Origin of the sequence: Kordiimonas lipolytica (genome assembly GCF_042651265.1) — a bacterium.
In the GTDB taxonomy this organism is placed as follows: Bacteria; Pseudomonadota; Alphaproteobacteria; order Sphingomonadales; family Kordiimonadaceae; genus Kordiimonas; species Kordiimonas lipolytica.
In genome coordinates this window covers 57,040-114,710 of sequence record NZ_JBHSCR010000035.1, presented here as the reverse complement: position 1 = coordinate 114,710, position 57,671 = coordinate 57,040, and the positions used below count along the sequence as shown (strand labels likewise).

Annotated in this window: 52 protein-coding genes (2 of these 52 only partly in view); 15 read left to right on the top strand and 37 right to left on the bottom strand. The window is 53.9% G+C overall.

Annotated features, from left to right (window positions below):
- The 4 genes in view from pstA to phoB are tightly spaced (at most 31 nt apart) and all read left to right on the top strand, a layout consistent with a single transcriptional unit that may run on beyond the window.
- Positions 1 to 539, top strand: partial view of a phosphate ABC transporter permease PstA gene (gene pstA / locus ACFO5Q_RS17850; RefSeq protein ID WP_068145072.1) — the end only. It extends 781 nt beyond the left edge of the window; the window shows 539 of its 1,320 coding nt (coding positions 782-1,320); its start codon lies off the left edge, out of view; its stop codon occupies positions 537 to 539.
- Between the two features lie 31 nt (positions 540 to 570).
- A complete protein-coding gene (pstB, locus tag ACFO5Q_RS17845) occupies positions 571 to 1,341 on the top strand; it encodes a phosphate ABC transporter ATP-binding protein PstB (RefSeq protein WP_068145174.1) in 771 nt (256 codons plus the stop codon).
- 11 nt (positions 1,342 to 1,352) lie between these two features.
- Positions 1,353 to 2,063 (top strand): phosphate signaling complex protein PhoU, encoded by a 711-nt coding sequence (gene phoU, locus ACFO5Q_RS17840; RefSeq protein WP_068145068.1) that lies wholly within the window; start codon positions 1,353 to 1,355, stop codon positions 2,061 to 2,063.
- A gap of 28 nt (positions 2,064 to 2,091) precedes the next feature.
- The gene (gene phoB, locus ACFO5Q_RS17835) at positions 2,092 to 2,781 is read left to right on the top strand and encodes a phosphate regulon transcriptional regulator PhoB (RefSeq protein ID WP_068145065.1); all 690 of its coding nucleotides are present in this window, start codon (positions 2,092 to 2,094) and stop codon (positions 2,779 to 2,781) included.
- Positions 2,782 to 2,793: 12 nt separating this feature from the next.
- Here phoB and ACFO5Q_RS17830 read toward each other — a convergent pair whose 3' ends face one another.
- The 15 genes from ACFO5Q_RS17830 to ACFO5Q_RS17760 form a co-directional block, all read right to left on the bottom strand.
- Positions 2,794 to 4,686 (bottom strand): XrtA/PEP-CTERM system amidotransferase, encoded by a 1,893-nt coding sequence (locus ACFO5Q_RS17830; RefSeq protein WP_068145062.1) that lies wholly within the window; start codon positions 4,684 to 4,686, stop codon positions 2,794 to 2,796.
- Entirely contained in the window at positions 4,665 to 6,203 is a 1,539-nt protein-coding gene (gene xrtA / locus ACFO5Q_RS17825; protein ID WP_068145059.1) for an exosortase A, read from the bottom strand. Before xrtA ends, ACFO5Q_RS17830 begins: the two co-directional genes overlap by 22 nt.
- Positions 6,203 to 7,420 carry a TIGR03087 family PEP-CTERM/XrtA system glycosyltransferase gene (locus ACFO5Q_RS17820; protein ID WP_068145056.1) on the bottom strand — a complete coding sequence of 406 codons (1,218 nt, stop codon included), beginning with the start codon at positions 7,418 to 7,420 and terminating at the stop codon, positions 6,203 to 6,205. The genes xrtA and ACFO5Q_RS17820 overlap by 1 nt, the downstream gene beginning before the upstream one ends.
- Before the next feature lie 5 nt (positions 7,421 to 7,425).
- The gene (locus ACFO5Q_RS17815) at positions 7,426 to 8,472 is read right to left on the bottom strand and encodes a FemAB family XrtA/PEP-CTERM system-associated protein (RefSeq protein WP_068145055.1); all 1,047 of its coding nucleotides are present in this window, start codon (positions 8,470 to 8,472) and stop codon (positions 7,426 to 7,428) included.
- Complete coding sequence (locus ACFO5Q_RS17810; protein WP_082719743.1) at positions 8,469 to 9,392, bottom strand: XrtA system polysaccharide deacetylase; 924 nt, start codon at positions 9,390 to 9,392, stop codon at positions 8,469 to 8,471. Before ACFO5Q_RS17810 ends, ACFO5Q_RS17815 begins: the two co-directional genes overlap by 4 nt.
- Positions 9,382 to 10,470 (bottom strand): XrtA/PEP-CTERM system-associated ATPase, encoded by a 1,089-nt coding sequence (locus tag ACFO5Q_RS17805; protein ID WP_068145052.1) that lies wholly within the window; start codon positions 10,468 to 10,470, stop codon positions 9,382 to 9,384. Before ACFO5Q_RS17805 ends, ACFO5Q_RS17810 begins: the two co-directional genes overlap by 11 nt.
- A gap of 6 nt (positions 10,471 to 10,476) precedes the next feature.
- On the bottom strand, positions 10,477 to 11,958 hold the full coding sequence (locus tag ACFO5Q_RS17800) for a TIGR03016 family PEP-CTERM system-associated outer membrane protein (RefSeq protein ID WP_068145050.1): 1,482 nt from the start codon (positions 11,956 to 11,958) through the stop codon (positions 10,477 to 10,479).
- A gap of 12 nt (positions 11,959 to 11,970) precedes the next feature.
- A complete protein-coding gene (locus ACFO5Q_RS17795; protein WP_068145046.1) occupies positions 11,971 to 13,158 on the bottom strand; it encodes an XrtA-associated tyrosine autokinase in 1,188 nt (395 codons plus the stop codon).
- A gap of 16 nt (positions 13,159 to 13,174) precedes the next feature.
- On the bottom strand, positions 13,175 to 14,806 hold the full coding sequence (locus ACFO5Q_RS17790; protein ID WP_082719742.1) for an XrtA system polysaccharide chain length determinant: 1,632 nt from the start codon (positions 14,804 to 14,806) through the stop codon (positions 13,175 to 13,177).
- 48 nt (positions 14,807 to 14,854) lie between these two features.
- Positions 14,855 to 15,484 carry an XrtA/PEP-CTERM system exopolysaccharide export protein gene (locus tag ACFO5Q_RS17785; protein ID WP_068145168.1) on the bottom strand — a complete coding sequence of 210 codons (630 nt, stop codon included), beginning with the start codon at positions 15,482 to 15,484 and terminating at the stop codon, positions 14,855 to 14,857.
- Positions 15,485 to 15,784: 300 nt separating this feature from the next.
- Positions 15,785 to 16,762, bottom strand: a complete 978-nt coding sequence (gene galE, locus ACFO5Q_RS17780; protein ID WP_231727136.1) for a UDP-glucose 4-epimerase GalE — start codon at positions 16,760 to 16,762, stop codon at positions 15,785 to 15,787.
- Between the two features lie 19 nt (positions 16,763 to 16,781).
- Positions 16,782 to 17,852 (bottom strand): glycosyltransferase, encoded by a 1,071-nt coding sequence (locus ACFO5Q_RS17775; protein ID WP_082719741.1) that lies wholly within the window; start codon positions 17,850 to 17,852, stop codon positions 16,782 to 16,784.
- Between the two features lie 141 nt (positions 17,853 to 17,993).
- Entirely contained in the window at positions 17,994 to 20,822 is a 2,829-nt protein-coding gene (gene prsT, locus ACFO5Q_RS17770) for an XrtA/PEP-CTERM system TPR-repeat protein PrsT (RefSeq protein ID WP_068145027.1), read from the bottom strand.
- 5 nt (positions 20,823 to 20,827) lie between these two features.
- Positions 20,828 to 22,225, bottom strand: coding sequence for a TIGR03013 family XrtA/PEP-CTERM system glycosyltransferase (locus ACFO5Q_RS17765; protein ID WP_068145024.1), 1,398 nt, complete (start codon positions 22,223 to 22,225; stop codon positions 20,828 to 20,830).
- Between the two features lie 157 nt (positions 22,226 to 22,382).
- Positions 22,383 to 23,318 carry a nicotinate-nucleotide--dimethylbenzimidazole phosphoribosyltransferase gene (locus ACFO5Q_RS17760; RefSeq protein WP_197420957.1) on the bottom strand — a complete coding sequence of 312 codons (936 nt, stop codon included), beginning with the start codon at positions 23,316 to 23,318 and terminating at the stop codon, positions 22,383 to 22,385.
- Positions 23,319 to 23,492: 174 nt separating this feature from the next.
- On the opposite strand from ACFO5Q_RS17760, the gene ACFO5Q_RS17755 reads away from it, so the two are divergent.
- Entirely contained in the window at positions 23,493 to 25,940 is a 2,448-nt protein-coding gene (locus tag ACFO5Q_RS17755; protein ID WP_068145019.1) for a hypothetical protein, read from the top strand.
- 108 nt (positions 25,941 to 26,048) lie between these two features.
- Here ACFO5Q_RS17755 and ACFO5Q_RS17750 read toward each other — a convergent pair whose 3' ends face one another.
- The 15 genes from ACFO5Q_RS17750 to ACFO5Q_RS17680 all read right to left on the bottom strand — a co-directional run bounded on the left by ACFO5Q_RS17750 (position 26,049) and on the right by ACFO5Q_RS17680 (position 40,895).
- Positions 26,049 to 26,450, bottom strand: a complete 402-nt coding sequence (locus ACFO5Q_RS17750; RefSeq protein ID WP_068145015.1) for a helix-turn-helix domain-containing protein — start codon at positions 26,448 to 26,450, stop codon at positions 26,049 to 26,051.
- Positions 26,451 to 26,707: 257 nt separating this feature from the next.
- Positions 26,708 to 29,344, bottom strand: coding sequence for an aminopeptidase N (pepN, locus tag ACFO5Q_RS17745; RefSeq protein ID WP_068145012.1), 2,637 nt, complete (start codon positions 29,342 to 29,344; stop codon positions 26,708 to 26,710).
- Complete coding sequence (locus tag ACFO5Q_RS17740; protein WP_068145009.1) at positions 29,344 to 29,835, bottom strand: Lrp/AsnC family transcriptional regulator; 492 nt, start codon at positions 29,833 to 29,835, stop codon at positions 29,344 to 29,346. Before ACFO5Q_RS17740 ends, pepN begins: the two co-directional genes overlap by 1 nt.
- Positions 29,836 to 29,976: 141 nt before the next feature.
- Positions 29,977 to 30,432 (bottom strand): DoxX family protein, encoded by a 456-nt coding sequence (locus ACFO5Q_RS17735; RefSeq protein ID WP_231727132.1) that lies wholly within the window; start codon positions 30,430 to 30,432, stop codon positions 29,977 to 29,979.
- Between the two features lie 24 nt (positions 30,433 to 30,456).
- Positions 30,457 to 31,182: an HvfC/BufC N-terminal domain-containing protein gene (locus ACFO5Q_RS17730; RefSeq protein WP_068145006.1), complete on the bottom strand. Its 726-nt coding sequence runs from the start codon at positions 31,180 to 31,182 to the stop codon at positions 30,457 to 30,459.
- A complete protein-coding gene (gene bufB, locus ACFO5Q_RS17725; protein WP_068145003.1) occupies positions 31,175 to 32,056 on the bottom strand; it encodes an MNIO family bufferin maturase in 882 nt (293 codons plus the stop codon). Before bufB ends, ACFO5Q_RS17730 begins: the two co-directional genes overlap by 8 nt.
- 41 nt (positions 32,057 to 32,097) lie before the next feature.
- Positions 32,098 to 32,376 (bottom strand): BufA1 family periplasmic bufferin-type metallophore, encoded by a 279-nt coding sequence (locus tag ACFO5Q_RS17720; RefSeq protein ID WP_068144999.1) that lies wholly within the window; start codon positions 32,374 to 32,376, stop codon positions 32,098 to 32,100.
- 264 nt (positions 32,377 to 32,640) lie between these two features.
- On the bottom strand, positions 32,641 to 35,844 hold the full coding sequence (locus ACFO5Q_RS17715; protein ID WP_156431890.1) for a tetratricopeptide repeat protein: 3,204 nt from the start codon (positions 35,842 to 35,844) through the stop codon (positions 32,641 to 32,643).
- Complete coding sequence (locus ACFO5Q_RS17710; RefSeq protein WP_197420956.1) at positions 35,831 to 36,568, bottom strand: OmpA/MotB family protein; 738 nt, start codon at positions 36,566 to 36,568, stop codon at positions 35,831 to 35,833. The genes ACFO5Q_RS17715 and ACFO5Q_RS17710 overlap by 14 nt, the downstream gene beginning before the upstream one ends.
- A complete protein-coding gene (locus tag ACFO5Q_RS17705) occupies positions 36,558 to 37,250 on the bottom strand; it encodes a hypothetical protein (RefSeq protein WP_068144992.1) in 693 nt (230 codons plus the stop codon). The genes ACFO5Q_RS17710 and ACFO5Q_RS17705 overlap by 11 nt, the downstream gene beginning before the upstream one ends.
- Positions 37,251 to 37,273: 23 nt before the next feature.
- Entirely contained in the window at positions 37,274 to 37,927 is a 654-nt protein-coding gene (locus ACFO5Q_RS17700) for a protein phosphatase CheZ (RefSeq protein ID WP_068144989.1), read from the bottom strand.
- A gap of 67 nt (positions 37,928 to 37,994) precedes the next feature.
- Positions 37,995 to 38,660 (bottom strand): MotE family protein, encoded by a 666-nt coding sequence (locus ACFO5Q_RS17695; protein WP_156431889.1) that lies wholly within the window; start codon positions 38,658 to 38,660, stop codon positions 37,995 to 37,997.
- Positions 38,661 to 38,691: 31 nt separating this feature from the next.
- Positions 38,692 to 39,117 (bottom strand): DUF6468 domain-containing protein, encoded by a 426-nt coding sequence (locus ACFO5Q_RS17690; protein WP_068144981.1) that lies wholly within the window; start codon positions 39,115 to 39,117, stop codon positions 38,692 to 38,694.
- Positions 39,117 to 40,280, bottom strand: a complete 1,164-nt coding sequence (gene fliM, locus ACFO5Q_RS17685; protein ID WP_068144979.1) for a flagellar motor switch protein FliM — start codon at positions 40,278 to 40,280, stop codon at positions 39,117 to 39,119. Before fliM ends, ACFO5Q_RS17690 begins: the two co-directional genes overlap by 1 nt.
- Positions 40,281 to 40,322: 42 nt before the next feature.
- Positions 40,323 to 40,895 carry a flagellar basal body-associated FliL family protein gene (locus ACFO5Q_RS17680; RefSeq protein WP_082719738.1) on the bottom strand — a complete coding sequence of 191 codons (573 nt, stop codon included), beginning with the start codon at positions 40,893 to 40,895 and terminating at the stop codon, positions 40,323 to 40,325.
- A gap of 334 nt (positions 40,896 to 41,229) precedes the next feature.
- Between ACFO5Q_RS17680 and ACFO5Q_RS17675 the strand changes: the two genes are divergently transcribed.
- Genes ACFO5Q_RS17675 through flgH form a run of 4 tightly spaced genes read left to right on the top strand, consistent with a single transcriptional unit; the run spans position 41,230 to position 44,548 of the window.
- Positions 41,230 to 41,976, top strand: coding sequence for a flagellar hook-basal body protein (locus ACFO5Q_RS17675; protein ID WP_068144973.1), 747 nt, complete (start codon positions 41,230 to 41,232; stop codon positions 41,974 to 41,976).
- A gap of 28 nt (positions 41,977 to 42,004) precedes the next feature.
- Positions 42,005 to 42,790 carry a flagellar basal-body rod protein FlgG gene (flgG, locus tag ACFO5Q_RS17670; RefSeq protein WP_068144968.1) on the top strand — a complete coding sequence of 262 codons (786 nt, stop codon included), beginning with the start codon at positions 42,005 to 42,007 and terminating at the stop codon, positions 42,788 to 42,790.
- A 12-nt stretch (positions 42,791 to 42,802) separates the two neighbouring features.
- The gene (flgA, locus tag ACFO5Q_RS17665) at positions 42,803 to 43,765 is read left to right on the top strand and encodes a flagellar basal body P-ring formation chaperone FlgA (RefSeq protein WP_068144965.1); all 963 of its coding nucleotides are present in this window, start codon (positions 42,803 to 42,805) and stop codon (positions 43,763 to 43,765) included.
- Positions 43,766 to 43,780: 15 nt separating this feature from the next.
- Positions 43,781 to 44,548: a flagellar basal body L-ring protein FlgH gene (flgH, locus tag ACFO5Q_RS17660; RefSeq protein WP_068144963.1), complete on the top strand. Its 768-nt coding sequence runs from the start codon at positions 43,781 to 43,783 to the stop codon at positions 44,546 to 44,548.
- Between the two features lie 190 nt (positions 44,549 to 44,738).
- Here flgH and dksA read toward each other — a convergent pair whose 3' ends face one another.
- Both dksA and ACFO5Q_RS17650 read right to left on the bottom strand, forming a co-directional pair.
- Complete coding sequence (gene dksA, locus ACFO5Q_RS17655) at positions 44,739 to 45,176, bottom strand: RNA polymerase-binding protein DksA (protein WP_068144960.1); 438 nt, start codon at positions 45,174 to 45,176, stop codon at positions 44,739 to 44,741.
- A gap of 173 nt (positions 45,177 to 45,349) precedes the next feature.
- Positions 45,350 to 45,778 carry a flagellar assembly protein FliX gene (locus tag ACFO5Q_RS17650; RefSeq protein WP_082719737.1) on the bottom strand — a complete coding sequence of 143 codons (429 nt, stop codon included), beginning with the start codon at positions 45,776 to 45,778 and terminating at the stop codon, positions 45,350 to 45,352.
- 211 nt (positions 45,779 to 45,989) lie between these two features.
- Between ACFO5Q_RS17650 and ACFO5Q_RS17645 the strand changes: the two genes are divergently transcribed.
- From ACFO5Q_RS17645 to ACFO5Q_RS17630, 4 genes are all read left to right on the top strand, one after another.
- The gene (locus ACFO5Q_RS17645; protein WP_068144955.1) at positions 45,990 to 47,117 is read left to right on the top strand and encodes a flagellar basal body P-ring protein FlgI; all 1,128 of its coding nucleotides are present in this window, start codon (positions 45,990 to 45,992) and stop codon (positions 47,115 to 47,117) included.
- Entirely contained in the window at positions 47,117 to 47,449 is a 333-nt protein-coding gene (locus ACFO5Q_RS17640; protein ID WP_082719736.1) for a rod-binding protein, read from the top strand. Before ACFO5Q_RS17645 ends, ACFO5Q_RS17640 begins: the two co-directional genes overlap by 1 nt.
- Before the next feature lies 1 nt (position 47,450).
- Positions 47,451 to 47,936, top strand: a complete 486-nt coding sequence (locus ACFO5Q_RS17635; RefSeq protein WP_068144951.1) for a hypothetical protein — start codon at positions 47,451 to 47,453, stop codon at positions 47,934 to 47,936.
- A gap of 585 nt (positions 47,937 to 48,521) precedes the next feature.
- Positions 48,522 to 49,352, top strand: a complete 831-nt coding sequence (locus ACFO5Q_RS17630; protein ID WP_068144944.1) for a flagellin — start codon at positions 48,522 to 48,524, stop codon at positions 49,350 to 49,352.
- A 120-nt stretch (positions 49,353 to 49,472) separates the two neighbouring features.
- On the opposite strand, the gene pseC is transcribed toward ACFO5Q_RS17630, so the two are convergent.
- The 4 genes from pseC to ACFO5Q_RS17610 all read right to left on the bottom strand — a co-directional run bounded on the left by pseC (position 49,473) and on the right by ACFO5Q_RS17610 (position 55,028).
- Entirely contained in the window at positions 49,473 to 50,672 is a 1,200-nt protein-coding gene (gene pseC, locus ACFO5Q_RS17625) for a UDP-4-amino-4,6-dideoxy-N-acetyl-beta-L-altrosamine transaminase (protein ID WP_068144940.1), read from the bottom strand.
- 8 nt (positions 50,673 to 50,680) lie between these two features.
- Positions 50,681 to 51,718: a UDP-N-acetylglucosamine 4,6-dehydratase (inverting) gene (gene pseB, locus ACFO5Q_RS17620; RefSeq protein WP_068144937.1), complete on the bottom strand. Its 1,038-nt coding sequence runs from the start codon at positions 51,716 to 51,718 to the stop codon at positions 50,681 to 50,683.
- A gap of 69 nt (positions 51,719 to 51,787) precedes the next feature.
- On the bottom strand, positions 51,788 to 53,800 hold the full coding sequence (locus ACFO5Q_RS17615; protein ID WP_082719735.1) for a hypothetical protein: 2,013 nt from the start codon (positions 53,798 to 53,800) through the stop codon (positions 51,788 to 51,790).
- A 4-nt stretch (positions 53,801 to 53,804) separates the two neighbouring features.
- Positions 53,805 to 55,028, bottom strand: coding sequence for an ATP-grasp domain-containing protein (locus ACFO5Q_RS17610; protein WP_197420955.1), 1,224 nt, complete (start codon positions 55,026 to 55,028; stop codon positions 53,805 to 53,807).
- Between ACFO5Q_RS17610 and ACFO5Q_RS17605 the strand changes: the two genes are divergently transcribed.
- On the top strand, positions 54,966 to 56,834 hold the full coding sequence (locus ACFO5Q_RS17605) for a thiamine pyrophosphate-binding protein (protein ID WP_068144929.1): 1,869 nt from the start codon (positions 54,966 to 54,968) through the stop codon (positions 56,832 to 56,834). The two genes, ACFO5Q_RS17610 and ACFO5Q_RS17605, sit on opposite strands and share 63 nt — an antisense overlap.
- Complete coding sequence (gene fabG / locus ACFO5Q_RS17600) at positions 56,831 to 57,583, top strand: 3-oxoacyl-ACP reductase FabG (protein ID WP_068144926.1); 753 nt, start codon at positions 56,831 to 56,833, stop codon at positions 57,581 to 57,583. Before ACFO5Q_RS17605 ends, fabG begins: the two co-directional genes overlap by 4 nt.
- Positions 57,584 to 57,609: 26 nt before the next feature.
- Here the strand turns inward: fabG and ACFO5Q_RS17595 are convergent, their stop codons facing one another.
- On the bottom strand, positions 57,610 to 57,671 hold the 3' end of the coding sequence (locus tag ACFO5Q_RS17595) for a hypothetical protein (RefSeq protein ID WP_156431888.1). The gene runs 487 nt beyond the window's last position; the window shows 62 of its 549 coding nt (coding positions 488-549); its start codon lies beyond the right edge, outside the window; its stop codon occupies positions 57,610 to 57,612.

Genomic DNA, 57,671 nt, shown 5'->3' with positions numbered 1-57,671 from the left:
TGAACATCAACAACCTTGCTGCGGTCCCGTCCATCGTGTTCGGTCTTTTGGGCCTTGCTGTATTCCTGGGTGTTATGCACCTGCCACGGTCTGCACCTCTGGTTGGTGGCCTGACGCTGGCCCTGATGACACTACCAACGATCATTATCGCATCGCGCGCGTCGATCAAGGCTGTGCCGCCGTCGATCCGGGATGCCGCTCGCGGCCTTGGCGCTTCGCCGATGCAGGTGGTGTTCCACCATGTGGTGCCGCTGGCGATGCCAGGTATCCTGACTGGCACCATTATTGGCATGGCTCAGGCACTCGGTGAAACTGCACCTCTGCTGATGATCGGGATGGTCGCCTTTATCGTTGACATCCCTGGCAGCGTGACTGACGCGGCCACGGCGCTTCCTGTACAGATTTTCCTCTGGGCAGACAGCCCCGAGCGCGCCTTCGTCGAAAAAACCTCCGCAGCCATCTTGGTGCTGCTAACATTCCTCATTGCAATGAACGGCCTAGCCATCTGGCTGCGCCAGAAATTTGAGCGGCACTGGTAAGATGTATAAAATGGCCTCAGAGTTGGAAACCATGACTGAAACACGCAAAGCAAAAATGATGGCGAAAGACGTGCACGTATTTTACGACACGAACCACGCTGTCAAAGGAATTTCGCTGGACCTCCACCAGGATGAAGTCACAGCGCTGATCGGGCCTTCCGGTTGCGGCAAGTCCACCTTCCTCCGCTGCCTGAACCGTATGAATGATACGGTCGCCAGTTGCCGCGTTGAGGGTGAAATAACGCTTGACGGTGAAAACATATACGCGCCCAGCATTGATGTTGTTCAGCTTCGCGCTCGGGTGGGTATGGTTTTCCAGAAACCGAACCCGTTCCCCAAGTCTATCTATGACAACGTAGCCTACGGCCCGCGTATTCATGGTCTGGCACAATCTCGCACAGACTTGGATGAGATCGTTTCTACAGCGCTTGAGAAAGCCGGTCTTTGGAACGAAGTCAAAGACAGGCTGGAAAGCCCAGGCACGGCCCTTTCCGGTGGTCAGCAACAGCGCTTATGTATCGCCCGTGCGATTGCAGTAAACCCTGAAGTAATCCTGATGGATGAGCCTTGTTCGGCACTGGACCCGATCGCCACGGCCAAAGTTGAAGCCCTAATCGATGAACTTAAGGGCCGTTATGCTATCGCAATCGTAACCCATAGCATGCAGCAAGCCGCCCGAGTTTCCCAGAAGACAGCCTTCTTTCATATGGGCGACCTGGTTGAAATCGGGGACACGACAGAAATCTTTACGTCGCCGAAGCAAGAACGGACGCGCGACTATATCACTGGCCGCTTTGGCTAAGGAGTATTGAGATGACGGAACATACTGTCAAAGCCTATGACGAAGAACTGAAAGACCTGCGTGCGATCGTCAGTCGCATGGGCGGGTTGGCGGAAGACCAACTGGTTGGCGCCATGGAAGGTCTGAATGAGTTCGATGTTACTAAAGCGCGTCATATCCTCGATTCTGACAAGCAGCTGGACCGCTTGGAAATTGAAGCGGAAAAAGCCGCGATTGTTGTTTTCGCACGTCGTGCACCAGTAGCTGACGATCTCCGCGAAGTGGTATCCAGCCTGAAAATGACTGGTCTGATCGAGCGCATGGGTGACTATGCCAAAAACATCAGCAAGCGGACCCTTGCGATTTCCGAAATGGGCCCTGTTGCCCTGCCGCCTGTATTGGACCAGATGGCTCGGGATGCCCGTAAGATGATCCAGGATGTTATGGATGCCTATGTGCACCGAGATCCCGACCTGGCGATGGAAGTATGGGAGCGGGACGAGGCACTCGATAACCTGCACAATTCCGCTTATCGCTATATTCTCGCTCGTATGATGGAAACGCCTGAGAAGGTCGGGGTGCTGACCCATTTCCTGATGATCGCCAAAAACCTTGAAAGGATCGGTGATCAGGCAACGAATGTCGCAGAACAGGTTTTCTATACCATCAAGGGCATCATGCTTGAAGAAGCGCGCCGCCCAAAGCATGACCTGACCAGCACTGAGCTGGTGACAGACGAATAGTAAACAGGACAATCCGGAGGGCACTCCTGTGAAGACAAGAATTCTACTGATTGAAGACGACGAAAACATCACTGAACTGGTGCGCTACAATCTCGAGCGCGCCGATTATAAAGTTGATGCAGTTGCTGATGGTGAAGATGGTCTTTACCGCGCTAGTGAAGAAGCACCGGACCTGATCCTACTGGACTGGATGCTGCCGAACCTTTCCGGCCTGGAAATCTGCCGGCAGCTTCGCCGTAATGCCGAAACGCAGAACATCCCAATTATCATGCTGACGGCACGGGCAGATGAACCTGACCGTATCCGTGGTCTTGAGACCGGCGCTGATGATTATATCTGCAAGCCTTTTTCGCCAAAGGAATTGATTGCCCGTATCCAGGCTGTGCTGCGACGCCTTCGCCCTGCCCTGGCAGGCCACGAGTTGGCGTTCGAGGATATCAAGCTCGACAGCGTGTCTCACCGCGTAACGCGTGGCGGCAAGCCGATCCAGCTTGGCCCAACCGAATATCGCCTATTGCGCCACTTTATGGAAAATCCGCGCCGCGTATTCAGTCGCGAACAGCTGCTCGATAGCGTCTGGGGTCATGATGTGTATGTTGAGCCACGCACGGTTGATGTTCATATCCGCCGCCTGCGCAAGGCCATCAATGTGGACGATGCCCCGGATTATATCCGCACTGTCCGCTCAGCGGGATATTCCCTCGACAACTATAACTGACGCGCTTCAGTTTCAGGCCGGGCTGGCATCCAGCTTGGCCAAAGTGCGATCCAGCATCAGGATACACCACAATGAAGCGTGATGGTCTCTCTTCGATGCCAGATGCTCACCCACCATTGCCCTGAGCCCGGAACGCGATATCAGGCCGGTATCCAGAAGCACCTCGCTTTCACAAAGTCCCTCCAGCATTGGCGCCAGCTCTTCACGCATCCACTGACCGGCTGGGATATTGAACCCCTTTTTGGGGCGATCGATAATCTCGTTCGGGATGAAGCCGCGGGCGGCCCTTTTGAAGGCCGCCTTTCCTTCACCGTCGACAATCCTGCTTTCCGGCCCAAGTCGCATGCCCCATTCAAAGAACTTGTGATCCAGAAGCGGCACGCGCACTTCAAGAGAATGCGCCATGCTTGCCCTGTCTACCTTGGTCAGGATATCGCCCGGCAAATAGGTGTTGATATCGATATATTGCACAACCGAGAGCGGATGCGCGCCCTTGATCTGATCCGCCAGTTCCTCAAAGCGTTCCTGGGGATGATACCCGTTCAATTGCTTCTTCATCCGATCAGACTGCAACCTTGACCGGTCCCTGTCCGGTGTTTTGGCAACGGACTGGAAGTATGCCTGTGCTGAATTACGCGCCAGTCCTTCCAAGGTGGATTTGGCGCGCATAAACTGCGGTGCCCAGTCCATCTTTGGGTAAACCCTGGAGAGAGGGCCAAATATGGCACTTCTGATCATTTGAGGAATTGCGCTGCGAAACTGTTCCTCCAGCATGTGGAAACGGTACCGCCTGTAACCGCCAAAAAGCTCATCTCCGCCGTCCCCTGATAGCGCCACCTTCACGGTTTCCCGCGCCAGGGCGCAGACCCGGTAGGTCGGTAGGGCAGACATATCGGCAAACGGCTCATCATAAACATCAGCCATGACATCGATCAGGCTCGCGTCATGGGCTGATATCAATCGCATACGGTGGTGGGCGCCAAAATGGTCCGCCACCATCTGGGCATATCCGCTTTCGTCGAATTCCGGGACATCCGACCCTACTGAGCAAGTCTCAACCGGCTTGTCATTATTCCGGCTCATCAGGCCAACAACGACGCTTGAATCGATACCGCCAGACAGGAAAGCGCCCAAAGGTACATCTGCGATCATCCGCAGCTTCACGGCCTCTTCCAGGCGTTCCAGCAGCTCTTCGGACTCTTCATGAACGACCGGTGGGGTAACCATATCCAGCTGCCAGTAGCGATAAAGCTCAAACTTCCCAGTATTTTTGGACAGCCTCAGGCAGTGCGCGGGAGGAAGCTTTTCCACACCAACCAGAATCGATTTGGGGTCCGGCACATAGCCAAGCGCCAGATAATCCTCTAGGGCATCCAGACGCAGTCGGCGGTTCAGCCCCGGATACTGCAACAACGCCTTCAGTTCAGAGGCAAACAGGAAGGTACCATCTGGCAGGCTAGCGTAATAAAGCGGCTTGATGCCAAGGCGGTCGCGCGCCAGGAACAGTTCACCCTTGCGGTTGTCCCAAATGGCGAAGGCAAACATGCCTCGAAGCCGGTGAACACAGTCAGCGCCCCACTCCAGATAGGCAACCAACAAGACTTCCGTATCGCATTCTGTCTTAAAGCTGTGGCCCAAGCCCTCCAGTTCCCTTCGCAGGAACTGGAAGTTATAGATTTCACCATTGTAGGTCAGGACCACGCCCTCATCTGCGCTGAGCATGGGCTGACGGCCGCCCGCAGCATCGATGATCGAAAGCCTGCAATGGCCAAAAGCAACCTGATTGCCCCAAAAATAGCCATTGTCATCGGGGCCCCTGTGAAGGATGCTCTCCGTCATTCGGCGAACCCCTGCCTGGTCGATGCGGGTCTGAGCCGTCGTGATTATTCCGGTGATGCCACACATAAAGTCTTTTCCCGACCAGTCGGATCAACGCTGAACAGGAAGCGTTCGGGCGTCAAAGTGCTGAAAAACTTGGATAGGATAGCCCTCGCATGCTCTGGTGTCGATGGGAATTCTGTCGCGGCTACAAGCATTTGCCCTATCACAGGCCTCCCCTGCAACCGCTGTAAAGCAAGAGCTAATTTCGCCTTGAGGGCCGAGCCATAAAAACGGCCACCAACATAATAAGTGCGCCAGACAAGACGTTTTCGACCATCGCCATACAGAGCCGTTTCCTCAAAAACAGCACGACCAATTGCCTGGCTGCTAAGGCCCTGTCCGTAAAAGAGGCTCCAGCCCTTTTCGAAGGTTACAGCCACCGGCGATGCCAGCCGGTGCCCAGCCCTGTCAGGCAAAAAAAACGCCGAGACACCAAATACCGTGTCAGCCTCCAGCCGGTACAGCCAAGGCGATGAGACATCAGCTTTCGGTATGTCAATCCAATTCGGCTGATGACCCACAGCCAATTGTCGGACGCCGCAGTCTTCGCAGCTAACAACCTGCATATCCGGCAAGCAGGAAAGTTTAGCCTGTCCTCCGGCAGGCAGCCAAAGTCCGGACGACAGTACTGCGAGCAGGCTCAGTACAACGGCAATCAGCCCGAACAGTTCTGACTGTTCGCTCTCACCCCGCGCCTCGATCCGCGTGTCCGCTCTTTCAATCTCATCATTCAAATCGGAAAACCGGTAAGCTGCCGCGATCAGAATAATCAGTACCGCGCTCAGGAACCCCCAGCCATAGACGATATGATCAACATCCTTGGCAAAAGAACTGTCCGTAGCCTCGGCGATCAGCAAGGTGCCATAAACCCTCACAGCATTGGCAATAATGGGCACGATAATGGACGCCACCAGCATCAGGACACGCCGTCGCCAACTTTTGAATGCCAACCGACACAATAAAATGCCAGTGATAAGGCTTGAAAACAGAAACTTCACGCCTGCGCAGGCCGCTGCAACCTCAAAGATACCGGACGACAGCTGGATCAATACGCCATCAGCCTGATGCCCTATCCCTGTAAGCTTTAAGGCCCAGATAACAATCTTTGCCGTAAATACCTGCAGCGGCGCCACCAGTGCACTGCCAAATGGAACTATGGCAAACAAAAACAGCATTGGGAAAAGGATGCCCCGGTAGAGTTGCGGCCCCAATGTTGCAAGCACAAGAAACTGAATAGCTCCGACGAAAGCTAAATGCTGCACTATCTTTGCTTCCGCGGCTCCGCCCAGCAGCCAAAGGCTAGCAACAAACATCAGCCCTACGGCACCCGGCCACCAGAAGCTTACGGGCACTTTGTCCAGTCTGCTTCGTTCCCGCCAGATCAGCCACAGACTGACAAGAGGCACCCAGATGCCGTGACTGAAAATATCAACCGTCCAGACCAATGTAGCCAGATGGCGAAGGGTGTCAAACCAGGCAACAACCAGAAGGAGCAGTCCTGCCCCAAGAACAGCAAGGTTTTTGCGTACCTCTGCCGCCATCAGCCAACGTCCTTCTGGCAAACCTCGGCAATAAGCACGTCGAGCTCGGCAAGTGTCCTGGACCAGCCATAATGAGTTTCCATATGGACGCGGGCAAAAGCTCCAAGTCTGGCTGCATCGTCTGGATTGCACAAAAGACTGATGATTGCACTGCCTAACCCATCTGCTCCATCCGCCACCAGCAGATGCTTGCCCTCTTCCGCTTCGATACCTTCCTTGGCCGCAGGGGTTGCTACAACGGCTTTCCCCATGGCCATGCCCTCCAGCACCTTGTTTTGCACGCCGCGCGCAGTCAGAAGCGGCGCGACGACAATGCCTGTCCCGGCGATGGTTTCGGCCATGTCATCCACAAAACCAAGCACCGACACGTTCGAGTTTTCGGCCAAAGCCTGAACCCTTGGATGGACCGGCGCGCCTGCAATCAGGAACCGGGCCTCCGGCACCGACCTGCACACAGATGGCCAGACATTGGTGACAAACCACTCCACTGCTTCAACATTGGGCTGATAGTCCATCGCGCCTGTGAAGATGACAGTTTGCGGTGCCACTGCAGTATCCTGGAAGCGCTTTGGATCGAAAGCCTTCAGGTCCACCCCGTTGTTGATATGACAGACCCGCGCCCTGCTTGTGGTCGGAAGTTTGCTGCGGAACAAAGCGGCCTCGGCCTCACTTACAAAAGTGGTCGCTGACGCAGCCTCCGCGACTGACGCTTCGAAGCGGAACAACAAGCGGGCTTCCCTGGCGTAAACCCAGGACATTGGGAAGCTATGCTGCGCGGCATAAGCGGCCCACTTGTCACTGTCCACGTCCACAAGGTCGGCAATCACCGGCACCCTTTCTGGCTTATCGGCAATCAGCGGTGCGACCGCGCCTGAAAACAGGAAAACAAGGTCGATCTCGTCCCTGGCAAACAGGTCGTCCACATAGGCCTTCAACTTACGCTTCGGATAGGCCGCAAGTGTCATGGGCCGCGCGGTTAACAGCCCAAGGGCCGCGCCCGCAAACTGCGATAATCGGCTGACATAGTGGTAGCAAAGACTTTTGACCTTAGTGTGAAGAAAGTCTATGTGCACCAGGTCCCTGGGCTGATCCACATAAAAGGCCAGATGCACCTCATGCTTTTCAAGCAAATGCTCAAGAAAATGCCATGACCTGATCTTGTCGCCTTTATTAGGCGGATAAGGAATACGGTGCGCGAGGAAAAGTATTCGTGCCATATGCGCTACCCCAGATGCCTTGCCACCGGCGGACCAATCAAGTTTGCCAAACCGAGGGGCAGACGCTTCCAGGCAGCAATCAGAAGGCTGAACTTGCGGTTTTGCGGCGACATATTGGGGATGCTTGCACCAGGAGCCAGACGGTATTCATATTCAAGCGGTGTGGGCTCAAAACCCCAGTTTTTCTTGAAATTATATGGCCCCGTTCCCACTTTGCTACGACCAAAATCGAACTTTGCATGACCGTCCGCGACGGCTTTCTTCATCAGGTCAAAATACATGAAATCATGTGCTGCCAGGCCGCGTGCATGCGCACTGCTTCCGGCGTAAAAAGGCAATATGGTATCTTTGGTGCGGAAGCTCATCAGGCTTGCTACGCCTAAACCATCTCCATCACGGATGATCTGAATCAGCACATCGTCACCAAACACCGCCTTGAATGCCTGAAATAGTGCCTTCGGAAATACAGGCGTGCCGAGGCCATGAACTGAATAGGCATAGAGATCATAAAACTCAGAAACAACTGAACTCCAATCACTTACAAGGCCATGCTTAAGTGATTTCCGGACAACGGCCCGTTGTTTGCGCGGAATCTGCAGGAGCATTTCCTGCTCGTCGCCGGGCACGATGTCCTTGATAAAGGTTGCGGCTTTTCCGCTTGCCGTCTGCCAGTCGGGCTCACCTTGGTGGCGCGCACGCAGTGTACGATATTCAAGCGTATCGCATCCGGCGTCACGCGCGAGCTTCCAGGCCGCCTCGTCCAGCGCCTGATATGCTTCGTCATTGACCGCCAGCGGGCCACCATAAACACCAAACATGGTCGATGTTGCCAGTTTGCCGAACAATAGACTAAGCCTAAGCGTAAGTGGCAATACGCCGACAATCGCCCCGTCCTGCTCTGCGATAAGGAATGGGCTTTCGTGCCCTGCCCCGTCTTCAATGACCTGTTTCCAGCCAGCGCGGTGACAAAAGGTTCCATCAGGGTGCGCTTCAACGAATTCGTCCCATGGCGCAACCGCTGCAGTATCAAGTTGTCTAACGCGGACTGTCATTGGCTGCCAGCCTTGCCCTCTTCCGTGAAGGCAACACCAAAAATTTCATCCATGCGCCCCCACGGACGGCTGTCACAGAAGCGCCCCACCTTTCTGGCCATGCGGCTTTGGTTCGTATAGTGCCTGAACCGTGACAAGAGCGGCGCATCTGCAACATAGGGCTGATCAGGGTCCATTTCCCAGGGATGCATATAAAAGACACCTGGCAGGCCGGTTTGGCCGGCACTGCCGCTGAAAAGCCCTTTGCCTAGGAAATACGGTAGCAGGCGGAAATAGCCGCCCCCTGACGCAGGCCATGCCCGGCCAAGATGATAGACGCTCATCGGCACTTCCAGAATTCGGCCCTTGCCAACAGGCCAGAACGGCCGCCGCGGCGCCTCCGGCATACCATAATGATCATGATGGACTGGATAGAGGCTCGAGCTATAGCGAAAGCCAAGTTCTTCCAGGCATTCATAGGCCCACCATACATCCGGCGTCAGCGAAAAGCTGGGGGCTCGATATCCAGTCACTGGCGCGCCTGTCGCATCTTCAAGCTGGGCCTTGGCCCCAGCTACGTCCTCAAGAAACTGGTCACGCGTCATGGTAAAAAGGCGCTTGTGGTCTCGGCCGTGGCACGCCACTTCGTGTCCAGCTTCGTGGATGGCGGTAATAAGCAAAGGATGGCGTTCCACCACCCACCCCAGACAAAAGAAGGTTCCCTTTACGCCGTGGGCATCAAGAAGTTTTAAGACATTGTGGGTTTGGTGTTCCACGCGACTTTCAAGGCCATGCCATTCGTCACGGTGCAGCGTATTCTCAAACGCACCAACCTGGAACCATTCTTCAACATCAACGGTAAAAGCAGACCGGTCACCAAATTTGATGCCGGTCGCCACTGGCTCAATCGACGTAAGGACAGATGTAGCCTTACTTGTCATCCTTTTCACCGCCACCAGCCAACTGAGCCATGAGGCTGGTCAGTTGCTTCAGGGTTTCGTCCTGCGACTTCATCATATTCTCGAGCTGGTTGATACGGTCCTGCATCTCTTCCTTCTCTTTGTCCTTTTCTGCGGACTTTCCGGAAGAAGACTCTTTGGCACCACTGCCCCCCGATCTCTCAAGCGGGACTGAAGGATCATTCTGCAGATTGACGGGCGCAGTAGCGGGCCGATGAATAGCTGAAGATGTCGGCGTAACCTGCCTTGTATCGCTGGCCATATCAGCAATTACAGCGTCTACCGTTTCAGCATCTACGGTGTGAATTTCTTCAAGCGCACCATAAAGCAGGATCCGCGAACAAAGGGTGTTCAGGCGCCGGGGCACACCAGCACTGTGTTGATAAATGGCCTCAACTGCATCAGCCGTGAAGCAAGGGTCATTGTCCCAACCGACCAGGCGAAGCCGGTGCTCGATATAGCCTGCGAGCTCTTCCTCTTCCATCGGCTCAAGATGGTGGGTCGCGATCACACGCTGTCGGAGCTGCTCCAGTTCAGGGGCAGAGAAGATACGTTCGCGAAATTCCGGCTGACCAACCAGAAAGCTCTGGAGCAGAGCCTTGTCACCTTCCTGGAAGTTTGAAAGCATACGCATCTCTTCCAGTGCTGCGTTGGACAGATTCTGCGCCTCGTCAACCACTAGAAGCGCACGGCGCCCCATCTGGAACTGTTCCCGCAGATACTTTTCTAGCCTTGCCAGCAGTTGGCCTTTGTCTTCCGCCTGAGCATCCAGGCCGAACGCTGCCACAACGCTACGCAAAAGGTCCTCGGCGCTCAGTTGGGTGCTTACGATCATTGCCGCGATAAACTCGTTACGGTCCAACGTCTCAAAGAGGTGCCGCACAAGTGTAGTTTTACCGGTACCAATGTCACCGGTCACGATAATGAAGCCTTCCCCCTGGTTCAAACCATAGGTGAGGTAAGCCATCGCCTTCTTATGAGTGCGCGAACTGAAATAAAAGCGAGGATCCGGCGTCAGCTGAAACGGACGCCCCTGCAAATTGTAAAAACTTTCGTACATACCGCCTTAAAACGTCCCTCTTAGATACAGGGTCAACGCATTTTCCATTAAGTCCGAGCCCTGCTCATTCGACTGCCTCTGGCTATGACTCGCATTCACCGAGAAGGTAAAATACTTAGATACGCGCTTTGACCAATCCAAGCTGCCCACAAAATAATTATCTACCCGAACTCCGTCCTCAAATCTACTGCGACGATAACTTATTGTTCCGGATAAATCAGTGTTTTTATTCACCTGCCTTTTAAAGCCAGTGGAAACACCCCAAGATGAGGCTGTACCTGAATTATCATCAAAGGTCCGCCACTCCATGTTACCGTTCAGATATAGCTGAGATCGCTTGTGCCGCCATGTCAGGACAGCGCTGGCGTTCCGGCGACGAAAATCCACATCTGACAAGGAAAAACTCGGGTCCGTTTCATCCACCGGCAGCCCTTGTGTGTCGATAATGCCACGCGACGGATCAAACTGCAGCGACTGCAACGTATCGTTGAGGACAATTGCATTGGAGGTGATGGTATCCGTGTAACTGGCAACCAAATCCAGGCGCACCGAGAAGAAATGCTGCAGGCGACCATACCACTTAGTCCGATTGCCTTCTTTCCCCAGCTTCATGGTAAGGTCAAGTTTGCTTCCCGGTGTTAGCCGAAAGCCTGTCTCCCAGGACATGCCATCAACCGCCAGCGCCTGTGTTTGCAAGCCGTTCTGGGCATAGCCGAGAGAGCCAATAAGCGAAAAATGCCGATTAAACTTCAACTGAAGTTCTGCGCCTGCACTTTCTGTTCGGAAATCATTGACATCCAGGCTGCGCTGACTTCGCTGGCTGCTGGCATAAAGCCGCCACTCCAAGTTATTGAACCGCTGTCCCGAACCAATGGACGCACGCACTTCGTGGGTCTGTGTGTCCGAGAAGTTTGTAGTGATAGTTTCATCCGCCAAGTTGTCTGCAGGGCTGAGGGTCAGTCCATACCGGTAACTTATGCGCCAGTCGGCATAGTTCCGAACTGTACCTTTCAGGATTGCACTGCCTGTATAGCTCTGCACCAGTCGCCGATTGGTGCTTTTATTGGCGATGCTTTTGGAAAGGCTGCCACCCCGGTCCAGAAACACCTGCCGCAAGCTGGCGCGACTGTTGACTGTAAGATGATCTTCCCAAACATCCATATCAAAAGTGCCGAAAAGATTGTGTCGGCTTTCCGACGATCCGTCCGACAAAAAGCGGAGATAGTCGTAGGAATAGTCGAGTGCACCGCGAAGTTTTCGTCCCTCTATGCGGGTATTAAGGCCGGGCGCAAAGTTCAGCACCGTGTCAGCCTGCCTGTTTCCTTCACTCAGCAGAGAATTATCGGAAAAAGCCAGTTTGGCCTCTACCCTAGGGTCGAACCAGATATGCTGGGCGTGTAGGGCACCTAACTCGGCACCCAGGCATAAAGCCAAGGCACCAAGTAAGAAGAGCCGGAATATTCGGATATTGCCGGAGAAAGCCCCCACCTAGCATTTCCCCTATCGGCCGCCGTACCCGTAGTAAGACGCAAATTTCTTGTTGCTACCACTGTAACGGGTCTTGTTCAGAAGCAGGTTGATATGCTCGCAGGCACTGATCATGCTCAGGCTTTCCTTGATCTGAGGCTCAGTGGTCTTTTCCGCCTCAATCACAAAGATTGTCTGCCCCATGTATAGCGCCAGAACCGAAGCTGCCGAGCTCGCAAGTACGGGCGGAGAATCAAAAACCACCAGTCGGTCTGGATACCGAGACCCGATCTCGCTTACAATCTTTTCCATCCGCTCACTGGCGAGCAACTCTGTTGTCAGGTTGTGCTGTCGACCTGCGGGCAACAACACAAGGTTCGGGATATTAGTGCGGATCAGGCAGTCGCCAATTTCAATCTCTTCATCCGCCACGACATCCATCAACCCCCGACCACCACTGACGCCAAGGCGGTTCAGCACCTCAGGCTTTGAAAAGTCAGCATCAATCAGGAGAACAGTCGTATCTTGTTCCGTAGCCACGGAAAGCGCCAGGTTAATGGCGCAGAATGATTTACCTTCGCCAGGATTGGAACTGGTAACAAGCACCACGTTACCGTTATCGACCCGCCGCTCTTTGCCAAACGCGTTCAGTAGGATGGAGCGCTTAATGATACGGAACTCTTCGGACATCAGGTTGGGCGGCATGTCGGGCGTGATATAGCCAGCTTCCCGAAGCGCCATAAGGTCAATTTGCTGTTCCTTACGCTTTCCGCTTCCGGCTTTGCTGGCCTTGCCTACCTTTTCAGGTTTTAGCGGCGCCTTCATTTCGTCTAGCTCAGGCTTTGGGCTAGGCTCTGGCGGCTGCACCGGCAACGGCTTGTCGACAATCTTGTCTGCCAGTCTATCAGCAGTGCTGCGACGCGCCTCTGGCGACCCGATACCGCCTATCGCTGCTTTCTTTTGTGTGTCGCCGTCAGCCGCATCGGTCCGCGGCGCCCCAGGCTGTCCGATACCCCTGAACTGCTTCGGTTGTTCCTGCTGGGAAATAGGGTTTAAGGATGACGGATCAGGCTTCTTTTCCGAAGGAGCCTGGCTACCGACCCCAATGCCTCGCGCTTTGGACTGACCAGAACTGCCAAGCTCAGCCGCGCGCTCGACCAGAGAGCCACCACTCTCCTTCTTCTTCTTTTCTTTCTGCGCTGCCCGTTCGATCAGGTCCATTACACGATACTCACCCTTAACCTACCGTCGGCGCGCCGAAAATATCGAACGCAAGCAGGGATACGAAAATGATCAACAGCAGAAGGACACCTCCGGCAAAAGACAAGAGGTCGATGCTGCGGCGGCGGTTCTCCTCCTCCGACATGGATTTGGTGACATTACCCAAAATAGGCAAGTCAAAATGCGACCTGAGTTGATCCACAGTGATTACTACGGGACGGAGCTGAGACAGCACCAGCGCAACGCCAATCCCAGCAATGAGAGAGCCCACGAAAACACCGGCAAAATAAATCAGGCGAGGCGGACCGCTTGGGCTTTGTGGCGTGATCGGCTCTTCAACCACCCGAAGCGAGAGAGCCTCATCTGTGGCCTCCACATCTGCCCGAAGGTCAAGGTCCTGCTTCTGCTGCACGAATTCGTTATATTGTCCACGGATCGAAACATAGTCCCGCTTGAGCTTGCTCTCCTGTGCCTCGATCTCCGGCACTCGCTTGGCCTTTTCCTCCATTTCAGCAACGGTCTTGCGCTGATCGCTCTCACGTTGCTTCAGTGTTTGCAGCTCTGTCCGCGTCTGAATGATCTGAAGCATCAACTGCTCGTACAGACGGTTTGGCGTTTCTGTCGTCAGGTTGGAATTGCGCCCTGCTTCTGCTGACCCCTCGAGCTCAGCAGCCAACGCGTCCTGCTTGTCCTGAAGTTCTTTCTTCAGGGCATCGATCTGCCGGGTGACATTCACCACATCGGGGTGGCGGTCTTTAAGGCCAAGCACTCTGAGCTGATCCAGTTTCTTCTCAAGATCCGCGATGCGCTCCTCCAGCGGATCAGCATCTCCCCCCCGGGAGCCGGTGCGGCTTGATCGGGCTTCTCGAATGGTGGCTGGCACATTCTTGATCTGCTGTTCGAGTGTATCGTGAGTGACCTGGGCCTCTGCTATCAGGCTGCTGGTCTTGCGTAGTTCCACCTTGGCCGTGTCCAAACGCTGGATGAAACTGCCAGCAGACCCAAGGTATTCGATGTTGTCTTGCTGGAATTTTGCCACTGCCGTCTCAGCATCCGAGAGTTTCTGAGCATATTCCTGGATCTTCTGATCAATAAACTCGATAGCACTGTCTGATTTCTGCCGACCGTCCTCGGTATTGCGCTCCAGGAAAAACGCCAGCAAGCTCGCTACGACGCGCTTTGCGACTTCCGCACGCTGACGGTCGCTCAACCTGTCATCATCAATCGAGTACTGAATCCTGAACATCCCCTCATCAAGCGGAAAAATTCGGATGTCTCGCGTCAATTGAGCGACTAGGGCATCCAGGTCCTTGTCGGTCCGCGCCAGTTGGTCAAGATAGTCTGACCGTCGGATGATCTTCTCGAGGTTAGACCGCGTCACAACGGTACGGCGGACGATATCCACCTTGCGCATCAGGTCAACATTGATGCCCATTTCGCGCGCAATTGTTGGCAGGATTGTTTCTGTATCTACAAATATCTGGGCTGTTGCCTCATACTTGTATGGCATTGTCGCAACCAAAGCCCACCCCAGAAGGCTAACCAACCAGGTTGTTCCAAGCATATACCAACGCTTTCGCCAAATACCATAGGAAATGGCTTTAATCTGTTGATATATATCATGTAAACTGGACTGCTGAACAGCCATTATCTTTACTCCGATACCAACATTTTATACCCTGCAGCTAGCAGTATACTACAGAATGCTCTCTGGGATAATCAGTACATCACCCGGCAGTATCTTAACATTTGCCTCGATTTCACCGTCCTTGAGCAAAGATTCGATCTTCACCCCGTATTCTTTTTGTTCGCCATTCTCAAAACGAACCAGCGTTGCGCGGTCTCCGGCGGCGAATTCCGTCAGGCCGCCGACCTGAATCATCACATCCAGAAGCGTCATATTCGCACGATAAGGAATAGCCTGCGGGCTTGCTGCCTCGCCCACAACGCGCACCTGCTGTGAAAATGGGCCAAAGAAGTTCTGCACCACAACAGTCACGATTGGCTGGGTGATGTATACGCCAAGCTGTTCTTCAATGTCCCGTGCCAGCTGACTTGGCGTCTTGCCTGTGGCTGGCAGGTCTTCAACCAGCGGCATGGTAAGACGGCCGTCCGGGCGCACGGTTACAATCACAGAAAGTTCCGGACTTCGCCAGACATGGACACTAAGCCCATCTCCTGGCCCAATTAGATAATTGGGGCCTGGTCCTTCATTAGGCGGCACGAAAGGCGCCGGAGGCAACCTGTCTGGCCAGTTGAAGAAATAACACCCACTCAACAGACTGGCGCCAGCAATCAGCACAAAAAGCCTGCCCCATAATTTCAATGCCGCTGTCACGAGCCCTTTTTTCCTAACGTCATATATTATTGGCGCAACTACTACGTCTAAGCGCAATATGCCAAGCAGATTCCAAATAAATCAAGCGCTTTATTAATGACTTAGGTTGTATAAAACCAGCCATTTTCGCCATTTCATTGGTCACTTTGCTTTGCTTTCGGATCAACACTGAACTTTTTACCCTCTTCATCGCCCGAGAACTCAGCATAGTCGTCATTTTTAACCATCCAGTAAATTAACCAGGCAGCCAAGAAGCAGAAAATTATAAAATACAATGTTTCCAATACCTTAACTCCTTTTCTTGGTCGCCTGCTCTACCTGCCAGTCAAATGCAGTCTGCAATATCTCTCTCAAATTATCATGCTTTGGCCGCCAGTCCAGCAATGCCGGCAAGCGTGTTGTGTCGGCAATTACAGACGGCGCCTCACCCGCACGTGCTTCACCGTACCCAAATGGCACATCCCGTTTGGTCACCTCTATCAATGCATTGATAACCTCAAGAACACTGTAGCCCGTGCCATAGCCAAGATTCAGCCGCTGGCTTGTGCCACCCAGCTGCAGATACTCCAGAAGGCTAACATGTGCGTCGGCCACATCAGCTACATGGATATAGTCCCTTACGCCTGTTCCGTCCGGCGTTGGCAGGTCCTGGCCAAAGATAGTCAGCGGCGGTGCTATCCCTAAAAGAGCATCAATAGAACGACCGATAAGATGGACTGGCTGCTCCAGATACTGGCCATGACGCATGGCAGGATCAGCCCCGGCCACGTTGAAATATCGGAAAATGCCATACTTCAGCGCACCTGTCGCTGCCACATCCTCCAAAAGCCGTTCCGTGAAAAGTTTGGACCAGCCATAGGGATTCAAGGGAATCGTCTCATCATCCTCAGAAACCGGCCGGTTCGGCGCCGTACCATATACGGCTGCGGTGGATGAAAAAATGAAATCAGCTACACCGCCTGCCACACAAGCCTCAACTAACGCCCGGCTCCCCTCTGTATTATTTTCATAATATTTCAATGGGTTAGAAACGGATTCATCTACTTTGATGGACCCCGCGAAATGCAGGACACTGCGTATGCTATGTGACGCAATGATATCTTTCACCAGTGCCTGGTCATGGACACGGCCTTCATAAAAATGGGTCTGATCATGAAATTCGTGGCGCATGCCGGTAGACAGGTCATCAAGCACACACACATCATAGCCGCAGTCAAGAAGTGACAGGACAGTTTGGCCGCCAATATACCCTGCACCACCGGTCACAAGTATGCTCCCCCTGCCCTTAGCCAACAGCCTGCCCTTTCTTGAATTCTTCTACTGCCTTCTCAAAAATAGCCTGCTGCGCCAAAGACACTTCTCGCCAACCGAATTGCTGGGCGTATGCGCGCACAGACCGGCGCCCCGCGTGATTATAAATGACATCCTTGATCGCAGTTGCATAGGCTTCTGGTGTCTGGCTATAAACCAGTCGCCCAGCCTCTGGTACAGTAACTAGGTCAAGCGCACCCGCAACGGCGTTTGAAACCACAGGTGTACCACATGCCATGGCTTCAAGAAGTACATTCGCCCAACCTTCGCGTTCCGAAGGTAACATCAGGACGTCCGCCCGCCCCAAAAGTCCGGGCATCGCCTCCGGAGGCTGTTGGCCAAGGAATGTCACCCTGGATGAAATACCGAGTGATTGCGCCAGCACCTTAAGTGACGGGAGTTCTGGGCCCTCCCCCACCATCGTTACGCGGGCACCGGGTATTTGGCCTGCTGCTTTCAAAACAAGGTCTGGCCGTTTGCGTGGAATTAGCCAACCAGCGAACACGAGATGGAAGTCGTCAATACCATGAGGCTTTGCAGACACGTCAGGTAGAATATGAAAGCGGTCAGCATCCACACCATTCCTGAGCGTCGTTATCGGCGTCCGGACACCCATTTCCGCAAGCTCCTGACGCAAACTGTTACTGACAGTAATGATATGGCTACTGCTCTCAGCGGCCTGAAGGATCTTCCCCCTGAATACCGGCAATCTGCCAATTTCTGTCACATCGCTGCCCCTTGCGGTCATCACAACAGGTTTGTCGAACGCGCGACCGAGCATCGCAGCGGCAACACCATCAGGATACAGATAATGGGCGTCAATCAGGTCAGGGTCAAAGCCACTCTGCTGCAAAGCCCGCAACTTCCTGGCCGCAGCGCGGGCCAGAAACCAGGGATTTAATCGCATGCCCACCTTCGGCACCACAAGAAACCGCGGATGATGAACAATTATGCCATGTCGCACTTCTCGCGCTGGCACCTTGGCGTATTCGCCGTACCGGCCAAAGACGGAATGCCCAAAAGGAAACCATGGTACGGGGGCCATGACCTGCGCCTCTATGTCCGTATCAGCCAACAAATGTCGCAAACGGTTTTCTACAAACACCCCAAAACTTGGCTGCTCGCAGTTTGGAAATAGGCTTGAAAAAGTTAATATTTTCAATTTATTGAAGCCAAAAAATAATGTTTAACGTAAATTACTAAGCTGACGGCGAGCATCCGCAGCTTGGCTAAACTCCGGGTTCAACTGCAGGGCTGCTTCAAATGCCTGCACCGCGTCTTCTCGACGCCCGCGCGCAAGATATGCCATTCCTAAATGGTAGCGATAAAGCGCTTCGGATGGCGCGCGCCTGGTTGCCTGCTCAAGTGCCGGAATAGACGCCGAAGTATCCCGGTTCGCCTGCAGCAAAATCCAACCATAAGCATCCAGGATAAAGGGGTCCTCAGGGCGGATCAGATAGGCCCGTTCAATTAGAGGCACGCTTTTGCGGTTGCCATCTTCCATATAGGCCATCGCCAAAACAGCAGCGACATAAGCGTCTGCCACACCATTCCGCAGAATAGTTTCATATTGCTTGATTGCAGCTCCGGTCCGGCCTTGGTCGGCATAAAGCTTGCCAAGCTTGAGCCGTGCATCTCGGCTGACCGGCTTGTCCTCGACAAAGTCTTCCAGCGTCGCAATGGCGGCTGTTACGTCACCGAGTTGTTCCTGCGCCTGTGCAAGACCGACAAAAAGATCACTGCTGGATGCAGTAGTCATGGCCGCCCGATAGGCTGCAACAGCCTCTTCCGGACGGCCCGCCCTAAGCAGGAAGTCCCCTACCACGCCAGCAGACACATCTACCGGGCGTTTGCCGGGTATCAGGCCGCTCCGCCTGACAATAGCCTCATCAAATCGTTCGGCCAACGCGTCCGCCGCGAAGAGGTACCAATCAAGCACGTCAGCGTCTGGTCGATCCTTTTCGGCCTGCATCGCACGCCGGAAGGCCGTTTTGGAACCGGTATATAGCTTCATTGCCAGCATTGCCCGGCCCTGGAGCAGATGCGCTTCGCCACTGTCCGGATGATAGGCCACATAGCGTGACAGGGGCCGCACAGCCAATCGAGCTTCACCAAGCCCCAGCAGAAGCTCTCCCATCCGACGTAGCAGGTCTGGCCTGTCGGCCGCCATTACGGCAGTATCTTTTGCCTGCGAAATCGCTTCCGCCGTCTTTCCCGCACCGCCCAGCGCTTCGGAATAATCAGCCCAAACATCGGCGGAATTCGGTATAGCCCTTACCGCTGCACTAAAATAGTCTGTTGCCTCATCCGCCTTTCCCAGCCTTAGCAAGGCCCTGCCTAACATAGCCTTGGCGCGTGCGTCATTGGGCGTGATTTCAAGAAGTCGCTTCAGATCGTCTTCTGCATTCGCATATTGGCCCATCTGAATTTGCGACAGAGCCTTGTTCCTGAGAGCTGTATAATACTCCGGGTTTCTGGAAAAAGCAGCTTCGAAGGAACGGGCTGCCGCAGCATACTGCCCACGCTTGAACTCAAGTGAACCCCTAAGGTTGTAGCCAAGCCCCCGGTCCGGCGCATATGCCAACATCCTCGCAACTGTCTGCTCCGCTCCATCCAGATCGTTCTCCCGGATTTGCATGCCCGCAAGAATGGCCAGGCTCCGTAAATTGGCTTGTTGGTTCTGGACGGCCCGCGCCAAGGTTGACAATGCGTCTTCCGTTTGGCCAGCAACAAACCGTGCAAGCGCCAGCTTGGCAATCAGGTCAATGTCATTCAAACCCGCCTGTCCGCCGGTTTGTGCAGCCAGCGCTTCATACAGGATCTTCCCGTTTTCAATATCGCCCAAACGCATGGTCGCTGCAGCTGCAATCGCCAGAATGTTTGGGTCGTGCGGGCGAGCTTCAAGCGCTGGGCGGAGTATGTTCAGCGCTGCCTGAGGGCGTTCATGCTTGAGAAAGGCTGATGCCAATGTCATCCGCGCTGGCAAGTTTGCTGGCCGGGCTCGGACCACCTTCGCAAGCAACTCTTCGGCTTGAGGGAAGTTACCCAGTTCGTAGGCAACCAGCCCACGGATATAGATCGCCGGCAGATAGTTTTCCGTGACAACACGGGCAGAATTCAGAAGCGTGTTTGCCTCTTCATACCGTCCCTGACGGGCCAGAATGGTACCTGACAGATACATAGCCATCGGGTGTTTGGGAGCGGCCGCATAAATCGCATCCAGATAGGCCTGAGCATCTTCTATGCGTCCCTGGTCGATCCGGATCGCAGCAAGCTCGATGTTCGCCAGAATGTTGCCAGGAAAAAGCTTCTGCGATTCCAGAAAAAACCTCTCAGCAGCCTCGGCGTCACCCTGATAGCGGGCAATCAGGCCTTCTGTATAGCGCACCATTGTATTGCCCGGCGCAAGAGTTGCAGCCCTGTTGGCGTAATCGGCGGCCAAATCCAGCCTGCCATTTTGAAGGCCGAGGCGCGCAAGTCCAAGGTAGGCTTGGAAATTGCTGTCATCCGCTGCCCGCCCGAGTTCATAATTCTTGTGCGCCTCGTCGTATTTTCTCAAGGCGAAATTCGCATCACCGAGAACGATATAGGCCTCAGCGCGCTGATCGGCGGGAATATTGACACCACGCAGGGCGCCAATCGCATCAGCAAACTTCCCCTGTAGCAATTTGGTCTTGGAAAAAGGAACAGCGGTCTGGGCATAATCGGCGCCAAGACGGCGCGCCCTTTCGATGGCTGCCTCCGCGGCGATTCCGGCTCCGCTCTGAATATAGGCCCGAGAAAGCAGCATGTAGAGGTCGCTGTCTGCCTTGCCTTCCTGCTGCAGGCTTTCTAGGCGTTGGATAGCCGCCTCATAGTCGCCAGCCGCCATCAGCTGGCGTACGTCTTCTTTGCCTGCCTGGGCTAAAGCGCCCCCGGTACCCACCAAAGCAATCAGAGCCACTGCCGCAACACCTGTCTGTAGCGCCCTTTTGGTTGCCCGGATCTGGGTTGGAAATGCACTGCCTGACTGCATACTTCTTACCTTACCCCAATCGGAAAAAGAATAACCCTTATGGTCTGGATGATAATCAACAAGTCGAGAAACAAAGAATAGTTTTTAATATAATACAGGTCATATTCCAGCTTGCGACGTGCATCCTCAACGGATGCCCCATATGGATATCGGATTTGCGCCCAACCGGTCATGCCTGGCTTCACACAGTGCCTTTCCCGAAAAAACGGTATCTGCTTGTCTAGCTGCTCAACAAAAAACGGCCGTTCCGGGCGTGGACCAACAAAGCTCATATCGCCTTTGAATACGTTCCAGAGCTGCGGCATTTCATCGAGCCTTGAGCGCCTTAGGAAATTACCGATTGGCGTTATACGGGGGTCTTTTTCCTCCGCCCATTGCGGGCCGCCAGCCTGCTCTGCATCAACACGCATACTACGAAGCTTAACAAGCCGAAATCTCTTACCATTCAGCCCTACCCGCTCCTGCAGATAAAACACAGGTCCCCGACTGGTGATTTTGATGGCGATTGCAGCCGCCAGCAAAAGCGGGCTGACCAACAAGCCAAATACCAAGCTCACGGTGAGGTCCAGCATTCGCTTTGCAGCGCCTTCTAGTCCGGTTGCGCCACGAAATCCTTCGGAGAATATGATCCATTCGGCACTGACCGAACCGACATCTACATATCCCCGGATCTGTTCATAGCAGGCCAATCTGTCTTTCACTTCTACACCCGACAATTTACTGGCTATAAGCGCTTCAAGGGGCAAAGCCGTCTGCACGTTATCACGGGTTACGATGATCATTTCGATATGATTATCATGGACAAACTGATCAAGCCTGGAAATATCTTCCAACTCCACGGCATCCTTGACTTGTACGCGCTCACCCGGCAACGCAACCGTCTTGACAATATTGATCCCGGATTCCCGAGCCTTTTCTGTATACTGAAGCAGGTTTTCTGCTGTTTCGCCAGCTCCCAACAATAGAACTCTTTTTCCCAGGAAATGCGGGCTTCCAAACTTCATGAAAATGCCACGCGAGGTCATCAAGGCGATGCTGGACGTCATAATCGCCAAAACCATGATGGATCGCCAGAGTGGCAGAACCGGCACAAGAAAGAGCACGGCTGCAACGATCATGGCGGCCAGCAGCAACCCCACTGCCAGCCGAACCCAGAAGATACGAAAATCGGATAGTGACTCTGTCTGATAAGCCCCAACACCAAGCAGGACCGGTAAGCTGACAACAGGCAGCAAGGCCTTGGCAACCCATCCGGCCAAACTGAAATCTACGTCAGGCGGCAGGTCAAGAAACTGGTAACGCAACCATTCAGCCCCAATCGAAGCAGCAAAAATCAGCAGAAAATCAATGGCCGCCAATCCAAGTTTGATTGGCGATACATAATGCCGAAAGATACGAACCATCCCGATTACGCCCTACCACTTTACGACTCCCCACCTACCGAGAAGCCTAGGCATTACACCCAAAAATGCAAGTTATTGTTCTTATTCAACAACTTCCCACTGTTGGCGCATTCCTGCTTTCCGGCCATGTTGGGGCAGTCTGTTTAATGCTGAGGGTCTATTGGGTCCGGTCTCGCAAACCCAGCATAGCACACGCTGCCCCCAGAACAGAGACGCCGATAGCAATGCCGCAGCCCGGCCCACCACCGATTTCCAGACCCACGATTGGCGTCTTGCCAATCAGGTGCCAAGCCAAGGCCTGCATGGGATTATCACTTGCTGCTGGCAGCACATGGCCTGTCGCACCATCAACCAGCGCGTCAAGCACGACAGTAGCTGCTATCGCGGCCCACCCATCAGTCAGGACTGGCAGTCGGCGGCTGCGCGCCGCAACAAGCGCGCCTACGGCTGCAGCTATTTCCCGCCCACCAAGCCGACGCATAACCTCAAGCGGATCACCCTCAGCACCTTGGACTCGCGCCAGCAGCACCTTCACATTGTTGGCAAAATCTTTGTCTACTGCCGCCAAAAGAGTATCGTCACTCTGCAGCCCTTTTACAGCCAAAATAATTGCGACCGCACGCTCTGCATTGCCCGGTGCCATGTCCGTTAGCCCGAGGATGTTTCCGCCTGCTGCCGTTGCTTCCATACCAAAGGCCACAGCAGCCATACAGTCCTGCTCCGACCAGTCTCCATCACTTGGATGGGGCATCTCTGGCGCAAGCTGGATAGCGCGTAGACCGATCCCTTTTTCAACGCACAAAAGGTTCACAGCTGCAGCCCCCTTGGACGTCGCTTCAATATAGTCAGTCACGCTTGATGTATCCTGCCCTTCATAACTGGAGGCCAGGACGCAGATATGGCTTTCTGCTATGCTGGGGTTGGATGAACCTTGCCAGCTTGCCGCCCAGGCAGCCAGCTCGGCCAGACCGCTAGTGCTGTCTACCGGCTTGCCGGCTAAGGCTTCTCGAACCTTTTTTGCAGCACAATCGTCCGCATCAGGCAATTGGGCAAGAATGGCCCGAAGATCATCAAAGGGGCGGCCTGTTAACATGTTTTTACGATCCATACTTTAGTCTGGGAACAAAAGGCTTGCTATAATGGGCCAGTGATTAGCCCGCAAACCACGAATAAAGCAAGGGAAACCAACAAAAATGCGTTTGTTAAACGTCATTTTGATGTATTAAGTTAAATTTGAGACAAGTTTTTCGTTGTTGAGGAAACAGAGATGCTGAAAAGCAACAAATCGCTCATTATCTCTACCCTGCTGACCGGCACTGCAGTCGCTACAGGTACGCTGATCTATGGTGCTTGGCAGCAGGAGGACGAGCTCAGCATTCTTGACGACACGCTGCCACCGGTTATTGGTGACCGCCTGCTGCCCCCTCCAGCGACATATGTCATGACCACGCCGCCTCCGGTTGAAATACCCGGGATCAGGCGCTTGAGAGTGGTGCGTCCAGCCCTGAGAAGCGCTGTTTCCGGCACGCAAGATACAGCACCTTTGCAGGATACAGATGAAGAAGCGGCAGATTTCTACCTAACTGGCACCAGAAGTGCTGACCTGATCCGCTCACCGGTTGAAGCCCGGATCGAGACCTTCCCCACGGTCACCCTGGATGAAGCCGTTGAAGGGGCGCTTGCTGTAGACGAATGGGGCTTCCAGGTCGTGCAATCTTATCTAAACCAGGCGATGGGCGATTCTGACGCACTTAAAGCCAGGATGGATGCCCTGCTTTCAAAAATCGAAGAAGCTGCCGGTGACTATGATCTGGCAACCATCTCCGATGCTGCAAACCTGATTATCGAAGCCGGTGCACGGACGCACTGGACAGCCTTTATGGCGCCTTTCGTGCTGGACGATAACTTCAAGCTGACAGAAGGGGCGATGGGCTGGGACCTTGGCCCATCCGGCGGTACGCCGTATGAAAAATTTGTCCGCGTCAGTTCCGAGAGCAAGATGCTGGTCGGCGACCACATGAGCGATGAAGCAGCCGACAGCGGCCCGTCCATCCTTTCAAATGGTGTCCGCAACGTGGAACAATTTGTTGCGAACAATGTTCCAAACGGCCGCTACCGTGTTGTCATTTTGACCGCCCCTCGCCCTAACGGCCAGTCGCCGCTGTATCCATTCGGCGTGGACGTCAAGCGTAATGGCGGCAAAGTCAATATGGTCGACACTCGGGCGACAGATGATCTCGTTCCCGTAATGAAGCTGGGCACTAACGGCCCGGATCGCCTGTCTGCAGGGTCTGGCCATGACAATAATGCCACCACCAGTGACAGCACTGATTTTAACGCTGAAAGCTATAGTCTGCAGGCTAGCGCGTCGGGGCCTCTTTTCTTGTCAACCCTTGATGCTGCAGGCAAAGACCTGCATCTGGGCAGCGGCCCAATTGGCGCGGCAGCAATCAGCGGGCTTTCAGGCCTCTCGCTTGATGCAACACAACCATTCATGCAGTTTGAAGGCTCTGGCGGCTCTGGACCTGCCACCGGCCACATGCTTGTCACCCGTGTAGAGGTGGTTGACGGCACGCTGCGGATCAACTTTCGACAACTGGGCGGCCAGGACACCTATATCACCGCTGTAATCATCTATCCTGAGCCCTCGGATGAAATTGAAGAAGAGCTGGCTGAAGAAGTCGCTGACTTTATTGAGCGAATTGCACCAGCGGCCGGCCAGAATATCACGGTCGAAAGTGTGCTTGAAATCGACACACCTATCATTGATCCAGGCGCTGCCTTTGCCGATGCTTCTGCAGGCTTGCCAACCCAGGAGGCGGTAGCGGCAACCCCTCAACCGTCTACGTCCAATACGGGAAGCACCCCTGAGCCCGCGGCTGAACCTGACCCAGCGCCAGAGCCGACGCCGTCCGAAGACCCGAACGATACACCGGAAGCGCCTGTTCCAGAACCTAACGACGGAACACCGGACCTTGGTTCGCCCACAACGCCTGAGCCTACTCCAGAGCCGACCCCGGAGCCGACACCGGAGCCCACTCCGGAACCAACGCCTGAGCCAACGCCAGAACCAACGCCGGAACCAACACCGGAGCCGACACCGGAGCCGACACCGGAGCCAACGCCAGAACCAACACCTGAGCCGACACCGGAGCCGACACCGGAGCCAACGCCAGAACCAACACCTGAGCCGACCCCGGAGCCAACGCCAGAACCAACACCTGAGCCGACCCCGGAGCCAACGCCCGCCCCTGAACCCCAGCTTGCTGCAGAAGCCGGCACCTATGATGCGGTACTGCTAGGGGAAGACTTCCAGCTGGATGGCTGTGCCTCCAGCTTCGAAGCAGAAGCACTTTGCAACCTGACCGACACATCTGAGTTTGAGCTTGTCTGGTTGTTGGATGGCCAGGAATTGGGTACTGGTGCGAACCTGCTTGTGCAGAGTGGCGAGGGCACGCTTTTTGATGCCACTGGCAATTATCTGGTCACCCTGCGTGTTCGCTATGATGGCAGCCTTCTGGGGAACGGCGAATTCGTCAACCTGATCTCAGGTGGTCGGCTGTTCCTGCCTGGCGACTTTATCCTCACCAGTTTGGACACTGCGGTTATTCGCGTCGTGTCTGTGCCAGAACCAGCAGGCTTCCTGCTGCTGGCTCCCGGGCTGGTTTATCTAGCGCGCCGCGAACGCAAAAAGCGCAAGAAACAAAAGGCATAGGAAGAACGGACCATTGGACCTGCCTTTCGTAGAAAAAAGTCTTTAAAAGAAAAAGCGCGGCCCCCAATTGCCGCGCTTTTGAATTAAGAGTCTCGAGCAGAGAGGGCTTTACATCCCGTATTCGTCCACACCGCTTGCAAGCAGGCGGGCGAGGCCCAACACTTTCTTGCGAATACGCGGATCGGCGATGCGGTAATAGGCTTCCACAAGTTCCTGGGTTTCCTGACGCTCGAACGCGTCTTCGTCCATCCCTTCAATTGCGGCGTTATAGCCAGGCAATTTAGTTTCGGCACCCTCGAAAAAATAGGCTACAGGCACATCAAGGGTTGTAGACATTCTAAAAAGACGACTGGAACCGATGCGGTTGGTACCGCGCTCGTACTTCTGAACTTGCTGAAAAGTCACGCCCAGTTCATTACCCAACTGAGTTTGCGATAAACCCAACATCTTGCGACGCGCACGGACGCGTTGCCCTACATGTACGTCAATTGGATCAGGACTCTTATTCATTTTACTCTCTCTTTGGTGATTGGCTGCGCCCATTATAGATTGCAGCTATTTCGATAACTAGCACATTGTCCGGGCGAATTTGCCGTCGGCACTAGAATCAGATTCTGAAAACCGAACCGATTGTCATTTGCATATAAAAATCAATGACTAATTAATCTGCCAAAAAAGTGCAAAAAGGTTTATCAATCCTTAACATGGCTATCATATTAGACACGGCACATGCCATATTTTCGTTTATTACGCGAATCACCACCCCTTTATGCAAGCGATTTTTCAACCAGTTCTCTAACATCATCGCTCAAATTTGAAACCTTCAAAACAGACATCAGCGCATCTTTCATAAAACCCTTTCGAGGCTCATCAACGCGCCCCCAGCGCCCCAAGGGCGCAACAAGTCGCGCGGCGGTTTGAGGGTTGAGCTCATCTACCCTAACGATCATTTCTGCCAGGAAACGGTATCCCTCGCCATTTTTCTCATGGAATCGCACTTGGTTGAGCATTGAGAAAGTGGAAATCAAAGACCGTAGTCGGTTTGGATTCTTGAATGTGAAGGCCTCATGCTGCGTCAACTCTCGCACTTTGGACACGGTATCAGACCGTTTACTCTGTGCCTGAACGGCAAACCACTTATCGATGACAAGGTCATTTTGGCGCCACTTGTCATAAAATTCCTGCAGGACCTTATCCCTGCAATCAAAATTACTGTGCGATATCAGGGACAGGGCCGCCATGCAGTCTGTCATATTATCTGCTTCGGCATAGCGACGCTGGGTCGTTTCTTCACCATCCGGCATCAAAGCAATATAATTCAGCAGGACATTTCGAAGCCGACGATTTGCCTTTGCGCCCTGCTCGTGGCTATAGCCTTGCGCTGCCTTAAGGCTTTGATAAAGATCAATAATATTTTCTGAGGATGCATCAGCGAATGCCTTCGCCAACGTCTCGCGTGCTGTGTGAATACGCTCCGGCGCCAGGCTTTCCATTTTCTGACCGAGTGCGATTTCGCCCGGTAATGTCAGCAACTCGGCCACCAACGCTGGGTCTGTCGCCTTATCGGCCAGGTGCCCTGTAAAGACTTGAAGCAACAACTCAGGCGGGTGCCCTTCGCCGTCCTCGCTTACCTGTTTCACAAGGTAGCGACTGTAAAGGTCTTGTGTCGACTCCCAGCGTACAAAGGGATCACTGTCCTGCACGGCCAGAAAGGCCAGCTCGTCGTCGCTCAGGTCGTGATCCAACACAACAGGCGCGCTAAATCCCCTGAGGATACTGGGAACCGTTCCTTCAGGGACGTTCTTGAAACGGAACGACTGGTGGGTTTCCCTTAGGTTCACAATACAGCTGCCATCTTCCCATTTACCGTCACCTTCAAGGTCTGCTGTTACTTCGCCTCCATTCGGCCCCACAAGACCAAGTCGGATAGGCATATGGTATGGCAGCTTAACGCCCTGCCCCGGGCTGGGTGCGCACGACTGTTCAAGGGTGATGATAAGGTCACGGCCTTCATGACTGCGACGCGCGGTCACTTTTGGTGTGCCCGCTTGGGAATACCACAGCCTGAACTGTTTCAAATCGGCCCCGCTGGCATCTTCCATGGCTGCAGCGAAGTCCTCGCATGTGGCCGCCTGTCCGTCGTGGCGTTCGAAGTAGAGATCCATTCCCTTACGGAAAGCCTCAGGCCCAATGATGCTGTGCATCATGCGGATAACTTCAGCGCCCTTATTGTAAACGGTCGTTGTGTAAAAGTTATTGATTTCAATGTACTTTTCTGGACGAACAGGGTGTGCCAAGGGCCCGGCGTCCTCAGGAAACTGCAGCATGCGCAGCACGCGAACGTCATCAAGACGCTTGACCGCACGAGACGTCATGTCGCTTGAAAACTCCTGATCGCGAAAGACCGTCAGTCCTTCTTTCAGGCTGAGCTGAAACCAGTCCCGGCACGTCACCCGGTTCCCTGTCCAGTTGTGGAAATATTCGTGGCCGATCACGCCTTCGACATGATCGAAGTCGGCATCTGTCGCAGTTTCCGGGCTGGCCAACACATATTTGGTATTGAAGATATTGAGGCCCTTATTTTCCATCGCCCCCATATTGAAATCGGACACCGCAACGATGTTATAGACATCAAGATCATATTCGAGGCCGAAGACTTCTTCATCCCAGGCCATGGAGCGCTTCAGCGACTGCATGGCATAATCGCACTTGTCCAGGTCCTGCTCTGAAACATAGATGTTCAGGTCAACCTGCCGCCCAGAAGCGGTAGTGTAGCTGTCATTCTGGCATGCCAGATTGCCCGCCACCAGGGCAAACAGGTAGGAAGGTTTTGGGTGTGGATCGTTCCATTCCGCAAAGTGACGCCCGTCGCCCAAGTCACCCTTCTGCCCTGGGTTGCCGTTTGATAGCAGAACCGGGCAACTTTTGGTATCTGCCTCAATCCGAACATGATAACGCGTCAGCACATCCGGACGATCGGGGAAATAAGTGATATGGCGGAAGCCTTCAGCCTCGCACTGGGTGCAGAAGTTGCCGCCGGAAAAATAGAGCCCCTCAAGCCGTGTGTTTTCCCTGGGACGCAGTCTCGTTACCACGCCTAGCTCGAATTTTTCGGGAACTGATCTCAGCTGCAGGACTTCCGCAGATTTGACGAACTGGTCGTCAGGCACAGGGGAGCCGTCGATTTCAAGCGCCAGCAGGTCCATATAGGGCCCGCCGTCAAGCCTGAGCTCGCTGCCTGCCCCCTTTTTCATCCGGAACAGGGAACGTGCCTCTACTTCTGCATAATCGTCATGCAGTCGAAAAATCAGATTGATGCTTTCAATGGTAAAAGCTGGAGCCTCATAGTCCTCCAGCCTTATCTCCTGCTTGGGCGCGGAAGCCGCCGACCGGACATCCACCATTAACTCCGCTTCCGGCGACCGCGGCCACTTTCGATTGCATAGTCAAGAGGCAGGGCTGTGGTGTATTTGATCCGCTCCATGGCAAAGGAAGAGCTCACGTCCGTCAGCTGAACCCGTTTGATCAGCTTCTTGTAGAAGGTGTCATAGGCCGCCATGTCTGGCACCACCACGCGCATCAGATAGTCGATTTCGCCGCTCATGCGGTAAAGTTCCACCACTTCTGGGAACTCGCAAACAAGTCGCGCGAACTCATCAAGCCAATCAAAATTATGCTCGTTGGTGCGGATGGCGACAAAGACATCGAGCGGTACATTGATCTTGTTGCGGTCGACCAGGGCAACACGGCGCGTGATATAGCCCTCCTGCTCCAGAATCTGGATCCGGCGCCAGCATGGAGTGGTCGACAAACCAACTGCCTCGGCAATTTCCGCCGTGCTCAGCGTCGCGTCTTTTTGCAGCAAATTCAGAATCTTACGGTCGATTTCATCCATGACATGTCCTTAAAACAAAGCAAGAGAGATACTTCGGTCTGTATTAACCGATTTTCATTCTAAATAAAAAGCAATTCGACGGAAAAAAACTCAAAAAGCAGGCAAAAAGACCACCTTCATTTTCAAAATTTCGTGATTAGCTTATTTTGCAATCCGAAGGACCAACAAACGGTCCAGAGACAAGCGCCCCGCCCCCATCATCACAATAGGCAATAAAGCTGCAATCCAAGTTGTGTGCTCTGGAAAATAGCCTGGATAGACAAAGAGCTGGATCACCAGTGTCATGCCCATAAGCCCGGCCGCTGCGAACCGGCTTCCCAACCCCACCATCAACATCAGCGGCAGGAACGTTTCGGCATAAAGAGCCAAGTGTGCTGCCACGTCTGGATCGACAAACGGCAGCGCATACTCTTCTTCAAACAGCATCACTGTCAGGTCTGAGGGTGTCAGGAAGCCACTCCCCACCTTCGACCTTCCTGACAAGTAGAATATCTTTGCAATCCAGACCCGAAGGAACAGCAGCAAATAGTCCTGCACCCCAAAGGCCTGCATAACGCGGTCGGACAGAAACCGATATTTTTCTATAAGTTGGTTCAAAGGTTCACCCTTCCCCATTTATGATTATCGGGGCTTAATCGCTCCCCTATCGATTAGCTCCTTCAACAGATCCGCCTCAATCAGCCCGAGGGCCTCGCCATGTTCAATCCTCATCAAACAATCGGCTACCGGCCCTTCCAAGGACTGGTAAAAGACCTGCCCCTCATGGAGAACCAGGAGGACCACTTGCCCTCCGCGACTAGAGATATCCAGTGCTTCCGGCTCCAGTTGGCCGCTTGCAACCTGCCAGAGGTCATAAACCGGAAAGCTGCTAACCAACAGCCGAGCGTTTCCATGCAGGCGAAGACCCGTCCCTTCCTCAATGGCAGCATGTGCCGCAGCATAATCTTCAAAAATCGCTTCTTCTGAAGCGTTTGAAAGTGCGTGCGTATACCACTCCAGCAAGGCCACATCCGCGAGATAAGGCACTGATTCTGCAGCAGGATAGGTTCGCAAGAAATCCGGGAAATTCGCACCGTAAAGAAAGAGCGCGGCCTTATTTGGTGGGCATGCGAGCGCAAAATGGCGCAGCGCCTGCTTCAAAAACAGTTCACCGACAAAAGCCTCACACAATGGGAAGACGCCTGAAAGTGCGCTGCTCAGGCTTTCCCGAAAATTATTCTGATGGATGCGCAAGCGCGCGTCTGGCGGCAAATCACCGGGCTTGACCGCCCGCAGCAGTTCTTCTTCTGGCGCTTGCCCCAATATGGTTTGAGCGAAAGATCGCTGAAGGGATAGAAGGTCAGTCACGGCACGCGCCTTCTGCCTGCGCTAGCACGCCGTTCATCACCTCGCGCGCACGCCCTGCTTCATTAAGCAGCACATCAAGGGGGGGAATATCAGAATCCCACTCAATCAGCGTCGGCCTTGGGCCGATGCGCCCCACCACACTTTCATACAGTTCCCACACGTCCTCTGAGACTTTACTGCCATGATCGTCAATCCGGATAGTTTGGCCATCCACCTCTTTGGTCACATGCCCTGCCAGGTGAATTTCACCAACCAAGGCGGCTGGTACATTTTTCAGGTAGGCGGCGGCATCCCACCCCATATTTTGGCCTGACACATAGACATTGTTCACATCAAGAAGAAGGCCACATCCCGTGCTTCCGGCGAGCTCCACAAGGAACTCTATTTCCGGCATATCGCTACCAGTGAAGGCGAGATATGATGACGGATTCTCTACAAGTATCCTGCGCCCAACCGCGTCCTGCATTGCATTGACATTATCCCTGACAACCTCAAGGCTCTGCGGGTTTAGGGGTAACGGCAGCAGGTCGTTCAAATAGGTGTCGCCCATCCTTGACCAGGCTAGGTGTTCGGAAACAAGCCAGGGCCTGTAACGCTCGACGAGAGCTTTGAATTGCCGCAAATGCGCCTTATCAAGCCCTTCAGCGGACCCAAGCGACATGCCCACACCGTGCAATGACAGCGGGTAGGTATCGCTGATTGCCTCCAGATACCGGTGATGCGCCCCGCCAGGCATCATGTAATTTTCGGCATGGACTTCAAAAAAAGCCAGCGCCGGCTTGGAAGACAACACATCATCATAGTGTTGTGTCTTCAAACCGACGCCGACCGGACATTTCGATCCTTTGGCAGCAATATGCGCTGGAAATGTCATTTTATCTCCAACCCCTCATTGAGCCGCCAGCAGAAGAATAATTAGGAACGCTTGGGCTCTTTGGAACCACCTGCAAGGCGATCACACATGCCGGCAGGTACGAAAATCCATTCTTCCGGATGGTTGTCCATCTTTGCCTGGCCTGCACAGCTATGGGCAGATGTCTGGCAATCGTTCATACCTTTGGCCACCACGCCGTAGCATTTTTCTTTCTTGCCCTTCTTGTCGTCAGCTGTTGCGACACCAGAAGCTGCAGCCAAAGCAAATGCGGCTGCGCTGGTTGTGATTACTGCGGATTTTGCGAAACGATTCAGTTTCATAGTCAACTTCCCTTTGTTAGTCGTCATAAATTCATCCGGGCTGCATCTTTGCCTGCCCTCGCCGCACCATAATCACCGAACGGTGCAGCAAATTGAAATAATATGAGCATCACGCTTTGGTGAGAGAGGCGAGAGCCCTAACCCACACCGGTAACATGGCTGTTTCCTGCTATCTTCTTTTTAAATTATCCTGAAAGCGCTTTGGTCAACTCACTGTCAGCTCACAGCAGCGCGAGGCACCCGCTTGACATCCCTCAAGCTGCATCAGCCGCCGGAGAAATCGTTCCGATATTCCCTCATAAAGGACTGCAACTTTTCCACGCTGGCGATCTGGCTGGCAATTGCGCCCAGTTCACGGCCAGAAAGCTCCTGATCGTTCGTCAGCAGTTCGAAAGCATTGGCGAAATCGCCCTCGCGCATCTGCTGGCCATAGCGGCGGCGCATTTCAATCAGCCCTGCCCGATCCTCGGTGAAGGTAAGCGCAATCGTCAGGCGAATCAGATTGAGGCGCTGTTTATCGTTCAGGGCCTCATTGCGCCGCCAGCCGTCGCCGAGAACGCGCCGCACCGTTGATGCTAGCTGAGGCCAGTTCTTATCGCCCCAGTAAATGTCAGCGCGCAGATATTCCGCAGTGTTGCTGCGATCACCATCCAGAACCACTTCCGCTTCCTCATAGCGGCTCAGTTCAATCAGTGCCCTGGCCTCTACATGGCGCCGCGAAGCTTCAATATCCTGCGGCAACCTTGGCTCTCGAGTGCCGCGCAATATTTGCAGGGCCTGTTCCGGCTTCTCATCAAGAATATGTATCTGGGCCAATCGAGCCGCAATCGCAGCGCGGGCGGCCCCTTCGGTACGCACCCGCACCTGATATTCCAGCAGTTCCGCGGCGCGGTCCAGCAGATCAACTGAAACAAGCCGGGATGCAAGGCGGCGGATCATCAGGTCACCGTCATTACCCAGTGGGGTTAGATCTCGGAAGTCGTAATAGAGGCTGATCGCAGAGATTGGTGTCATATCATCAGCGTCACCATCAAGGAAAAGCTGACGGAACACCTGGCTTGAACGGCTGATCATCTGGCGTTCCGAGGCAAGGTCAGGAAAATAGGAAATACCCTGACGCAGGGTTTCAAGCCCCAAGCGATATTGCTTTGTCTGAAAATAAAGATCGGCCAGATCGTCAAGTAGCTGAATTTCAAACCTGTTGCCACGCCACGCATAGCGAAGGCGCTCAAGCTGGTCGATGCCGTCCTGTTGCGTGATGTCATTCATCCGCAGGCTATATTTGATCCGGGCATACCGGGCACGGGCCGCAATCCAGCGCTGCGGCACGTCTGAAAGGTCATCATACTGAGCCAGCGCCATATCCAGTTGCCCTTGGCGTTCTGCAATCCTGGCGCTCTGGAAAACGGACTCAGATATCTGTTCACTTGTTAGTGAAAGGCCATTCAGAAGGTCCAGCTCACGCTGCGCTTGCTCTATATTGCCAAGCGCAAGGGAGGAACGAATAACCGCCAACTGAATTTCTGCTCGGTCATAATCGTCATAGGTCCCCATGACATCCTTGCCGCGGCGATAGTGCTCAAGCGCCTGTTCATAATTGCCGCGCGCTTCCGCAACGAGCGCACGCCACAATTCGGCGTCCTGTTCGGCCTCCAGCCCCCGCGCCGAAAGATCTGCGGCGGCTTCATCTAGCCTGCCTGCCTTGAAGTTCGCAACGCCACGGACGGCCAGATATTCGCTGTTTTCAGTCAGCAGCGGGTCTTCGTCGAGCATGCGCTCCATAATGCCCAAAGCTTCCTCACCCCGACCATGGGCCAGGAAATAGCGCGCCAGTTTCCAGCGCACTTCATTGCGGTCACTCGCCGGACGCAACGAAAGTTCATATAGAAGCCGGCTTTTGTTCTTGCGGTATTCCCAGTCATTGCCGATCCGCCAGGCCTTGAAATCGATCAGGCGGTTGAAGTTGCCTGTTAGCTGGTCGCCAATGCCAGTACCGCGAGACAGTTTCGACGCGGACAGAATGTCATTGCCGGCAGAGCGAATGGTAACCCCGTCGGCAAAACGCTCCACTGTCACGAAATCCGACAGCGGCACCACGACAATACCCTGGGATGTTTCCAGTACTTCAGACGAAGCATAGCTATATTGTTGTGGCAACCCACGGCCTTCAAGAAGTGTTGGCACAACTACGAGCAGGTCCCCCACAGCCGGGTCTTCCACTTCGATCTTACGGCCAAGGTCTGTCGCAGGAATGTGAATTTGCTGCCCCTGCGTTCCTTCTGTTTGACGCTCAGGCACAAGCGGGAAGCGCGGCTTGGCGGGCGTGTCTTTCAGGGAAACCAACCAATCATTTCGGTCTTTTTCCACCACGGTGCTCTGATCCGTCCGGATACTGAGCCGCATAACAAGCGCATCCCTGTGCTGCACCAGTTCAATATTTCGAATGCGCGGCCCCACAAGTGCTGCATTGGCTCGAAGTCCGCCCATCCGGACCCCAAGCTGGCGATCAAACACCAGCCAAAGAAAACCACCACGCTCAAAGGCCGCAGCCGCAACACCTTCTGGTGTCTGGAAGCGTAGCTTGATACCATTTTCAATTGCCGACACCGATACCGGCACAGGCTCCCCTTCAGGCTCAGAGCCCGTTACGGTCACATTCTGCTGCGGCGGCATAGGAACGCGGTTTTCCGGCACCACATCCGTCACGTTGGTGTTTGTGGTAGCGACCGGATCGGAATCATTTGTGTTATCCGCCTCAGGTTCCGCCGCAGTGATATCCCGGGTCACGCCATCGTCTGAGCCGAGGCGCGCGTCCGCTTCATCTTCCTGCGGCTCACTGGAATCTACCCCGCTCACCGGTTCCTGCGCAGGCTGCGTACCTGCAGCTTCCGATTCTTGCCCGCCTTCCGGGCTATCGCCAGCTGTAGCGTTATCCGAACCATCTGCACCACCCGGTGTATCGGATGTGGGCTGCTGGCTCACTGGTTGCGACACATCAGCCGTTTCTGATTGCGCGTCAGCCTGGGCCGGAACTTGGGTTTGCGGCTGAGCAACAGGCTGCGGCGCCCCTTCCGCCACAATATTTTCCGAATAGACGTCCACAACGAGGAATTGGCCCGACCGAAAGTGACGAACATTGGCATCTTCAGGCACAGTGAACGTAACGATAGTCTGCCCGGAAGCACTATTGGTCCGGGGATTACGAACCTGACGCAACTGACTACCGTCAATCTGGCTCAGATCGAAGCTAATGTCTCCCTCAGCTGTTACACTGACTTCTGTACCTTGATGCTCGACAGAGTATGCGACAGCCTCTGGAATCGCAAAAGCCAATCGGGCGAATGTGGCCTGTTGCGCGCCCTGTACAGGCACGGTTTGCAAAGCCGCGACAGGCAGCGGAGCCAAGCAAGCGGTAGCGAACGCAACCACTGCAGCTCCGGAAAGATATCGCCACTTAGAAAAGGTCATACAGTCCTCTATCCCGTCGTTCATCAATTATAATTATATCAATGCGTTCGGCCAGATCATAGCGCCTCTGCTGGGTAAGGCTACCGGGTAATTGATTGTACCGTGTATCGGCATAGCCCAGCACCGCCATCGGCTCCCTGTACCCCGCGTCGGAAAGTATCCCTGCCACAACCCGGGCCCGAGTAAGTGAGAGTTCCCAGTTCGACCGATAAAGCTGGTTTGCAACTGGCGACTGGTCGGTGTGGCCGGCAACCTGGATTTTGTTCCGCAACTGGATCAGAACACCAGCCAAATCCCGAAGCGCATGTACGCCTGCCTCATTCGGGATCGCGTCTTTGCGTTCGAACATCAAGCTGGCAGGAATAGACATAATCACTTTGCCTTCCTTCCGCCAAACCTGACCGTTCTCAAAGAGCGGGATCTGCGCAAAGCGCTGAGAAACAATCGCCTCAAGATAGGCAGGGTTCAGCCCTTTTGGCTTTGATTTCAGAACCGACGGCGGGTCTTGATGTTCCGTTGGGCTGATCGCCGGCCGGTTTGGATTGAACTCGTCACTCATCGTTCGCACGACAGCCTGCCAGTTTTCAAACCGAATGGTGTTCATGGAGAAAACCAGAACGAAGAAAGTTAGCAGAAGCGATAACAAGTCCGCAAAGGTCAGCATCCAGGCGTTTCCCGGTACGTATTTGGCGGACCCTCGACCGAATGGAAATTTAGTTGCCATTGCGCCCTCTGCCCTCGCCCAGCTTGCTGCGCTCATTCCGGTCAAACGTCCGACTGAAGATAGCAAGGATTTCACCTTCCGGGATGCCAACGAAGCCAGTCGTAAACACATCACGTTCCAGTCCGGAGGTCTGCAGATAGCGGGCCAGCGACCCCGCACGGCGAACTGCGATTTCCTGGGTACGGGTCAGTTCTCTGGCCACAGCGCCTCCCCCTGTGCCGAACAAAAACGCCACTTCCTGACGTCCGCCGCTACTGACATCCGCAAGAGCCGCGATGATCTGGTCCATGAAGGGCGACATATCGCGCCTCATATTGATCGCACCGGGTTCAAACAGATAGCTCTCAGGAAACTGGATTTCAAATGCCCGGCCACCTGCTTCGGAGAAGCGCCCCGGAATATCAAGTTCGGAAAAAAAACGCTGCTGGATGGCCTTCAAAACCGGGTCCTCTGCCGCAGCCGTGCTTGCCCTTGGGTCGATATCCTCTGTCTGGGACTGCCCTGCGCGCGTGAAAGTCTTGTTCACGCTTTCCATGGCCAATGATCCCCGCGCAGCGGTATGGGTGGAAAGGGCTGTCAGAATGATGAAGAAAGCCAACAGAATAAGATAAAGTGCAACAAACAACCCCATTGTGTTGTCTGCCCCGAATATCCGTTTGCTCTCTTTCTCCTCGCTGAACATATGCTCTCTAGCTATGCCACGCGTCAGTCGAAGCTCGCCAAGATGGCATCGATCTCAGCCTGGCTATTGCCCTCGCCCTCAAGCTGCGGGCCATGCAACAGATCGGTTTCATCCTGCACAAGGCCTTCGTCATCACGTTGGATCTCTTCCTCTGGGTCAGGCGCCACATAATCATCACCGATCGCATCGGCAAGCGCGTTCAGGCGCTCTTCCAGATGGGCCAGCGTACGGGTCACTTTGGTGATGCGCTGCCCAGTAAGGTCCTGAAAACTGGAAGCCTGGAAAAGATCTGTAGAGATTTGCGCCAATCGGCCACCAACTTCATCTTCAACTTCTTCCGCGATCTGCCCAACGGCATCTGCGGCATCCATAATGGCTTCGGCAGCATCTTCTGTCGATTTTACGATGGCGTCCAACTGTTCGCCTGCATCCGGGATATCCCTGTTCGAAAGGGATTTAGGCTGCATCTCAACAAGTTCGCTTTTAGCCGCCCCGATATATTCCAGGAGCTCGCGCAACTCTGCTGCCACACGGTCAATATCGTCATCATGGGTAGTGCCTTTGACCAGGCTGCCAACCACATGTGTTATTTCATCAATTGCAATGTTATCGCCGCGGTCTTCCCGAAGCGATGCTGCGCGGTCTTCCAAACTCACGACCGTTGCCTGTTTTCCCATTCCGCTACTCCTGGCCCCACTTAAACTCAAGAAAGGCGGCTACTCCCATATACCGCCCGTCTCCCTCTTAACGTCCGCCACCCCTTACTTCGTCGATATTCGGAGGCTGAACCTGTGTGGCAAGCTCCGTCGTCAAAATCGATGCCTTCTGTGGCGACATATTTTCCATCAGGGCTGCAACCTTTGCCGGCTTCATCCGGGTCACAAGGTCAACCTGTGTCTGCAGCGCCAGCGCCTCAAAGCGCGGTGCGGCATCCTTTGGCTTCATCTTTTCATAAACCGCAACAATGGAATCCAACTGCTTTTCTTCTACTTCTTCAAACAGGCGCAAATGCTTCTTGATCTGCACCTCAAGCTCCTGCAGCTGAACGATCTTGTCATTGATCCGCTTTTCAGTGCTCGCCAGAAGCTGCTCCTGAAGATCAAGCTGTTGTTCCCGTGCCTCCAGGTCCTCGCGGCGCTGGCGCAACTGGGTAATCAATTCCATTTCTTCTGTACTTGGCAGGCCGATGATTGGTGGCGCGGCAGCGGCAGTCGCGGCGGACCCTGAGCCATCAGAATCCGTATCCGAAGCTTCGGCAGTATCAGTCTGTTCTCCGCCCTGGTCCTGGGCTGATGCGACCATCAGGTCATACCCTGAATAAAGGCTGACACCACGCAGCCCCAGCGCAAACACGGCGAAAATAATAAGCAATGGGAACAAACGAACCCGACTGTATATCGCACCACTCATTTTACTGCCTCACACTCATACACCGACCGCATCAACGCGCTTCACGCAGAGCTGCCAAAATTTCCTGCTGCTGTTTCTTGTTTGCCTTCGGCTCTTCAGATTCAGCAGTAGCCTTTCCTGACGCCGGCGTTTTTCCGCCAGTCAGGCCCTTCTCAATTCTGTCAGCAAGATTGTTGCCAGCCTCTGAAATCATGCTCAATTCTTCGGCCATGTTTTTGGCCCGCTTGATTTGGGATTCCAGTTTTTCGTCAGCATCCAGCGCGGCCTGGCGGATATTTCCGACACTACGCTGCGCATCAACAACAGCATTGTTCAGGCTGTCAACCAGTTGACGCAACTGTTCCTGCCCTTCACGTATCGTCGACAAACGCCTGTACACAATGGTCGAAACCACAATCGCCGCAATCAGCAGGATCGCAAGCACACCATCGACAATCATTTCAGGTACGATCTGCATCAATAGCTTCCGGGGTTATTGTCGTCATCAACATGCAGACGTTCAGCGGTTTGCCGTATCTGTACCGCGACATGCTGACCAGCCCGACCAATTGCACCGCTAACCATCGGCACTTCACCGCATTTTAGCACAACTTCATCGTTCGGGCTCTTGTTAAAAAGAATGGTCTGCCCGACCTCAAAATTCATGACGTCACGAAGTGACATGGTGGTCTCGTCCATAATGGCCTGCAAATCAACATCTGCCCGCCACAGTTCGGTAGCCAAGTGGGTTTCCCAAATGCTGTCACGACCAAATTTCTCACCCATGAACCGCTGCAGCAGCAGTTCGCGAACGGGTTCAAGCGTTGCATATGGGAACAGCACTTCAAGGCGCCCGCCACGGTCTTCCATATCTACGCGAAGCTTGATCAGGATCGCCGCGTTCGGCGGTCTGGCGATGGTCGCGAAACGTGGGTTTGTCTCTAGCCGGTCGAAGGTAAAGTTCACAGGACTAAGGGGTTCGAATGCGCCACACATATCCTTGAGAACCACAGAAATCATCCGTTCCACAAGCGTCTGTTCGATTGTGGTGTAGGGGCGCCCTTCGATCCGCATTGCTGCCGTGCCCCGCCGACCGCCCAGCAGCACGTCCACGATTGAGTAGATCAGGCTACTATCGATTGTCATCAAACCATAGTTATCCCACTCTTCGGCACGGAACACAGCAAGCATCGCCGGCAGCGGGATCGAGTTGAGATAGTCACCGAAACGAACCGACGTAATATTGTCGAGCGACACTTCGATGTTGTCAGAGGTGAAATTCCGTAGGCTTGTGGACATCATGCGGACCATACGGTCGAAAATGATATCCAGCATCGGAAGGCGTTCATAGGAAACCAGCGCACTATTGATAAGCGCGTGGATACCTGTCATCTCACCGGAATCGCCGTCCCCATCAAATCCGAGCAGGCTGTCGATTTCGTCCTGGTCGAGAACACGACCCGGGGACGGGCCTGAGCCGTCATCATCGTCGTCATCGCCACCGCCGGCGGCCATGGCTTCCCACTCAGCTGCCATTTCGTCCTGGTCGGGCGCATCATCTTCGTCGTCACCATCGCCGCCGGCCATGGCGGCCCACTCTGCAGCAACTGCTTCGTCGTCAATTTCTTCGTCGTCGGCCATCTTTTACCTTACTCTTTCACCCAGAGGTGTCCCCCGAAGCGGTCAGCTACCCTGCACCAGGAATTCTTGGAACAACACATCCTTGACACGCGTTGGCGCTACAGCCTGATTGATCCGCATCAATAATTCTTCCTTCAGGCGGAAAATGCCTGCAGCTCCAGCCAGATCTTCCGGCCGCAGTTCGCGCATGTAGGCATTAAATTCATCGAGAATACGGGGCATCTTGGCTTCAATATCCGTGCGGTAGCTTTCCCGGTCGATCTCGAGGGCGATGCGTACACGCAAGAAACTTGTGCCCTGCCCGCCGGTATTCAGGTTATATAACTGTTCCGGCAAATCGACGAACAGCAGCTTCAGTTTTTCCGCTGGTTGATCCTCTTCAAGCTGCTCATTTTCACGTTTGGCTGCAGCTTCCTCTGCCATTTGCTCCAGAGCTTCATCCTCGGGGTCCACATCGTCACCGCCTCCGAACAGGGTCACTGCACCAATTGCAGTGAGCAAAGCCACAACGAGCCCGGCTATAATAATGACAACCTTCTTGCCACTGACCTTCTTCCGTTCAAGTCCTTCGACAAGCTCGGCTTCACCCAGCGCTTCTTCCATTCCGTCGGACATAAGCGATCAATACCTCTTGAGTGCCTGATATGGGACGCGCCCATTCGAAATCATTTCGACTTTATCTTTATTGATACATAGTTAACAAGCCGTGAAATAGTCGTAAAGAAATCCGGCGGAAAAGCTGAGAAAAATATCACCACTGCAGCGGGCTTTTCTTTCCCACCTGGGCAAATCCTGTGGGCAAAACATGCTCCTCCACCATCCAGACATTTTCAAAAAATAAAATAAACCATTGATTTGAAACAATAAAAAATATTGGCACAGTTCATGCTTTTATCTCGGCAAACGATAACTGCGAAAAGCAGCAAACTGCGAATGCAGGAGAAAAGTTATGGATACCGCACTGTTTGTCGGGTTGGCTCATAGAAGCGCGCTGAAAAGGCGCATGGATGTTGTTGCACATAATATCGCAAATATGTCGACGGCAGCCTTCAACAAAGAAAGATCTGTCTTTCGTCAACACTTGATTGACGCTCCAGGCGCGGCCGGTACGGTCGGCGGCAAAATCGCCACGGTTATGGACCATGGCGTTGTCCGGAACCTGGAAGCCGGGACAATGATCCCAACGAGCAACCCACTTGATATCTTTATTAATGGGCGTGCCTACCTTTCTGTTCAAGGTGGCGACGGCCAGACCGTTTACACGCGAAACGGCCGGATGACCCTTGATTCCGAAAGAAATCTGACGTTGCTCTCAGGTGAGAAGATCCTGGACGAAAACGGCCAGGCCATTCAGTTTGACGAAGACGACATCGATATCAGCATTGCTACAGACGGTTCGATTTCCACCAACAATGGGGAAAGAGGCAAGCTTGGCATCGTGTCTTTTGCCAACGAGCAAAACATGAAACGCCGCGGGAATTCTCTGTATGAGACTGACCAGGCGCCTCAGCCACCAGAAAACATGACCGAATTTACCATCCGCCAAAAAGCGTATGAAGGGTCAAATGTGAATCCCATCGAATCCATGGTCGAAATGATTGACGTGATGCGGGCTTATGAAAACGCCAGCAAGCAATCAGGCGGCATTGAAGAGATGCGGAAGGATTCCCTCAACCGCCTGGCTCAAGTGAAATAGCCAGGATCAATGAGGAAAGGATAGAACGATGAAAGCACTTAGCACAGCAGCAACAGGCATGTTGGCCCAGCAGTTGAATATCGATGTTATCTCGAACAACATCGCCAACATGAACACCACAGGTTTCAAACGCGGCCGCGCCGAGTTTCAAGACCTTCTGTACCAGAACATCGAACGCGTGGGTGCGAACTCCTCCGACGCCGGCACCGTTGTCCCAAGCGGCATTCAGGTCGGCGTGGGCGTCCGTACCGCTGGCGTATACCGTATTACCGATCAGGGCAGCCTGCAGAACACCGGCAACATGTTCGATATCGCGATCAACGGCCGCGGGTTCTTCCACATCCAACTGCCAGACGGCCAGGATGCCTATACCCGCGCTGGCTCGTTCCAGATTGACCAAAACGGCCAGCTCGTGACCCCTGAAGGGTACGCGGTGCAGCCTGCCATTAACATCCCGCAGGATGCCATTGACGTTACCATCAACGAGCAAGGCGAAGTGGCAGTAAAACAGGATGGCCAGACCAACCCTGCCGTTGTAGGTACGCTTGAACTGGCGATCTTCCCGAACGAAGTTGGCCTTGAGGCCATCGGTGGCAACCTGTACCTGGAAAGCCAGGCGTCTGGTGCCGCAGTGCCCTCTTCCCCTGGTCAGCCAGGTTACGGCACCGTATTCCAGGGCTTCCTGGAGCAATCCAACGTGAATGCCGTGGGTGAAATTACCTCCATGATTTCGGCGCAGCGCGCCTATGAGCTGAACTCCAAGGTCATCCAGACCGCAGATGAGATGCTCCAGGCTGCCAATAACCTGCGCTAATAGGAGACACTGATGCGGAACTGTAGCACAAAAATCATCACTGCCCTGGCCTTCAGCACCATGCTGATGACAGCAGCCCCAGCTGAGGCGGCGGAACTAAAGGCCGCGCCAATGGTGGATGACGCTGTCATCCGCTTGGGGGATCTGTTTGATGACGTGGGCGACAAGGCCGCAGAAATCATCATGCAGGCACCAGCACCCGGCGAAGCCGAAAAACTGAACTCCTACGACCTTGACCGGATCGCAGAGGACTTCGGACTGGACTGGGAACGCCCCAATTACCTGCGCACTGTCATGATCCAGCGTGACGGCGTTGCCTTCTCGCTCACAGACCTCAACGACCTGGTGCTGGATGCAGCAAACCAGCAAGGGTTGACCCACGATGTTGAAGTAACTGTATATGGCAGCAACCGTGGCCTCTATCTGCCGACCACGGCAAGCCTTGCCGATATTGAAATCGAACGCTTCACCTTGAGCGACCGTATGGACCGCTTCAGCGCAACCTTGCTGATTCCCACCGGTAGCGCGATACCCAAGAAGCTGAAGGTCAACGGGACACTGCAGGAAGTGCGACTGGTACCGATGCTGACCCGGCTGATTGCCCCTGGTGAAGTGATCACTGCGCAAGATATTGCCTGGAACCAGTACCCAGCCAAACGCCTGAACCGCAATTCTGTTCTGGACCAGCAAAGCCTTGTCGGCCAGACGGTCCGCCGCCCGCTTCAACCCGGCCAACCTCTGCGTGTCAATGACATCATGGCCCCCGTAGTTGTGGCAAAAGGCAGCCTCGTTACCATGACCATCCAAAGCGGTGCCCTGAGCCTGAGTGCCAGTGGTCGCGCCCTGGAAAACGGTGGCGACGGCGACACGATCCGGGTCATGAACATCAAATCCAAACAAAGCGTTGAAGCAAAAGTTATCAGCCCCGGCCTTGTGAAGGTCATGAGCAACAGCTTTGCGCTTGCCGCCCTCTAACGTCGGAGACTTGTAATGATTAAGAACGCCTTACGCAAAATTGCCCTCACGGCAGCCCTCGCGTCCCTCGCGGCGTGCGGTGCGGCAGATCGGATCTCGAACATCGGCAAAGCGCCGGACATGACGCCAATCAAGGATATCAAGGCGCCTGTGGCCCAGCGCTCCATCAGCCTGCCGATGCCAAACAATACTCCGGACAAATATCAGCCAAACTCGCTTTGGCGCACCGGCGCCCGCGCTTTCTTCAAGGATCAGCGCGCAGGCAATATCGGAGACATCCTGACGGTGAATATCGATATTTCCGACAGCGCCCAGATCGGCAACTCTACCTCTCGCTCCCGCGCGACTGCGGAAGATGCAGGCTTGTCCAACTTCCTGGGCCTTGAACAGAAAATCGGCAGTGCCATTCATGGTAGCGGCGAGGGTGCTCCGACCGTTACGCCAGGCTCGCTGGTGAATGCTGACTCAACAACCTCTTACGAAGGAACCGGCAGCGTAAACCGGTCTGAGGCCATCAGCCTCACGGTCGCTGCCATCGTTACCGAAGTGCTGCCAAACGGCAACCTGGTGATCCAGGGCCGCCAGGAAGTACGAGTGAATTTCGAGAAGCGCGAACTGCTTCTTGCCGGGATTGTGCGTCCTGAGGATATCTCTAGTTCGAACACCATTTCGCACACCCAAATCGCCGAAGCCCGCATTAGCTACGGGGGCAAAGGCCAGCTAACCGATGTCCAACAGCCACGTTATGGGACCCAACTGTACGACATCATCTTCCCATTCTAATCTGACCAAACCAAGGAGGCGTCTAACGCAGGACTTAGGAACTACTTACCGAAATAAAGCCAACTTAATTCTGCATACAGTGCAGTGGCCGGAAGCCCCGAGGGGTTTACCGGCCTCTTTTTTTGCCCCCCACAGGCAATAAAAAGGGAGCCGCAAAGCTCCCTTGTTCAAACTCTCTAATCTCTGATGATTAGTCGTCGCGGTGCACTTTTTCGGCCCGTTCGTGTGCTTCCTGGGCTTCAATCGTCATCGTGGCGATCGGACGGGCGTCCAGGCGGCGCAGACTGATTGGCTCGCCAGTTACTTCACAGTAACCATATTCGCCCTCTTCGATACGGCGCAGCGCAGAATCGATTTTTGACACCAGCTTGCGCTGACGGTCGCGGGTACGGAGTTCAACCGACCAGTCGGTCTCAGAAGAAGCGCGATCTGCAATATCGGGCTCACGCAGATTGTCTTCCTGAAGGTTGTGCAGTGTCTCAGCGGACTCCCTGAGAATGTCCTGCTTCCAGTCATTCAGCTTGCGGCGGAAATATTCCAGCTGAAGCGGGTTCATGAACTCTTCGTCTGGCGACGGTGTGTATCCTTCTGGCAGCTGGATCTTTTTCGCTGTCATCGTCTCGGTCATTGTCACTCCCTAACAAACCAAATCTGGACCTTCGCCTCGAATTCCCCCGAAGGCCGAGAGCAATACATTCGGGGGGTTATATAATGATTTCCGCCCCACAGCACAAGCTGTAATAAAAACGGACGCACCAACGATCTTGTGATGTACAGGAAAAAAATAATAAGGCTTTGATTTTAAACGCCTAGTTTTGCCAGCTCAACTTCGGCCCGGAGCTCGATATCCGCCAGGATTTCATCCAGCTTCTTATCATCTGTCTTGCCGCGCTGATTCCTTGCCATATCCGCAAGGCCCCGAAGCTTAGGTGCAGGAATGGCCCCCAGAAGAATACCTTTGCGCACTTCCTCAAGAAGATCGAGCATCTCTTCAGCACGTTTTAGGCCTTTTGAGCGACGCTCTGTCGCGTCCGGTACACCCTGGAGGGCAATCACTGCATCAAGGGAAGCTATAGGCCCTGCGGCCCCTGCCCCTGATGCTGCGCCGGATGCGGAACTCTCTCTTGTTCCGGAAAGTTCGCTGGCAAAGGCCGACCCACCACTCGCACCCTTGCGAGAGGTCTTTTTGACCGTCTTTGACTGAACTGAACCGGAACCAGAGATCTTCATGCGTCTAATTTATTCCTTGAAGAACGGATGAGCAAGCATTGCTACACCCAACCGGCAGATAATTCCAATTCAATAATAGCCCAGAATTAAAATCCTTAAAATTCAACAAGTTAAACAGACAATTCAATTGGCACGATATTCGCATTGTTGGAGGCGAGATAGAAATAAGCGGCAAAATTGGCCGCACATGAATCAGTAAGGGTGCCAAAGCATGTTTTGCAAATCGAAAGTTCGGACCGGTCTGACACTGATGGTTGCCTTCCTCTTTCTGGGGGCAATGCCTGCCGCACATGCATCTTCGCGGATCAAGGATATCGTGTCTATCGAGGGCATTCGTGAGAACCAGTTGATCGGTTACGGCCTCGTTGTGGGCCTGAACGGTACGGGCGACACGCTCAGGAACACTCCTTACACTGAACAAAGCCTGACTGCGATGCTGGAACGTCTGGGCGTGAACGCCAAAGGCGAGACCATGCGCCCGGAAAATGTTGCCGCAGTTATGGTAACCGCCAATCTGCCGGCCTTTTCCCGCCAGGGTAACCGCATCGATGTCAACGTAAGCTCTATGGGTGACGCTCAGGATCTCAAGGGTGGCACGCTGCTCGCGACCCCACTGATGGGCGCAGACGGTGAAGTTTATGCCGTGGCCCAAGGCGCCATTGCGGTTGCAGGTTTCAGCGCACAGGGCGAGGCTGCCTCCGTCGTTCAAGGCGTACCAACAAATGGCCGTATCGCAAACGGCGGCATCGTAGAGCGTGAAATCCCATTCGAGCTGTCTGACATGACTTCCGTGAAGCTGTCGCTCCACAACCCGGACCTGACAACAGCCCAGCGTGTTACAAGCGCTATCAACCGCCAGCTCAAGAACAATATGGCCCGTGCGCTCGACCCGGCTACGATCCAGATCGACCGCCCAATCGGCTATGAATTGGCACTGGTGGACATTCTGACCCAGATCGAGCAACTGCCGATCAAGCCAGACCAGAAAGCCCGCGTAATCATCGACGAACGGACAGGCATTATCGTTATGGGCGCGGAGGTTCGGATCAATTCCGTGGCCATTGCACAAGGCAACCTGACCATTAGCGTTTCCGAGGAACCACAGGTGTCCCAACCTGGTGCCTTTGCCCAGGGTGGCCAAACCCAAGTGGTACCACGCAGCTCAGTAACGGTGGAAGAAACCGGCACAGAGAAGCTGACCATTCTTGAGAACGCTGTAACGCTTCAAGACCTTGTGGACGGCTTGAACGCCTTGGGCGTTGGCCCCCGCGACATGATTTCCATCCTGCAGGCCATCAAGGCCGCGGGTGCAATGCAAGCCGAAATACAGGTGATGTAATGCAAGTCGTTTCCGTAGATACAGCTCAGGCACAAGCCATCGACGCCCAGATCGGCGCCGCAAAAGCAGGCCTCCAGAATGCCGGATCGTCTGACGCGACCAAACGCGCAGCCCGGGAAGCGGCTGAACAGTTCGAAGCTGTTTTCATTGCCCAGATGCTTGGCCCAATGTTCGAAACAATTCCGACCGATGGCCCGATGGGCGGCGGTCACGCCGAAGGCATGTACCGTTCGATGTTTGTGACCGAAGCCGGCAAGGCCATCGCCAAGCAAGGCGGCATCGGTATTGCCGATCAGGTTTATCGCGAGCTCTTGAAAATGCAGGAGGTTTGACATGCCACTGGATAATCAAACATTGCCAGAAGCCCCCCAGCCCGCAGAGCGCCCTACTCTCTCTGGGCACAGCGCCCGCCTGGCGAAGCTGACTGTGCAACTAAAGGATTTGATTGCTCGCGAAACAGAGCTTCTCAAGGAACGCAAACCACAAGAAGCCAAGCGGCTTCACGGCGAAAAAAGCCGTCTGATGGCCGAATATAAGGACACCATCGGAAAGTTGAAGGTCAATGAATATCAATTGGGAGACAAAGCGTCCCCTGACCGCAAGTACCTTCGCCAACTGACCGATGCCCTGCGTGAAACAATCCGGGACCATGCGCGTGTTGTGTTGCGGCTAAAGTCCGTCACTGAAGGATTGATCCGAAGCGTCGGTGAAGAAGTCAGCAAAAAAAACAGCCCTGTTGTTGGGTATGGTCGCAATGCATCCATGCGGGCAACTGGGCCAGTCAAGCCGACTTCACTAAGCCTCAACCAGGTTATATAGCCCCTTAAGGCCCAGACATGCAGGCCATCACCCCACACACGCTTCCCTCACTGAACCAGAATGCAGGCCTGCCGATCAGAGCCACCCTGGGGAGGCTTGCCGGCCAGGCAGCCTTTTTAAATGAGCTGTTCAAGGCAGCTGGCCGTCAAACGCCACAGCCCTCTCATGCGACGGGCGAACCCCTGCGCCCCGTTACCTTTTTCCCGTTGGCCGCGTCCGGCGCGGCAACAGCAGCGGCAACGCCCACGACTTCCCGAAGTAAAAAGCACAAGAAGAAGACTCTCGGTAGCCCGTCCGGGGGCACGCCCACAGGGCTTACGCTCGACCGCCGCTGAAGGTCCATATCTGCCTATCTCCCACTTAGCCAACTCAAGACCCGGCAGAAACTGCTGCCCGATTCTGCCTTGGCCTGCAGATTCCAACAGGACCATTTTTGCCGACAATTTTTTCGAAAAACTAAAGATTCATTTTTATCCTTATATTTCAATGGCTTATTGCAAGTTAAAAACTGGCACACCTGTTGCATTTAGAGGGGAAAGCCGAGAGATCGGTTGGGTAAAAACGTCATGAAAAGGAGAGGTTCAAATGACCTTTTCAATTAATGTAAACGCCAGCGCCCTTGATGCGCTTCGCAACCTGAATTCCACCAGTAAGGATCTGGAAGTTACCCAGACCCACATTAACACTGGTCTCAAGATTTCGTCTGCAAAAGATAACGCAGCCGTCTTTTCTATCGCGCAAAAATTGCGTGGTGACCTTAAAGGTCTGAACGCTGTTAAACAGTCACTTGACCGCGGTATTTCCACTGTGGACATTGCGCTTGCAGCAGCGAACGCCATTTCCGACCTCCTTTTGGAGATGAAAGAGAAAGCCGTTGCCGCGGCCGACCAGGGCCTTGATAGCACAAGCCGGAACGCCCTGTCGGAAGACTTTGCGGCTCTGCGCGATCAGATTACTACAATCGTCAACAATGCCGAGTTCAACGGGTCGAATCTGATCGACAGCGGCACCGATGCGATTGTGGCCATCACCAACGCCGATGCAACCCAGACTCTGACTGTTGACCACCAGGATTTGACGCTCGGTAGCGCAAATATTCCGATCTCTGCCGCTCAGGACATTTCGACGCAGACTGCAGCAGCGTCTGCTGTGACCGACTTGGGCAATGCCATCAACAACCTGAACTCTGTACTGACCAGGCTTGGCGCAGGTTCCACTTCCCTTGAACAGAACCGTAGCTTCGCCGGCAAACTGGCCGATGTTATCGAGGTAGGTATCGGGAACCTGGTCGACGCAGACATGGCTAAGGAAAGCGCCAACCTCCAGGCTCTGCAAGTGAAGCAGCAGCTGGGTATTCAGGCACTGTCGATCGCCAACCAATCACCACAGTCCATCCTCTCCCTCTTCCAGGGCTAATGATGGCACATCTTCATGACGTAATTGCCAGCGTTGTACCCGGGCTTCAAATGAAAGCCCGGGGCTTCGCCCAAGCGATAACCTCGTGAGTTTCTATTCAGACTTTCTGAAATCCGGCGCTTAGCGCAATATCTTCCCCAGACACTCCACCACGCGGGCTACGTCATCATCAGACATTGCCGGGAATATCGGCAAGCTCAGGACACGCTCATAGTAGCGCTCAGCCCCTGCAAAACTTTGCTTACCATAGAGGCCTTCATAATAGGGCTGCGAAGAAACGGGGATGTAATGCACCTGTGTTCCCACCCCCAGCGCAGACAATTCCGACATCACTGTCGCCCGGTCTTTCTTTTGCGCCTTAAAATCAATCAGGATCGGATAGAGGTGCCAGGCAGAATCCGCCAGCTTTGTGCACGGAATTGGCACCACACTGTTTAGATGCGCCTCAATCTGCCTGTCATAGATTGCTGCGATTTCTCGTCGGCGAGCCACAAAAGAACCCAGCTTTTTCAATTGACTAAGTCCAAGCGCACACTGAAGATCAGTCGCCCGGTAATTATAGCCCAGCTCCTGCATTTCATAGTACCATGGGTTAGGCTCTCCTGAATCCGGAGAAAACGCGGCCTCTGCCTGTTGCCAGGCTGAAGGATCACGCACCATGCCCTGACTGCGCAAAATTCTCATACGCGCCGCAAGCACACTGTCGGAAGTGGTGACTACGCCCCCCTCCCCCATCGCTATCGATTTGACAGGGTGTAACGAGAAACAGGCCAAGTCCTCGAAAAGGCCGTCTCCTGGCGCGCCAGTAACCGAACCTTTATATGACGCCCCAAGCGCATGACAGCAGTCGGTCACGATAGCGACCCCTTCTGCTCGGCAAAGGGCGGAAATTTCTTCCATATCGACACATTGCCCGTTCAAATGAACCGGCAAAACGGCCTTGATCGGACTTGATGCCCGCGCAAAAGCTGCCTTAAGCGTTTCTACTGTCAGAAGGCCGGTGTCTGGGCATACATCGGCAAATACAACGTCTGCGCCAGCCATGCGAGCAGCATTGGCGGTGGACAAAAATGTCACGGTGGGCACGATAACGGCATCGCCGGGGCCAACATCCAGCCCTATCATCGCAAGATGAAGTGCTGTTGTTCCATTTGAACAGACGATGGCCTCTGACGCACCTACCTGATGGGCAAAGGCCTGCTCAAATGCTTCTACCTGGGGACCGCATGTCAGTGCGCCATTCCTGAGCACATCAACGACAGCAGCAATATCATCCTCATCTATTTGGTGCCGCCCATACGGTAGAAATGTATCTGCCATTTTTCCTGCTACTGCCCACCTTCGGGGATCGTCTTGAGGACCTCTTTCAGCTCTTCCGCAGACATCCAGCTGTCATTCTTGTCACTGACGTATTCAAACCCCTCCGGCATGGTTGGATATCCCTTTTCTACAAGCGTCGGTCGCTTCCAGAAGCTCCATTCCGGCTCAATGACATAACGATCACCCATGTCCACGGTGTTATAGGCATTGTGCTCCGTGATCATAATTTCGTGCAACTTTTCACCTGGCCTGATACCTACCTTTTTCTGTGGCATGTCAGGAGCGAGGGCTTCGATCAGGTCTGTAATCTTCATCGACGGGATCTTAGGTACAAAAATTTCCCCGCCTACCATGATTGGAAGACAGGACAACGTGAAGGCGACAGCTTCCTCAAGTGTGATCCAAAAGCGTGTCATACGCTCGTCCGTAACCGGAAGTTCTGTCGCGCCCTGCTTGAGAAGGCCGCGAAAAAACGGGATTACACTGCCCTTCGACCCCAGTACGTTCCCATACCGAACAACCGCAAACCGTGTGCCAGTACCCGAAGCCAGTGAATTTGCAGCAACAAAAATCTTGTCAGAAGCCAGCTTGCTGGCACCATACAAGTTTATCGGGTTCACCGCCTTGTCTGTCGACAGTGCGATGACCTGTTTCACTCCCGCACGGATCGAGGCCTGAACCACGTTTTCTGCGCCAATCACATTGGTCTTGATGCATTCGAATGGATTATACTCGGCAAGCGGCACTTGCTTTTGCGCAGCGGCATGAACAACGATGTCCACATCCCGCATTGCCATCGTCAGGCGATCACGGTCGCGAACATCACCTATGAAAAAGCGAACTTTCTTCTGTTCCTCAGGGGACAGGGAATGCTGCAATTCAAAATGGCTGAACTCACCACGGGCGAATAAAATGATCCTACGAGGATTGTAATGGGTCAACAGTCGTTTGAGCAGTGTGCGCCCAAACGAACCGGTCCCACCTGTGATAAGCACCGACTTGCCTGCAAGATCACACTTAGATTCGTCAAAGGATAAAGTTGCCATCCGTTTGCCTCCTTGACCACTTCGACACCACCCTATCACCGGAAAATGATTTCTTAAACAATTCTTTTATTATAATAGCTTAGCTGTTTTCCCCAGAGATATACGCTGACGCAAGGACATCGGTGCAATCTTGGCGTCCAAACCCGGATCGTCGAATTTGCTGGTCTCGTCCAACTCACCAACGCTCATGTACCCGCGGAGAAAGAAGCTTCCACGCACCGGCGCGCAGGCCACCATGCCGAGGCCGGCACAATCTGCCCTCTTCATCTCAACACACACGTAATGATCAGCATCCCCAAGATATAGGCGGCCTTCGGTTGTGCCCAGGGCGGATGAAGCCGACACCAGCCGTGACACCGGCGCGCCATGGTCCACCGTAACAAGCTCGCCATCTCTGAAGAGAGGATAACGTTCAAGCACCTCTCCACCATTGTGGGTGGCATAAAACAGCGTCTTCCGATCAAAAAAGTCGGGATTCAAAGTTACAAACCCGAGCCTTTTGGATGCGGCCTGCGCCATCAACTCATTGCACTCATAACTGATGTCAACGGTACGCGCCTTCAGGTCCACACGTATCGTCTTGTGAATCCTACTGCCTCCCGCGGCGATTCTCGCAATAATTTCCACCTGCCCCGTTGATACACAGCAGGCTACCTCTGGCTCGCACTTGGCAAGATCGGTTACCTTGTGAGACAATGCCGGCTCGATCACAAAGTGGCCGCTGTAGAAATCAGCGCCATAAGCGATATCTTCAAAGAAACCGTGAGCCAGCGTTCCTATGACCCCTTCCTGTGGTAGCTTGCCAGACAAGGCAACGCCCGCTGCCCCAAGGCCAAATGACTGAATTGCAAGTCCACGCTGCATATTCAGAACAAGGTGGGCTCCATCCCCTTCAATAGAGAGGAACCGGCCCACCCGTTGGACCGAGAGATTGGGCGGCAGGTCGGTGCCCCTGTCGCTCTGGGGTTCCGGTTCCCTGACCTCTATGGCAGGCAGATTATCGGCGAGTTCCAGCCAGCGCTTGCCTGTAATATGAGTTCGGTAGTCGCTCGCCCACATCTGACACAGCTGCCGCCAATCATTCTGCGTAGGCGCCAAGGTGCCGTCAGCGAAGCCCTCATATAGCCGCCAGCAGTGGGTATTAAGCTTCAAATCGGCGCGTCCTGTCAGCCCCCAGCGTGTCAGATTATATTTCCTTTGCTTTTTTACCGGCACAGGTACTGCGCTGGTATCAAGACGCAGAGGCGGCGACTGGCCATCTTCAAGAGCGGCAAGGGCTTCCCTTGGCAGAGCCAACACAACATCGTCGCTTTTTTTGAGACTTGTCAGCAGCAATCTAATGCGTTCGAACTCGCTAATGGCCTCAAGCTGCGCCTCTGCCGCGAACCGCCCGGGGCGATAATCAAACACTTCGGCGTCACTGGTATAAACAGGGATTGCCTTGGCCCCACTGTTGATTTGCTCGGAAAGGAAGCCAAAATATTCTTCAGCAGTCAATTCCCCGTGGGCATAGCGCTGAAACTTCTGAAAAGAAATCGCGTCGGACCAAATGACCGGCAACTCTGTGCCGCAAGCTCCGGCAATCATTTGTGGCCGTTGGGAGAACGTCTTTTCCCAATTCTTGTTGTGGCTGGCAGGCTCCGCCCAGTCCATCATAACGGCATCAAAACCTGCCTCTTTATAAAGCGGCAGGAGACCACTGGAATAAGCCTGTTCATTAATCAGCGCGACAGTGGGGCGACACCCTAACAACGCTTCATAGTCATCAAGGCCCAACTTTAGGTTCTGGCGGGTCAATTCTGCCGGCACAAGCGGCCCGATAATCTGGCAGAAACCACTGCCAATCAGTTCAACTTTTCCCTCTTCGACCAGAATTTTCAGCGTTTTGACCCAGTCGGGGTCAATCTTCTGAACTTCAAGAAGCGTAAAACTTGTAACTTCAAGGCCAATCGGGACTTCTTCCTGCGCTAGGCGCAACAAGGGCCAATAACAGCGCTCTACAACGGTCTTGCGTTCTTCTACTTCAACTGATGAAAAAGCCAGATTGAGGTGGAAAACTGTATATAATATGGGTCCTGGCATGCTTTTAGCTAATATCCAACTTGATCAGGTTCAATGCTTCTTGAGCTCTCAGCTGGGCGTCCTCCCGATTTTCTGCTGTGGTAATCACCATCCCGAGGGACCCACCGGAATTGGTAGGCAGCTTACACTGCGCTCCTGGAACCGCCCAAACAATCAACTTTAAGACGCCCGGTGCCCTCCCCGCTGCGTCAACCCCAGACAGACTGACAACCTCTCCCTCATTCGCAGGAAACAACAACCTGATGCATACATGCCTGTTCTCTGTCGGTTGCAAGTCCTGATCTGTCACCGGCAATCCTGTAGCAAGCTTACCGGCCAGCGTCACGAGCTCAACCCCAGTGGAATAGGGAATTTCGAAGGTACAAAGGTGCCCGCCAGACAACCGGGCTGCCAATTCAATAATATAAATCTTTCCGGTCCTGTCGACCACAAGGTCCCCTTTAACTGGGCCGGAAGCAATATCTAGCGCTGCCGAGGCCGTATCAAGGACTGCCCGAACCTCTGCCACGATATCATCTGACAGGCTGGTCGGCAGATCGCCCCCGTTTTCAATGACATAAGGCGCATAGGTTTCCAAAAACTCATAGTTTCGGTCAGCCATACCGAGGGTATGAGTGATACCATCTATCACGAGGCTCTCTGTGCTCAACTGGCGCCCCTCAATAAAGCGTTCCGCCATGACGCGATCGGTCGGAGAATGGGTCAATGCGTGCTCATAGGCCCATTTAGCGTCCCCTCCAGAATCTAGTATTGAAACCCCCTTGGAACCGCGGCTATCGACAGGTTTTACGACAATCTTGTCCCAACGCTCCACATAATGGTGAAGACCCGACACATGGGTTACCAATGCGAAATCCGGCACAGCGACGCCCGCGCCATGGAGGCACTCTTTCATTGCCACCTTGTCGACCATTCGGTCGGCTACAGGAACAGGCAGCCCAGGAATTCCGATGTGCTCCGCAACACGGGCGCCCACATGGGGCGCATCAACAGCAATAACGATCAAGCCGTCAATCGAACGTATATTGTTGTGAAAATCTGCCACGGCCGGAACACATTGGTCAGCATGATAAATGCTTGCAACAACCGCTGCGTCAGCAACTTTGAAACAGGGTGCTTGGCTATCGCCGTCGCATACAACAGTGAAGAACCCGGCCTCCTTCAATTGGATTACACCTTCAACTGCTTCCAAGCCGCCGCCAATCAACAATATGGTTTTGCGTCCCAAAAAACTTCCTTTCCGCGCCTTCAAGATTCCTGTAGCTTCACTCTAAATGCGTATATTAATGAAGAAAAATCAATCAAAACCAAGAAAGATGATACCGCTGTGGCCCTAGGTGCAAAAGTCATTGCTGATTTCCTCAAGGAAAGGGGAATAAACCGAGTATTCGTATATCCAGGTGGCACGATCGCCCCCGTACTGGACGAGCTACATAAGCTCGATATTGACCTTTTTGTTCCCAAACATGAACAAGGCGCAGGCTTTGCTGCTCTGTCCGCCGCGAAATTGACAGGTGAACCGCAGGTTTGCATGGTCACTTCGGGGCCCGGTGTAACGAATGCAGTCACTCCCTTGGCGGACGCCTTTTTCGACTCTGTCCCAGTGCTCTTCATAACCGGACAGGTCGGCACTGGGGATCTTGCTGGAAGCCCAAAGCTACGCCAGAGAGGGTTTCAAGAAGTAGATACCCCCAGCCTCTGCAGACCTATTGCCAAGGCCGTATTCCAGCCCCATAGCCCAGATGACCTTTCCGACACTTTGCATAAAGCCTATCAAGTGATGTTGTCAGGCCGACAAGGCCCAGTGGTTCTTGATCTACCAATGGATGTCCAGCGATCTGCCACAGATCGAATAGCGCCTACTACTGCAGCAGAAACACCTACTGCCGCCACAGAAATTGACGAAACAGCCATCCAGGAAATCGCCGGCAAACTGGCTTCTGCAGAGCGCCCGCTCATCCTGGCAGGAAACGGTGTACGGATTGGTGACGCCATATCAGAGCTTAGGCAACTGGCGGAACAATGCGGTTGCGGTGTTAGCCAGAGTTTACCGGCCTTGGGTGTTTTTCCTACTGCGCATGCCCAAGCATTGGGATTTCACGGCCACACTGGTAGCCAGGCCGCAGGAAAAGCGATCCAGGAAGCCGATGTAATCCTGGCAATTGGCACTCGCCTGGACGTACGCCAGACAGGAACAGAGTTGAAGTATTTCGCTCCAGATGCCTGGAAGGGCCGAATTGATATCGATCCCACTGAAATAACCCATAGCAGAGTGCCTTGCGACATCACGATTCAAAGCGATGCAAAAACAGGACTTCAGGCGCTGTTGAGTGCCCTAGAAGTTAAACAAATCTCAGAGAAAGCTTCTTGGCTAAGCAGGATAAAGGATCTGCACAGTGAGCACTGCTACCGCTTCGACCATTCTAAGCTGAAGCCACAAGCGATTATTGAGTCAGTCAGCAATCAGGTCAATGCCACACAAGTCATTGTTACATCTGGTGTTGGCTCCCACCAACAATGGGCCGCGCGCCATTTTGACTATGACTTGCCATCTCGTTCATGGCTTACTTCAGCAGGTCACGGAACCATGGGCTATGACCTTCCGGCAGCCATTGGCGCCCAACTAGCCATGCCGGACGCTCATGTCATCTGCTTTGTCGGGGACGGGTCTTTACAGATGAATATTCAGGAATTGGCGACAGTTGTTGAACACGATCTACCGATCAAGATTTTCCTTCTGGACAATGCCCGCCTGGCTATTGTTTCCCAGTTCCAGTTGTTTAACTGGGAAGTTGACCTGACGACCGGCGACAAGAAAAATCCAGATTTCGCTGCAATCGCGAAAGCCTATGGGATGACAAGCTATACGCTGTCGGACCCCGCGCTAGTTGAACAAACCGTTTCTAATGCTCTTGCGACTGCGGGCCCATGCCTTGTTCATTGTATGATTGACCCCTTTGAGGATGTATCGCCCATGTTGCTTGCTGGCCAGAAAATTGATGAAATGTGGCACCGAGAAGGATTGGATGCATGACCCATCTCAAGGGAAAAAACGCTTTGGTGACAGGTGGATCGCGCGGCATTGGGGCTGGCATTGCCCGCGCTTTGGCTGCCGCTGGTGCCAATGTGGCACTGACGTTCCACACTGAAGACCAAAAAGCCAAAGAGGTAGTTAAGCAAATAGAAGCGGATAAAGGTGCAGCAATTGCACTACCACTGGAAAATGGCAACCGCTCTTCAGCTGAAGCTACCATTCAAGCTGCCACAGACCAGTATGGCAGTCCGGACATCTTGGTGAACAACGCCGGGATGGCGCAAGAGAAATCATTTATGGATCTGACGGATGCTGACTGGATGTCTATGCTGAATTGCAACTTGATGGGGGCAGTTCAACTCATTCAATTATGCTTGCCGTCCATGCAGGCTAAAAAGTGGGGACGCATCATTAATATCGCTTCCATTGGAGGGCAATGGGGTGGCGAGCGCCAAGTCCACTATGCTGCATCAAAAGCGGCACTGATCAATCTGACCATGTCTATGGGACGTCTCTATAGCAGGGATGGCATTACCTGTAACGCCATCGCCCCCGGGCTCGTCCCAACAGACATGACATCAGCGGAACTCGGGGATAACGCCAGTAAAGCAAAACTCTCCAGCATCCCCGCGGGTCGGCTGGGGCGCACCGAGGAGATTGCGCAATCATGTGTGTTCCTAGCCAGCAAAGATGCAGGGTATATATGCGGTCAGACGCTTAATGTGAATGGCGGCATGTACTTCGGTTAACACTACGGCCTCAAGCGACTAGACGTTCATAGCACACCATATTTCCGCAAATCTTCTTCACCTGCTGTTTTCATGATGTTGTATATGG

Bases quoted from the DNA above. Each gene is read 5' to 3' on its own strand.
- fliM (WP_068144979.1), bottom strand. From the start codon at position 40,280: ATGGCCGACGACGAAGAAATTGACGACGAAGCAGTTGCTGCAGAGTGG.
- pstB (WP_068145174.1), top strand. From the start codon at position 571: ATGACTGAAACACGCAAAGCAAAAATGATGGCGAAAGACGTGCACGTA.
- ACFO5Q_RS17690 (WP_068144981.1), bottom strand. From the start codon at position 39,117: ATGCAGATCGTACCTGAAATGATTGTCGATGGTGTGCTTGCGATCCTG.
- ACFO5Q_RS17820 (WP_068145056.1), bottom strand. From the start codon at position 7,420: ATGGCACGAATACTTTTCCTCGCGCACCGTATTCCTTATCCGCCTAAT.
- flgG (WP_068144968.1), top strand. From the start codon at position 42,005: ATGAAAGCACTTAGCACAGCAGCAACAGGCATGTTGGCCCAGCAGTTG.
- ACFO5Q_RS17695 (WP_156431889.1), bottom strand. From the start codon at position 38,660: ATGAGTGGTGCGATATACAGTCGGGTTCGTTTGTTCCCATTGCTTATT.
- ACFO5Q_RS17615 (WP_082719735.1), bottom strand. From the start codon at position 53,800: ATGCCAGGACCCATATTATATACAGTTTTCCACCTCAATCTGGCTTTT.
- pseC (WP_068144940.1), bottom strand. From the start codon at position 50,672: ATGGCAGATACATTTCTACCGTATGGGCGGCACCAAATAGATGAGGAT.
- ACFO5Q_RS17805 (WP_068145052.1), bottom strand. From the start codon at position 10,470: ATGTACGAAAGTTTTTACAATTTGCAGGGGCGTCCGTTTCAGCTGACG.
- ACFO5Q_RS17775 (WP_082719741.1), bottom strand. From the start codon at position 17,852: ATGGCCCCCGTACCATGGTTTCCTTTTGGGCATTCCGTCTTTGGCCGG.
- bufB (WP_068145003.1), bottom strand. From the start codon at position 32,056: ATGACATTTCCAGCGCATATTGCTGCCAAAGGATCGAAATGTCCGGTC.
- flgA (WP_068144965.1), top strand. From the start codon at position 42,803: ATGCGGAACTGTAGCACAAAAATCATCACTGCCCTGGCCTTCAGCACC.
- ACFO5Q_RS17635 (WP_068144951.1), top strand. From the start codon at position 47,451: ATGCCACTGGATAATCAAACATTGCCAGAAGCCCCCCAGCCCGCAGAG.
- prsT (WP_068145027.1), bottom strand. From the start codon at position 20,822: ATGCAGTCAGGCAGTGCATTTCCAACCCAGATCCGGGCAACCAAAAGG.
- ACFO5Q_RS17705 (WP_068144992.1), bottom strand. From the start codon at position 37,250: ATGTTCAGCGAGGAGAAAGAGAGCAAACGGATATTCGGGGCAGACAAC.
- dksA (WP_068144960.1), bottom strand. From the start codon at position 45,176: ATGACCGAGACGATGACAGCGAAAAAGATCCAGCTGCCAGAAGGATAC.
- pseB (WP_068144937.1), bottom strand. From the start codon at position 51,718: ATGGCAACTTTATCCTTTGACGAATCTAAGTGTGATCTTGCAGGCAAG.
- ACFO5Q_RS17810 (WP_082719743.1), bottom strand. From the start codon at position 9,392: ATGACAAGTAAGGCTACATCTGTCCTTACGTCGATTGAGCCAGTGGCG.
- ACFO5Q_RS17700 (WP_068144989.1), bottom strand. From the start codon at position 37,927: ATGGGAAAACAGGCAACGGTCGTGAGTTTGGAAGACCGCGCAGCATCG.
- ACFO5Q_RS17740 (WP_068145009.1), bottom strand. From the start codon at position 29,835: ATGGATGAAATCGACCGTAAGATTCTGAATTTGCTGCAAAAAGACGCG.
- xrtA (WP_068145059.1), bottom strand. From the start codon at position 6,203: ATGGCGGCAGAGGTACGCAAAAACCTTGCTGTTCTTGGGGCAGGACTG.
- ACFO5Q_RS17815 (WP_068145055.1), bottom strand. From the start codon at position 8,472: ATGACAGTCCGCGTTAGACAACTTGATACTGCAGCGGTTGCGCCATGG.
- phoU (WP_068145068.1), top strand. From the start codon at position 1,353: ATGACGGAACATACTGTCAAAGCCTATGACGAAGAACTGAAAGACCTG.
- fabG (WP_068144926.1), top strand. From the start codon at position 56,831: ATGACCCATCTCAAGGGAAAAAACGCTTTGGTGACAGGTGGATCGCGC.
- flgH (WP_068144963.1), top strand. From the start codon at position 43,781: ATGATTAAGAACGCCTTACGCAAAATTGCCCTCACGGCAGCCCTCGCG.
- ACFO5Q_RS17650 (WP_082719737.1), bottom strand. From the start codon at position 45,778: ATGAAGATCTCTGGTTCCGGTTCAGTTCAGTCAAAGACGGTCAAAAAG.
- ACFO5Q_RS17750 (WP_068145015.1), bottom strand. From the start codon at position 26,450: ATGAATAAGAGTCCTGATCCAATTGACGTACATGTAGGGCAACGCGTC.
- ACFO5Q_RS17715 (WP_156431890.1), bottom strand. From the start codon at position 35,844: ATGACCTTTTCTAAGTGGCGATATCTTTCCGGAGCTGCAGTGGTTGCG.
- ACFO5Q_RS17710 (WP_197420956.1), bottom strand. From the start codon at position 36,568: ATGGCAACTAAATTTCCATTCGGTCGAGGGTCCGCCAAATACGTACCG.
- ACFO5Q_RS17640 (WP_082719736.1), top strand. From the start codon at position 47,117: ATGCAAGTCGTTTCCGTAGATACAGCTCAGGCACAAGCCATCGACGCC.
- ACFO5Q_RS17830 (WP_068145062.1), bottom strand. From the start codon at position 4,686: ATGTGTGGCATCACCGGAATAATCACGACGGCTCAGACCCGCATCGAC.
- ACFO5Q_RS17790 (WP_082719742.1), bottom strand. From the start codon at position 14,806: ATGGCTGTTCAGCAGTCCAGTTTACATGATATATATCAACAGATTAAA.
- ACFO5Q_RS17795 (WP_068145046.1), bottom strand. From the start codon at position 13,158: ATGGACCTGATCGAACGGGCAGCGCAGAAAGAAAAGAAGAAGAAGGAG.
- ACFO5Q_RS17765 (WP_068145024.1), bottom strand. From the start codon at position 22,225: ATGGTTCGTATCTTTCGGCATTATGTATCGCCAATCAAACTTGGATTG.
- ACFO5Q_RS17630 (WP_068144944.1), top strand. From the start codon at position 48,522: ATGACCTTTTCAATTAATGTAAACGCCAGCGCCCTTGATGCGCTTCGC.
- ACFO5Q_RS17755 (WP_068145019.1), top strand. From the start codon at position 23,493: ATGCTGAAAAGCAACAAATCGCTCATTATCTCTACCCTGCTGACCGGC.
- ACFO5Q_RS17680 (WP_082719738.1), bottom strand. From the start codon at position 40,895: ATGTCCGACGGAATGGAAGAAGCGCTGGGTGAAGCCGAGCTTGTCGAA.
- ACFO5Q_RS17645 (WP_068144955.1), top strand. From the start codon at position 45,990: ATGTTTTGCAAATCGAAAGTTCGGACCGGTCTGACACTGATGGTTGCC.
- ACFO5Q_RS17720 (WP_068144999.1), bottom strand. From the start codon at position 32,376: ATGAAACTGAATCGTTTCGCAAAATCCGCAGTAATCACAACCAGCGCA.
- pepN (WP_068145012.1), bottom strand. From the start codon at position 29,344: ATGGTGGATGTCCGGTCGGCGGCTTCCGCGCCCAAGCAGGAGATAAGG.
- ACFO5Q_RS17760 (WP_197420957.1), bottom strand. From the start codon at position 23,318: ATGTTAACAGGCCGCCCCTTTGATGATCTTCGGGCCATTCTTGCCCAA.
- ACFO5Q_RS17675 (WP_068144973.1), top strand. From the start codon at position 41,230: ATGGATACCGCACTGTTTGTCGGGTTGGCTCATAGAAGCGCGCTGAAA.